Below are 57,671 nucleotides of genomic sequence, written 5' to 3'. Positions count from 1 at the left end.
CGCGCGAGATCGACGAGATCGAGGCTCTGTTGAAGGCGCTGAAACAATGATCGGATGGGCGGTGGAAACGCTGGTGGCGGCAACGCTGCTGATGCTGCTGGTACTGGCGATCCGGGGGGCGGTCGCCCGCCGGTTCGGACCGCACGCCGCCTATGCATTGTGGGCGCTGCCCGCGCTGCGCATGGTGCTGCCGCCCATTCCCGATGCATGGCGACCGGTCGATTTCGCACCGATCGGGGCGGCGACCGACCCCGGACAGGTGATGATGTTCGTGCCGATCGCCGACGTGCCCGCCCTGCCGCAGGGCTGGGGCATGGCCGACGTGCCGGTGGCGGTCGTCGCGCTGTGGGCGGTCGGGGCGATCGGCTTCGTCGCGTGGCATATCGTCGCGCATCGCCGTTTCTGCGCCCGTATCCTGTCGTCGGGACAGGGGCGGGGGGTCGCGCAGGGGCATGTCCGCGTGATCGAAACGCGCCATGCCGCCGGGCCGCTGGCGTTCGGGGTATGGCGGCGATACGTCGCGATGCCGGCCGATTTCGCCGAGCGATACGATCCGCAGGAGCAGGCGTTGGCGCTGGCGCACGAACTGGGCCACCATGCGCGCGGCGACCTGCTCGCCAACTGGGCCGCACTGGTGATCCTTGGCTGCCACTGGTTCAATCCGGTCGCGTGGCGCGCATTCCGGGCGTTCCGCGCCGATCAGGAAATGGCGTGCGATGCGATGGTCCTTGCCCGCGCCACGCCGCGCGTCCGCCACGCCTATGCCAGCGCGATCGTCAAATCCGCCCATGGCGGCGCAATGTCCGCCGCCTGCCATCTGCACAGCATCAACGAACTGAAGGGGAGACTGGTCATGTTGTCCAAACACCGCGTCATGTCGCCGACGACCCGCCGTATCGCCAGCACCGCCACGCTGGCGCTGGCCGTCGTCGCACTGGGCGCCACCGCATCGGGGACCGAGGCGGCGGAAACGATCCGCACCGGCGTCGAGCGCGTGACCGGCGTCGAGCTCGCCGCCGTCGAACTGCAGGCGGCAGAGGCGCTCGCCCCGATCGCCTTGGTCACGGCGCAGGCTGCGCAGGCCGCCCCCATTACCACGCCCGAAGTTCCCGCCGACCCCGCCGATCCCGCCCCGCCGGTGTCGGAAACCACGACGGAAACCCGCCGCACCACGACGGGTGCCGACGGCAAGCCGCGTCAGATCATCCTGCGTCAGGTGCGCCGCGACGGGCCGATGAGCGATGCGGATGTCGACGCGATCGTCGCGTCGGTGCCCGAAGTGATCGAACGCAAATGCGGCATCGACGGCCCGAACCGGCGACAGGTGTCGATCAACGAAACCAGCGGTACGAAGCGGCGGATCATCATCTGCACCGACCGTGCCGAACAGATCGGCGTCGAGGCGGCGGTCGAGGTGCGGCTGGCCCATGCTTCGGCGGTGGAGGCACGATCGGCGGCCCGCGCCGGGCTGGCGGCGGCGATGTCGGGACTGCGCGCGGCGCGGCAGACGCTGGCGACGCAGCCCGGCCTGTCGGCCGAACAGCGTCGCGAGGCGCTGGAAGACATCGACGACAGCATTCGCGAGGTTCGGGAAGAGTTCGAGTCCGAAGGCTGAACCCGCCGCATCCGTCCGGCCCCTTCCGCAACGGGCGTCGGACGGGTATGGGGCGGGTTTACCCCGTCCGAAAGCCAGTGAATTGACCCCATCCTCCCAGTCGTGCGGCCTCGTCGCCATCGTCGGCGCGCCCAATGCCGGCAAATCGACGCTGGTCAACGCGCTGGTCGGACAGAAGGTCGCGATCACCAGTCCAAAGGCGCAGACGACGCGCACCCGGTTGATGGGCATCGCGATCGAAGGCGACACCCAGTTGCTGCTGGTCGACACCCCCGGCATCTTCGAACCCAAACGGCGGCTAGACCGCGCGATGGTATCGGCGGCGTGGGAGGGCACGCACGGCGCGGATGCGGTCGCGGTGGTGGTCGACGGGCGGGGCGGCATCGGGCCGAAGGTCCGCGCGATCGTCGAGCCGCTGGCGACCCGCAAGGAACCCAAGCTGCTGATCCTGAACAAGGTCGACATCGCCGACAAGCCGCGCCTGCTGGACCATGCCGCGCGGCTGCACGAAATGGCGGCGTTCGACGAAACCTTCTTCGTCAGCGCGCAGACTGGCGACGGCCTGCCCGAAATGAAGGCGGCGCTGGCCAAGCGCATGCCCGAAGGGCCGTGGCACTTCCCCGAGGATCAGGTGAGCGACGCCACCGACCGGATGCTGGCGGCGGAAGTGACGCGCGAGCAGCTATATCACCAGCTGCACGAGGAACTGCCCTATGCCAGCGCGGTCGATACCGAACGCTATCTCGAACGCGACGACGGGTCGGTCGAGATCCACCAGCAGATCTTCGTCGCACGCGACACGCAGCGCGCGATCGTGCTGGGCAAGGGCGGGCAGCGGATCAAGGAAATCGGCGCGACCGCGCGCAAGGAATTGCAGGAATTGCTGGGCGTGCGCGTGCACCTGTACCTGCACGTGAAGGTCAAACCCAATTGGGAAGAAGACCGGATGCTGTACCGCGATATCGGACTCGACTGGGTCGAATAGGCACCGCCGGAGCGCGGCGGCTATGCCGCGCCGGTCAGCACCGCATCGACCCATGCCGGCACCAGCGTGCCCGCCGCGCCCAGCCGGCTGTCGTCGAACCGGGCGCTGCCCGCCGATCGTTCCAGATTGAGTTCCAGCGTCGCCGCACCGGCATGGCGCGCCAGTTCGACGAACCCCGCCGCCGGATAGACCGCGCCCGACGTGCCGATCGACACGAACAGGTCGCACGACAGGATCGCGTCCTCGATCCGTTCCATCGCATAGGGCATTTCGCCGAAGAACACGATGTCGGGGCGCAGCGCCGGGGCATGGCAGGCGGGGCAGGCGCTGCCCGGCGGCAGGTCGCCGTCATGCGGTGCGCGATCCCCGCATGCCGCGCACAGCCGCGATTTCAATTCGCCATGCATGTGCAGCAGGCGCCGCGATCCGGCGCGGTCATGCAGGTCGTCGACATTCTGTGTGACGAGCAACAGGTCGCCGGCCCAGTCGCGATCGAGCCGCACCAGCGCATGATGCGCCGCATTCGGCTCGACCCTCGTCAATGCGGCGCGGCGCAGGTCGTAGAAGCGGTGGACCAGATCGGGGTCGGCCCGCAACGCCTGCGGCGTACAGACGTCCTCGACGCGATGCCCCTCCCACAGCCCGCCGGGACCGCGAAAGGTGGCGATCCCCGATTCGGCGGAAATGCCCGCGCCGGTGAGGATGACGATGTTGCGGGGGTCGGTCATGGCCGGTGCTTACGACGGTGGCCGAATGTGTGGAAGTGGTGGAGCGGTCCGGCTGCATCCCGGAAGATTGGAAGGCGATAGCCGACGTTTGCTGACGCCGTCGGCATTCTCGGAAACGATCGAATTCGAGGAACGACCGAGTTTGGGTGGAAAACAGAACCTGCCGTCTGGACAAGAGAAGCGCCTAATGACCTCACGCCGTCTTGGTAACCTCATTTTTCAACGAGCCCTGCTCCACCGCCCAGTTGACTAAGGCTTCGATCGAAGGGCCGAGCGCGTACCCTTTGTCGGTCAGAGCGTATTCCACCTTCGGTGGAACTTGAGGATAGACAGTCCGCGTGAGGATGCCGTCCTTCTCCAGTTCCTTGAGCTGCTGGATCAACATTTTCTGATTCACGCCCTCAACGCGGCGCTCCAGTTCGGAGAATCGCACCGGTTCTCTTGCCGCGAAGAGTTGGACGATGATCGCGATCTTCCACTTGCCTTCGAGCACACGCAGGGTCTCGCTTGTTGCCGCTGCCCAAATGAGCTGCTGCCTCGGGTCCTGGTTCTGGCAATCACGATCCATGCACTTACCTTTTGGTATGTACCCCACCTTTCGGTGAGTTCTTGCGATGTGTGGAGCTAACGCTATTTAACCAGCAAGGCAACATTCATGATCGGAACATTTAATGAAAATCGGAATCATCGGCGCAGGAAACATCGGGGCAAGTCTGGCTCAGATTTTGGACAAAGCTGGCTATGACGTGAAGCTGGCCAATTCAAAGGCGCCCGAAACGCTCAGGGAGGTCGTGAATGGTACGGCGATCGAGGCGGTCACCCGTGAGAATGCCGTCAAGGACGTCGATGTGATCATTCTTTCCGTTCCGTTTGCTCGAAATCCAGAACTTGCGCCGGTGCTCGCAAATGTTCCCGCGAGCGTGATCATCATCGACACGTCAAACTACTACCCCGCACGGGACGGCAGGGTTGAAGAGGTGGATAAAGGAAAGCTGGAAACTGTCTGGAGCAGTGAGCAGATGGGACGGCCTCTCGTGAAAGCCTGGAACGCCCTTCTGTCCTTCACACTCAACGAAGCCGGATCAGAAAGTGGTTCAGCTTCCAGACTTGCCATACCGATCGGTGGCGATGATGAGGCTGCTAAATCCGTAGTGTCGCGCTTGGTCGATGATACGGGTTTCGATGCCGTGGACGCCGGCCCTATATCGGAGTCCTGGCGTTTCCAGCCGGGCGCGCCCGCCTATTGCACGGAGCTCGATGCCGTCGGCTTGGCGAAGGCGCTTTCGTATGCTGATAAGGCCCGCTCGCCCCACAACGTTGAACTCATCACCCAAGCGTTCATCGACGGGAGCTTGACGTTCGAACGTGAAGCGATGGTAGCCTTCAATCGCAAGGTGTCAGGCTAAACTAGGTCAGGGTCGTAGGCCTATTCTCAGCGGCGCGTAAGAGCAGTCCATTGATTTGTTCGTTTGCTCTTACGCGCGTGGTTTGATCGGCCATGGTATCTAAAGATTACCGCGAGAAATCTCGGCATCGGAGTGGAGATGTGGAAGGTCCAAAATTGGGGGGGTAGTTGTCATTTCGACTTTCCGTTGGGGACTAAGACCCCTTAACGACGCGATGTCCTTCCCATAGTCGCTTGGCACGGCGAAAGGTGGCGATCTCCGAACCGGCGAAGATGCCCGTGTCGGAAAGGATGGCGATGTTGCGGGCTGTCGTCGGCGGTGGCGTAGCGGCGCGTGATCGTGGCTCTACCGCTCCTTTCTGAAGGGGGGCGACCCTGCGTCGGCAGGGTGACGCGGGCGCATTTTCAGGCGATTCAGCATTCGCTGTCCTACAGGTCGGGCCTCTGCCATCCTCCACACCGTTCTTTGACAACCGAATTCTTCGTCGCGCGACGCCGATACCTGCGGCCATCGTCAAAAGCGTAGCGAGTGTGACTTTCGTGACCTTTGGACGGATCACGCCGTGTGATCCGCCTCCAAGGCCGCTCGACAACCGGCATCGCGTGGGCGACAGGCTGGCGATGGCCCGCCTGATCCTGCTCAACAAACCCTATGGCGTGCTGTCGCAGTTCACCGATCGCGGCAGCCCGACCGCGCGGGCGACGCTGTCGGATCATGTCGACGTGCCGGGCGTCTATCCCGCCGGTCGGCTGGACCGGGACAGCGAGGGGTTGCTGCTCCTGACCGACGATGGCGCGTTGCAGGCGCGGATCGCGGACCCGCGGTTCAAGCTGGCGAAAACCTATCTCGTGCAGGTTGAAGGTGCGCCGGATGCGGCGGCGCTCGACGGGTTGCGGCAGGGGGTGGTGCTGAACGACGGGCCGACGCGACCGGCGGAGGTCGCCGCGATCGATCCGCCCGCGCTGTGGTCGCGCGATCCGCCGGTGCGGTTCCGCAAATCGGTGCCCGACCACTGGCTGTCGCTGACGATCCGCGAAGGCCGCAACCGGCAGGTGCGGCGGATGACGGCGGCGGTGGGCCTGCCGACGCTGCGGCTGGTGCGCTGGCGGATCGGGGAATGGACGCTGGACGGCCTTGCGCCGGGCGCGTGGCGCGAGGTCCGGGTCTAGGGCGACCGTCCGGTGCGTTCGCGCCTTTGTATCTGCCCACGCCGACGCGCCGCGCGTCAGGCGGCGTTCTGGTCGATGCCCAGTTCGCCCAGCTTGCGGTACAGCGTCGAGCGACCGATGCCGAGCCGGCGCGCAACTTCGGTCATGCGCCCGCGATAATGGCCGATGGCGAGGCGGATGACGTCGGCCTCGATCTCGTCCAGCGCGCGCAGGTTGCCGTCGGGACGGAACAGCGTCACGCCGCCGGCATCGACATGGCGGTGCTGCGGCAGTGCCGACATCGGTCCCGGACCGCCGGCCAGTTGGGCGATCTGCGGAAAGTCGGCGCGGGTCAGCGCGTCGCCGTCGCACAGCACCGCCGCACGGAACAGCGCGTTCTGCAACTGGCGGACGTTGCCCGGCCACGCATAGGAACCGAGCAGCGCGATCGCATCGTCGGTGATGCCCAGCTGCCGCAGCCCCGGCTGTTCGGCGATGCGCGCCATCAGGTGGCGGGCAAGCGCGGGAATGTCGCCGGTGCGTTCGCGCAACGGGGGGATCGTGACCTGCACGACGTTGAGGCGGTAATACAGGTCCTCGCGGAAGCGTCCGGCCTCGACCTCCTCGGTCAGCGTCTTGTTGGTGGCGGCCACGACGCGCACGTCGACCTCGATCGCGTTGCGCGCGCCGACCGGGTGGACCTCGCCCGATTGCAGGACGCGCAGCAGCTTGACCTGCGCCTCGAACGGCATTTCGCCGACTTCGTCGAGGAACAGCGTGCCGCCATCGGCTTCCTGGAACCGGCCGATCTTGCGTTCGAACGCGCCGGTGAACGCGCCCTTTTCGTGGCCGAACAGCTCGCTTTCGACCAGGTTGGCGGGGATCGCGCCGCAATTGACGCGGACGATCGCCTTTTTCGCGCGGGGGGAGGCAGCGTGGATCGCTTCGGCGACGACTTCCTTGCCGACGCCGCTCTCGCCTTCGAGCAGGACGGGGACGCGGGCGCGCGCCGCCTTTGCCGCGATGGCCAGTGCCGCGCGGAATTTCGGGGCCGACCCGACGATCTCGTCGAACGCCAGCGGCATCGACAGTTTTTCGGTTAACGGACGCAGCTCGCCCGCCGTCTCGCCGCCCGTCGCCGCTTCCAGCGCGGCGAGCAGCCGTTCGGCGGCGAGCGGCTTGACGAGGAAGTCGCTGGCACCGCTGCGCATCGCCGATACCGCGCTCGCGACCGATCCGTTAGCGGTGAGCATCAGGATGGGCAGGGCAGGGCGGTTGCGGCGCAATTCCGCGATCAGCGACGTCGCGTCGCAATCGGGGGACCAGTGGTCGAGCAGCACCGCGTCGAGCGCCATGCCGTCCGCCGTGCCCAGCGTCGCGAGGGCGCTGTCGGCATCCCCGGCAAAGATCGTGCGCCATCCGCGCCGGCCCGCGATCGCTGCGACCAGCCGGCGCTGCGCCGGTTCGTCGTCGATCACCATCAGCACTCGCTGCCCGCCTCGCGCCATCGCCATTCTGTCCCTGTCGTCCCGTATCGGAGCAGGGTGTAGGCGTCCGTATGTAAAGGGCGGCTTAATGGCGGAGCCATCCGGTGTTAACATGGCAGGGCGGTTCGCCTGCGCGCTGTCCGATACCTCGGACCGATTCCACAAAGGGTTTCCCCGTTCGCGCTGGCACTTGGCGATGGCGGCCGTGCAGGCTAGACAGTCGGGAACGACAAGAATCTGAGAGGGGTTCGATGGCGACCGACGGCCGACCACCCGCACATGCGGGAACGTACAGCAGTTTCCTGCGCTGGTTCATGTGGGGAGCGATCGTCTGTGCGCTGCTCGCCGCGCTGGTCATCTGGCTGATCGCGGACTGATATGCGGATCGCGGTCCTTGCCGAACAGGCACCCGGCGAGCGTCGGGTGGCCGCAACCCCCGAAACCGTCCGGAAATTCATCACGCTGGGTGCCGACGTCGCCGTGGAAACGGCGGCGGGGACCGGCGCGTCGATCGACGATTCGGCCTATGCCGCTGCCGGGGCGACCGTCGCGACGCGCGGCGAAACGCTGGCCGGGGCGGATATCGTGCTGGGCGTGTCGGGGCCGGCCCCTGACAGCCTTGGCGGCGTGAAGCCCGGCGCGTGGCTGGTCGCCGGACTGAACCCGTCGGGGGATCGTGCACGCATCGACGATTATGCCGCGCTGGGCATCGAGGCGATGGCGATGGAGTGGATGCCGCGCATCACGCGTGCGCAGTCGATGGACATCCTGTCGTCGCAGTCGAATCTGGCGGGATACAAGGCGGTGCTGGACGCCGCCGCCGAATATGGTCGCGCCTTTCCGATGATGATGACCGCAGCCGGCACGGTATCGGCGGCGCGCGTCTTCGTGATGGGCGTCGGCGTGGCGGGGTTGCAGGCGATTGCGACCGCGCGACGGCTGGGTGCGCAGGTGTCCGCCACCGACGTGCGGTCGGCGACGCGCGAACAGATCCAGTCGCTGGGCGCAAAGCCGATCTTCGTCGAGAAGGTGGCGGGAATCGAAGGCGAGGGTGCGGGCGGCTATGCCGGTGAGATGAGCGCCGAATATCAGGCGGCGCAGGCCGAGCTGGTGTCCGCGCATATCGCGAAGCAGGATATCGTCGTCACTACCGCGCTGATCCCCGGCCGCCCCGCGCCGCGGCTCATCACCGATGCGCAGGTCGCGAGTATGCGCGCGGGCAGCGTGATCGTCGATCTGGCGGTCGAGCAGGGCGGCAATGTCGAGGGCGCGGCGGCGGGTGAGATCGTCGTGCGGCACGGCGTGAAGATCGTCGGGCATCGCAACGTGCCAAGCCGACTGGCCGCCGACGCATCGGCGTTGTTCGCCCGCAACCTGTACAATTTCCTCTCCGCCTATTGGGATAAGGATGCGGGTCGGCCGGTGCTGCCGCCCGAGGACGAAGTGACGCAGGGGATCGTGCTGACACGCGGCGGCGCAGTGGTGCACCCGAAACTGACGGGAGCGGCGTAATGGGATTGTTCAGCAGCCATGAGGTCGAACCCGCTGAAATCCGCGAAACCTATGGTCACGCGCTGATCGCGGGCGAAGAGGTGCTGGCGGCGTTCCGTTCGCTGCGCGACACCGCGTTCCTGACCAACCTGCGCTTCGTGCTGGTCGACGTGCAGGGGATTACGGGGTCGAAGATATCGTTCCAGAGCGTGCCGTATCGCTCGATCACACGCTTTTCGGTCGAAAGCGCAGGAACGTTCGACCTCGACAGCGATCTGAACCTGTGGGTGACCGGCGCGTCGACGCCGATGACGCTGAAGGTCAGCCGCAAGGCCGATCCGGCCGCGATCCAGCGGTTGCTGGCGGAACTGGTGCTGGGCAAGCGGTGAGGGGAACGGCGGTCCTTATCGATCCTGGGCATGTTGTGCGTCGGGCAGGGGACCGCGCGCAGCGTGGCGGCGCGATGGTCGCGAATATCCTTTCCGGTATGGGGCGAGGCACCGGCGTGTCGCGTCGTGACGGGCGTCATAAGCTCCGCCGCGTCGAAGTAGCGATCATATGTCGGCCAAGACACGCGTTGTCGCTTCCGGAGGCGTCGGCATGGCAGCGTGGACGTAGTGGACAAGCGGGCGCGAACGTTCAGCGTCATCATCCCGTCGGGCCGTACGTGGCGGATTTGCGTTGCCATGACACCGCGCTGGGGATCGGGATCGACCGCGACGCGCATGATCGCGGTTCGTGGGCGCGACCCGATCCGGTCCGGCCGACCATGCGACGCGGACACGGGCGTACGGTCCTGTACACCGTTGCGCGGCGGGTGTCCGTCGACGTCCGCGAAGAGGCTCCCGCGACCGGCTCGTTGACGGTTTTCGCGCATCTCAACGCTGCGAATCCAAGCCTGTCCCGTGGCGAGGCGTCTGTTGTCGCCGTTCTTTCCATCCCGCTGGAGTAGTCCCATGGACTTCGTCTCGATTCTGTCGATCTTCGTGCTGGCATGTTTCGTCGGCTATTATGTCGTGTGGTCGGTGACGCCCGCGCTGCATACGCCGTTGATGGCGGTCACCAACGCGATCTCGTCGGTCATCATCGTCGGCGCGCTGATCGCCGCCGCCGCCGCCGGGGTGCCGGGGGCGAAGTGGCTGGGGCTGCTGGGCGTGGTGCTGGCCAGCATTAACATCTTCGGCGGGTTCGCCGTGACCGCACGCATGCTCGCCATGTACAAGAAGAAGGGCTGAGACGATGCACGAGGCCGCTCCCGTCAATCCATGGGTCGCACTTGCCTATCTGATCGCGGGGGTGTGCTTCATCCTCGCGCTGCGCGGGCTGTCGTCGCCCGCGACCAGCCGCCGGGGCAACCGGATGGGCATGATCGGCATGGGGATCGCGGTCGTCACCACGCTCGCGACCCACTGGCCGTGGGTAAGCGCGACGGGGGCAAGCGTCGGCATCGACGGCACGATTCCAACGTTCACGACCGACTGGGCCAGCGCCGCCGAGATCCTCGCCGCCATCGCGATCGGCGCGGTCATCGGTCTGACCACCGCAAAACGCATCGCGATGACGGCGATGCCGCAGCTGGTCGCCGCGTTCCATTCGCTGGTCGGGCTGGCCGCCGTGCTGGTTGGGGTCGCCGCGTATCTGAATCCGGCGGCGTTCGGCATTTCGTCGCTGGTCGTGCCGATGATCGGCCAGCCGTTCGCGGTCATCAACCCGGTCAGCAAGGTCGAGATGGGGTTGGGCGTCGCGATCGGCGCGATCACCTTTTCGGGATCGATTATCGCGTTCCTGAAACTGAACGGTTCGATGAGCGGCAAGCCGATCCTGTTGCCCGGACGGCACGCAATCAACCTCGTCACGCTGGCGGCGATCCTGATCCTCGTCGCGCAGTTCGCGCATACGCAGGACACATGGCCGTTCTGGGTGGTCGTCGTGTTGTCGTTCGCGATCGGGTTCCTGCTCATCATCCCGATCGGCGGAGCGGACATGCCGGTCGTGGTGTCGATGCTGAACAGCTATTCGGGCTGGGCCGCTGCCGCGATGGGTTTCACGCTGGGCAACACCGCGATGATCGTGACCGGCGCGCTGGTCGGATCGTCGGGCGCGATCCTGAGCTACATCATGTGCCGCGCGATGAACCGCAGCTTCATCAGCGTGATCGCGGGCGGTTTCGGCGCGACCGACAGCGGCGGCGGCGGCGCGGCGGCGATCGACAGGCCGTGGAAGCGCGGGTCCGCGGAGGACGCCGCGTTCCTGCTGCAACAGGCCGAACAGGTCATCATCGTACCAGGATACGGCATGGCGGTGGCGCAGGCGCAGCATGCCCTGCGCGAGATGGGCGACAAGCTGAAGGAACATGGCGTCCGCGTGAAATACGCGATCCACCCGGTCGCGGGGCGGATGCCGGGGCATATGAACGTGCTGCTGGCCGAAGCGAACGTGCCCTATGACGATGTGTTCGAGCTGGAGGACATCAACTCCGAATTCGCGCAGACCGACGTCGCGTTCGTGATCGGCGCGAACGACGTGACCAATCCGGCGGCGAAGACCGACAAGACATCGCCGATCTATGGCATGCCGGTGCTCGACGTCGAAAAGGCGAAGACCGTGCTGTTCATCAAGCGGTCGATGGGCGGCGTCGGCTATGCCGGGGTGGATAACGAGGTGTTCTACATGGACAATACCATGATGCTGCTGGCCGACGCGAAGAAGATGGTCGAGGAAATCGTGAAGGCGTTCGACTGACCGCGCGGGGCGGGGGCACGAGCGCCCTGTCCCGTCCGGCACGCCATTCTCGCCCCGCTATGTGTCGATGATGATACGCGGAATTCGCCAAAGGTCACGAAAGTCACACTCGCAACGTATAACGCGCGCTGTCGCGGTCGCCGTATTCGACATGGGGCGTGACAGCCGACGCGTGTCGTGGTCGGGGCGGACGATGACAAAGAGCGTGCGGCATCGTGCCGATCGGTTCGAATGTAGGAAAGCGGTTTCGTCACTATCGGTGCTCGCCGGATAGAGCGAAGCCATCGGACCCGCTCCCATATGTACCGGCAGGCCGGGCGATGCTGCCTGTTCGTCCGAAAGTCTGTCCGAACTGCCGCCATAATGGAGCGATTCGTACTGGTCTCCATCGTTATGCCCTGTCAGGAACGGAGCCGAAACGAACAGGGAGCAAAACATGGCAATGGCGTTCGACGGGTTTGCCGGTACGGCGACTCCGGGGCGGCGGGCCATCGTGGTGGCGGACCGTGCCGACGTGCGCGACGCGGCGGTGCAGGCGGCGGGGCATGCCGGTGTCGCGGTGACGGGGACGATCGGGTTTGCCGGGATTGCCGCCGCGCTGTCCGATCTGGGTCATGCCGATCTGCTGCTGGTCGAGACGGCGGGAGTCGCTCCGGCGACGCTGGACGCCGCATTGCCGGTGCTGCGCGACCGGGCGGTGCGGGACCGGGCACGGATGATCGTCGCGTTCGCGACCGAGCAGATCGATGTCGTGACGTTGTACCTGCTGGGCGGACCCGCCGACCTGTTGTGCGAGGCCCGGTTGGACGAACGTGTCGCGGCGATCGCGCTGGGCGGCAGCGCGGGCGGACGGCTCAACGACCCGGAGCGCGAGGCCGAGCGCGAGCGGCTGCGGCGGCTGAACGACGAGGTCGCTCGGATTGCCGAGATACTGGCGAAGCTGGCACGAGAGGGGGATGTGCCGGGCGGGGTCGAGGATCGCACGAACCGCTTCGGGACGGCCCCGGTCGATGTCGGTACGGTGCCCGATCTGTCACCGGCGGTGGTGCGCGGCGCGATCCGCGCACGGCGGCTGCGCGACCGGTATTTCGCGCCCGGGCTGTTCGCCGATCCGGCGTGGGACATGCTGCTCGACCTGTTCGCCGCCCGGCTGGAGGGGAGCGACGTTTCGGTGTCCAGCCTGTGCATCGCCGCCGCCGTACCGCCGACGACCGCGTTGCGCTGGATCGCGACGATGCATGATGCCGCGCTGTTCGAACGCAAGGACGATCCGGCCGACCGCCGCCGCGCGTTCATCGCGCTGACCCCGCAGGCAGTTGCAGGAATGGTGCAATATGGCCGCGCGATTGCCGATGCCGGTCTCGGATGGGCCTGATCGCGGGGTGGTGGGCGCTGACGGGCTCGAACCGCCGACCCTCTCGGTGTAAACGAGATGCTCTACCAACTGAGCTAAGCGCCCCTGTACGGGAGCAATGCGGGATAGCGTGGTTTTCGGCGGTTGCAAGAGGGACGACGCGGGTTGTTCTCCGTGCGATCGGGCGTCTGGCGGCCTTCCGTACCGATCGCTGTGGTGGCGGTGGTCTTTCGGGCTTGGCCGGTGCGATCGACCTTTGGCGTCAGCGGTCCATGCCGTCGTCTCGCAGGATGCCATTGCGGTCCGGTTCTGGGCTGGCGATGCCGAAGGATGGGAGAACGTCGGCGATTGCAGCACGGTCGACCCGGACGCCGCCCGAGAGACGGTTCGGGAAATCGATGATCGTCCGCCGCGCTGGCCTCCGACGCACCGGCCATGTCCGGCCACAGTATTCGCGACCAAACCTGCCACCGGGGGTGGCAAGTCGCGGCGGAAGGGCGCTTCGTCCAGCCGCTGCGACAAATTATGCTGCAATGCGAAACCTTTGCCGGCCTTCGACGTTCAGCCGGTTGAATTAAGGGGCATTTTCGTTCCGACACGTTCGTTCCAAGGGAGTATGTCTATGATTGCCAAGTTCGTCACCGCCCTCGCCGCCTCGTCGCTCGTTGCCGCACCGGTTCTGGCCGCACCGGCACCTGCCGCTGCCAAGCTTTCGGTTGCCAAGCAGGCACGTGCGTCGGCCACGCCGTCGCAGAAGAACAAGCTGGCCGGTGCCGGCCCGGTCGCACTGGCGCTGATCGCCGGCATCGCCGCGATCGGCGTGGTCGCGATCGTCAAGGGCGAGGAAGACTCGGACAGCAACTGATCGATCCGCGCCGGTTGCGGCGCGATCGTTCGTTGAACGGAAAGGGGGCCTGTGCGGCCCCCTTTTTTGCGTCTGGGGAAGATCGGGGTGCCGGCAGGGACGGGCCAGAGCACGGAGCCGTTCATAGCGGGCGGAGGCTTAAACGGTTCTCGATACGGCCTGATCGACCTTCAGCGGAAAACCGACCTCATGCTGTCGTCGCCCGGAGTTGTTCCGGGGGCCTCCTTTATCCGAGCGATCCGGGAAAAGGCTTCATGTGTTGGCGCCGGGGATCGTCCTTTGCCGGAGCGGTGCGGCAAGGGCCAGACCGCCGACGATTGCTGCGCGGCGGACGCGGGGACAGGTCGGTGTGACGGTCGTACAGGCGATAGGGGGCGATCGGAGCGGAACGCCGTCCGGCCCGGCCTGCATCGCCGTCAGCGCCTCTCAGGCGATCGCTTCGTGGCGGGGATTTCAGCCCGGTTCAGCGTCGCCCGTGGGGGCACGATGTGGGGCATCGCACCCTTCCGCGTCGTCCGGCGAGGCCGGAATCCCTGTCCTGCCCATGGGGCATCCCGACCGGAAACCACGCCCCCGGAGCAAGCACCGTATCGCGGTATCCACGACGGTTCCTCGATACGGCGTTCGACAGGCTGACTGTTCGGAACGAACCGTTCAGCCGGTCTCCGTCCGCCACGCGACGTCGGACGGCCCGTATCGCCTGCGATCAGCGCTGTTCCTTCCACACGTCGACGCCCGCCGCCTTCGGCTCGCCGATCTGCGCTTCGCCCGCGAGCGAATGGTCGACATCGTCGGCCAGCGTGTCGAGGTGCATCCACCGCTTCACGATCGGCGACAGCAGCAGGACCACCACCCCGATACCGATCGTCCACCAACCGATCGTGGCATAGACCGACAGCGTGGCCTCCTTGGTCATCTCGCCGCCTTCGCCGCCGGTAGCCTCGCCGATCTTGCCCGCGACGAAATTGCCCACTGCCGTCATGTAGAACCATGCGCCCATGATGAGCGAGGCGAGGTGTTTCGGGGCCAGCCGGTTCATCGCCGACAGTCCCACCGGTGACAGGCAGAGCTCGCCGGTCGTCTGGAAGAAGTAGAACAGGAAGACGAACATCACCGGGGTGGCGACTTCGGGTCCGACGCTGTTCGCGCCCCAGACGAAGACGAGGAACGCCAGTCCGACCTGCAGCAGTGCGAGCGCGAACTTGGCCGGGGCGGACGGTTCCAGATTGCGTTTGCCGAGGAACGCCCAGATTCCGGCGAACACCGCGCCGAACAGGATGATGTAGATCGAGTTGACCGACTGGAACAGCGACGCCGGTATGTCGCCGCGATCGACGAAACGATCGGTGTAGAGATTGAAGCTGCCGCCCGCCTGCTCGAACAGGCCCCAGAACAACGGGTTCAGCCCGATCAGGAACAGGATGGCGAACATGCGGTGGCGCGCATGGCGTTCCAGCTTGAACGCTTCGAACAGCACATAGCCGAGCAGCGCGACGCCGGACACCGCCAGCAGGTTCTGGATCACCGACTGATACTGGATCAGGCCCCACATGATCGCGGTCGCGACCAGCCCGGTCCCGTAGAGCATCCATTCGAAACGGATACCCGCGACGCGGCGGCTGAGCGCGGTGGGATCGGGCGCTTCGCCGTTCCCGCGAAGCAAGCCCTTGCCCACGACGAACACCAGCAGCCCGGCGACCATGCCGATGCCGGCGAGGCCGAAGCCCCATGCCCAGCCGATCGTCTGTCCCAGATAGCCGACGAGGATCGATCCTGCTGCGCCGCCCAGATTGATGCCGATGTAGAAGATCGTATAGGCGCTGTCGCGGCGGACATCGGTCAGCTTGTAGAGCTGGCCCACCAGCACCGAGATATTGGCTTTCAGAAAGCCCGACCCGACGATGATGAGCGCGAGCGCGAGCCAGAAGATGTTGATCGCGGGATCGGCCTGTTTGACCGCGGCGTCGGTGACGCCATCCATCCCCTCGAACGCCATGAACAGATGACCGAAGGCGAGCAGGACGCCGCCGAAGATCACCGCCTTGCGCTGTCCGAGATACCGGTCGGCGAGATATCCGCCGAGTACCGGGGTAATATAGACCAGCGCGGTATAGCCGCCATAGATCAGGTTGGCCTTGCCATCGCCGAACAGCCAATGCTGCGTCAAGTAGAAGATCAGGATGGCGCGCATGCCGTAATAGGAAAAGCGTTCCCACATCTCTGCGAAGAACAGCATGTACAGCCCGCGCGGATGGCCGGCGAATTCCGGTTTGCGGCTGGCCGCGACCGCGCCGCCGCCGACGAGGAACGCCGCCAGAATGACGGTCGCGATGGCCGCGATCCAGTCGGCCTCCGACCAAAATGACATTGCCTTGAATTCCGGCACGCCCAACCCCTTGTCGTCGACGGGCCGTGTTCGGCCCCGTGATCCATTCGTCACCAATTCGTAACGTATGAAACGGCAATGCCAAGCGCATTGTGCGGCGCGGCCGGCACGCCTACCTCCGCGGGCATGGACTTCAACGACCGATCCTCGCTGCTATCGTATCTTCGCACCCGCCGGTCGGGCAAGCCGCGCGACATGGTCGCGCCGGGGCCGGACGCTGCCGAACTGGATGCGATGATCGCGATCGCGGCGCGGACGCCCGATCACGGTAAGCTGGCACCGTGGCGGTTCGTCGTGGTTCCGCCCGAGGCACGCGGCGCGCTGGCGCAGGTGCTGCGCGATGCGTTCGTGGCCGGGAACGCGGGCGCGACCGAAGCGCAATTGCAGGCGGCGGACCGGTTCGCGCAGGAAGGCGAGGCGCTTGTCGTGATCCTGTCATCCCCCGTCGCGGACAGCCATATTCCGGTTTGGGAGCAGGAATTGTCGGCGGGCGCGGTGACGATGAATTTGCTGCACGCCGCGCACGCGATGGGCTATGTCGCGTGCTGGCTGACCGGATGGCCGGCCTATAGCGACAGCGTGCGCGATGCGTTCGGCACGGCGTCGGAGCGGATCGCCGGTTTCGTCTATATCGGATCGCCGGGCCGTCCGCTCGACGAACGGCCCCGGCCGGACCTTGCGCGGATCGTTTCGCGATGGGGCGGATAGCGGCGATCGATGCATGCGGCACGGTGGACTTTGTCGACCGTTGCTGTATTAATTCAGCATGACAGCGATCGACCATGAGGACACGCCGGTCTATCTCCGGTTACGCGCGCTGGTCGCGGCGGCGATCCTGCGTGGCGAGTACAAGGCGGGCGACCAGTTGCCATCGGTCCGGGCGTTCGCCGCCGAGCACGGTGCGAACCCGCTGACCGTGGCGAAGGCGTATCAGACGTTTCAGGACGACGGCTATGTCGAGGTCCGTCGCGGGGTCGGCATGTTCGTCCTGCCCGGCGCGGTCGAGCGGCTGCGCGTCGCCGAACGCCAGCGGTTCCTGACCAGTCACTGGCCGCGAATTCAGGCGCAGATCGTGCTGCTGGGCCTCGACACCGAGACATTGCTGGACGATCGCACCATCGCCTGAATACAGTATCGATGCGGCAGGGCGGTTCGCGATAGCGACGGGTTTTGTCTCAGGTTGGAACCATTGTCGCTTCGTTCGATCCTTTCGCGCTTGCGGCAGGGAACCGTGCGGCAACGCTGGCGTTTATTTCGTCACAGGGAGACTGTGATGAATCGTTCGTTTACCATTGGCGCGCGTACGCCGATGTATGCGCTGCACGCGCTTAACAGTTGCCCCAGTTGCGGTGCTTCGCAATGGTTCGTGGGCCGGATCATCGCCGAATGCGCATGCTGCGGCGACACGTTGCCGATCAACGGATCGGCACGGACTGCCGTGATGATGCCACTGCGCGGGATCGCAGCCTGAGGCTTCGGTAACCAATCGCGTCAGGCGACGGCGAACTGTTCGGCCGACAGCATGTACAGGCCATCGGCACCGGCCATGGCGGCCATGCCCAGCCCGCGCGCTTCGGGCACGAGACGATCGAGGTAGAAGGCCACCGTCGCGCGCTTCCGGATTGCGAAATCCCCGGTTTCGCCCGCCGCGCGACCCTGTCGTTCCAGCAGCCACCCGCAAACGGTCGTAGCCAGCATCGTCAGGAACGGATAGCTGCCCGCCAGCCGGTCGTCGGTATCCGCCTCCAGCATCCAGCGCGCCACCGCCCTCGTGTCGTTGAGCAGGTCGGTCAACGCAGCGTGGCGGATTTCGGCCACCATGTCGGTGAACAGTGCTTCCAGCGCAGCCCCGCCGTCACCTGTCAGCTTGCGTCCGACAAGGTCGGCGGCCTGGATGCCGTTGGTGCCTTCATAGATCGGGGTGATGCGTGCATCGCGGAAATGCCGTGCCGCACCGGTTTCCTCGATATAGCCCATGCCGCCATGGACCTGAATGCCGATACTGGCGACCTCGCAACCGATATCGGTGCCATGCGCCTTTGCCAGCGGCGTGACGAGGTCGAGCCGCGCCTTTGCGCCGGGCAGGCCCAGCGTCGCGCGATCGACCTGACCGGCGGCGTAATAGATCAGTGTGCGCGCCGCCATGGTCTGCGCGGTCATGCGCAGCAGCATGCGGCGGACGTCGGGATGTTCGATGATCGGGACCGGCGGGCCACCGGCCGAGGCGCGGGGCGACTGGACGCGATCGCGCGCATAGGCGACGGCGCGCCGGGTCGCGGCCTCCGCCACCTGCACGCCCTGTAGCCCGACGTTCAGCCGCGCATTGTTCATCATCGTGAACATCGCGCGCATCCCGCCGCCTTCCGCCCCGATCAGTTCGCCCCGGCAATCGCCGTCGTCGCCGAACGACAGGGCGCAGGTGGGCGAGGCGTGCAGACCCATCTTGTGTTCGATCGACACGACGCGCACGTCGTTCGCTTCGCCCGGTTCCCCCGCCGCATCGAGCCGGAACTTTGGCACCAGAAACAGCGAGATGCCTTTGGTCCCCGGCGGTGCACCGGGAGTGCGCGCAAGAACGAGGTGGACGATATTGGCGGCCATGTCGTGATCGCCGAACGAGATATAGATCTTGGTGCCGGTGACCCGCCACGTGCCGTCGCCATGCGGTTCGGCCCGCGTCGTCAGCGCCCCGACGTCCGATCCTGCCTGTGGTTCGGTCAGGTTCATCGTACCGGTCCATTCGCCGGTGGCCAGACGCGGCAGGAAGCGGGCCTGCTGATCCGCGCTGCCGTGATGGACCAGCGCCTCGACCGCCCCTGCGGTCAGCGTGGGGGCGAGCGCGAAGGCGAGACTGGCGGTGCCGAGCGTTTCCAGCACGGCGGTGGCGACCGCGAACGGCATCCCCTGTCCCCCGAACGCGGCCGGCGACCCGATCGTCCCCCATCCGCCGGCGACATAGGCTTGATAGGCGTCGCGGAATCCGTCGGGCATGACGACGCCGTCCGGCGTCCAGCGTGCGCCGATCGTATCGCCGATGCGGTCGAGCGGTCGCCATGTGCCCGTGGCGAACTGGTCCGCCCCGTCGAGGATCGCGTCGAGCATGTCGGGCGTCGCGTCGGCGAAGCGATCGGTCTCGGCCAGCGCCTCGACCCCGGCGGCATGGGTCAGCGCGAAACGCTGTTCGGCGGTGGCAGTGGCCATGCGTCCTCTCTTGATGTGCTTTTGCCCACACTATAGCGCCGGAATCGTGACTGCTCCAAACCCCCCGATCGTGACGCGCACCTTACCCTACGGCATGGCGGTGATCGCGGAAGCGGCTACGGTGATCGCGCGCGGCGGCTGCGTCGCGGTGCCGACCGAGACGGTGTACGGCCTTGCCGCCGACGCGACCGATTCGGCGGCAGTGGCAGGAATCTATGCGGCCAAGGGCCGGCCGGGGTTCAATCCGCTGATCGTGCATGTCGCGGATCGTGCCGCCGCGAACGCGCTGGCGACGTTCGATGCGCAGGCGGCGCGGCTGGCCGAGGCGTTCTGGCCGGGACCGCTCACGCTCGTGCTCCCGTTGCGGGCGGACAGCGGGATCGCGTCGCTGGTGACGGCGGGGCTGCCGACGATCGCGGTGCGGGTGCCTGCGCATCCGGCGATGCAGGCATTGCTGGCGGCATGCGAACGACCATTGGCGGCTCCATCGGCCAATGCCAGCGGATCGATCAGTCCGACGCGCGCATCGCATGTGCTGCGCAGCCTGAACGGGCGGGTGCCGCTGGTGATCGACGACGGCGCGACCGCGCGGGGGCTGGAGTCGACGATCGTGGCATGCGTGGACGGGACGGTGCGGCTGTTGCGACCGGGACCGGTATCGGGCCAGGAGATCGCCGCGCTGCTGGGGGTGATGCCGGGCGGTGCGGGGGCCGGGATCGAGGCACCGGGACAATTGGCCAGTCATTATGCGCCGTCCAAGCCGGTGCGGCTGAACGCCACCGAGGCACGCGACGGCGAATGGCTCATCGGGTTCGGGACAGTGGCCGGGGATGCGACATTGTCGGCGGACGGCGATCCGGTGGCGGCGGCGGCGGCGTTGTTCGATGCGCTGCATGTCGCCGATGCCAGCGACGCGCGCGGCATCGCGGTCGCGCCGGTGCCGGAGGTCGGGTTGGGCGTGGCGATCAACGACCGGTTGCGCCGCGCGGCGGCGTGAGGGGCGGGCACCGGAGGGCGATTCTAGAGGTGGGGCCAGCGTTCACGGGCGCGACGCGTTCGATCGGGCGGACGGCGTGTCCTTTCCGCCGCGACGGGCGTGACGGCGTCGGTCCTTCGTCGATCAAGATACGCTTGCCGCCTGCGATCCCGCCAGCGGCGGACGCGCGCGGACCGCACCGTCAAACCGGTTGCGCCGCAACACCGCGCGTGCTTGGGTTCGCGGGCAAACGGGGAGAGATATGGCCAGTCGCGCGATCCATGGACGGCAGGCGTGACCGGCGGCGGCTGGTTCGAAGCCTATTGCGCGGATGCGCCGTCGGGCGACGTGTTGTGCGGCGCGGCGGGTGACGACCGCGCGGCATGGGTCGCGGCGTTCGATGAACTGAGCGCGTTGTCGGGTGGTACGCTGGCATCCGCGCGTGAGCGGGCGCAGCGCCATGCCGACGATATCGGCACCGTCTACCGCGTGGCGGGCGAGAGCGAGGAGCGGCGCTGGCCATTGTCGCCGGTCCCGCTGTTGATCGGCAGCACCGAATGGCGCGCGATCGAAGCGGGCGTGGCCGAACGCGCCGACGTGCTGGAAGCGATCGTCGCCGATATCCATGGCGATCAGCGGCTGGTGACCGAAGGCGCGTTGCCGGCGATGCTGGTGACCGGATCGCCGCTGTTCCTGCGTCCGATGGTCGGGCTGGAACCGCCGGGGGGCCATCACCTGCACTTCGTCGCCGCCGATCTGTGCCGCGACCCCGACGGCACGTGGCGCGTGCTGGCCGACCATGTTCGCGTGCCGGTAGGCGCGGGCTATGCGCTCGAAAACCGGCTAGCGATGGGGCGGACGCTGGGCGGGTTGCCGTCGCGGGTCAATATCGAACGCCATGCCCCGTTCTTCGCCGCGATGCGCGCGGGGATCGCCGCCGCGTGCCGCCGGGCGGAACCGCGCATCGGGCTGCTGACGCCGGGCAAACTGAACCCCAGCTATGCCGAACAGGCGCATCTGGCGCGCTATCTGGGCTTCCTGCTGGTCGAGGGCGCCGATCTGGCGGTGCGGGACGAGCAACTGTACGTCCGCACCATCGCCGGGCTGAAGCGGATCGACGCGCTGTGGCGGCGGATCGACCCGCGGCTGATCGACCCGCTGGCGTTCGACGCGACCTCTACGATCGGCGTGCCGGGGCTGATCGACGCGATGGCGGCGGGCAATGTCGTCATCGCCAATTCGCCGGGCGCGGGCGTGGTCGAATCGCCTGCCTTCGCCGCGTTCCTGCCCGCGCTGGCGCAACGGATTCTGGGACGCGCGCCGACGCTGCCGACGATCGCGACATGGTGGTGCGGCGGCGCGGCGGAGCGCGATCATGTCCTTGCCTCGATCGACCAGCTGGTGATCGGCCCCGCCTTTGCGCAGCCGGTGCTGGGGCTGGCCGGTGGACCGGTGCTGGGTGCCTCGCTCGACGCGGTGCAGCGTGCGACGCTGGCCGATGCGATGGTGCGGCGACCGCAGGATTATATCGGACAGGAGGTCGCCGAACTGTCGACCATGCCGACCGCGTGCGGCGAGCGGCTGGAACCGCGCCCCTTTTCGCTGCGGGTGTTCGCGGCGCGCGGGCCGGATGGCCGGTGGAGCGTGCTGCCCGGCGGGTTCGTGCGGATCGGCGATCAACCCGATGCACGCGCGGCGGTGATGGGCGAGGGCAGCTGGTCGGCGGACGTGTGCATTCACGGTCCCGATCCGGTCGCGCCGATTTCATTGCTGCAGGCGGCGGACAGCGTCGAACTGCGCCGCAATCCGGGGACGTTGCCCAGTCGCGTCGCGGACAATCTGTTCTGGCTGGGCCGGTATCTGGAGCGCGGCGAAGCGCTGCTGGGCGTGATCCGCGTGCTGTTCGGCCATTCGATCTCCGCCGATACCGGCGCGGCGCTGGCTCCCGCGACCGTCGACCGACTGGTGCGGATCATCACCGACACCGGCGCGGCACGGCGTCCACCCAGCCACCGCCGCCGCGATCTGGTCGATTTCGGTCGTGAGGCGATGGAGGCGGTCGAAGGCGGGGCCAGCGTACGTGCGATCAACCGTTTCGCCGCCGGGATCGGCGCGGTGTCGCGCGACCGGTTGTCGGCCGACATGGTTCGGCTGCTCGATGCGCCACACCCGACCAACGGCACGCTGCTCGACCGGGCGGGGACGTTGCAGCGACGCTATGCCGCGCTGGCCGGGCTGTCGGCCGAACATATGGGGCGGACCGATGCGTGGCGGTTCCACGATCTGGGCCGTCGGATCGAGCGCGCAATGGCGGCGACGCGCACGCTGCTCGCGATCGACCTGCGCCACGCGAGCGCCGAGGATCTGTCGACGCTGCTCGACCTTGCCGACAGCCAGATCAGCTATCGCCAGCGCTATCTGATCGGATTCGCACGGGTGCCGGTGGTCGATCTGATCGCGCTGGACCCCGGCAATCCGCGCGGTATCGCGTTCCAGATCGAAACGATCTCCGACCATCTGACGAGGTTGCCCGTGCTGAACGATGCCGGAATCGCCGAACCGCAGCAACGCATCGCCGCGCGGCTGGTCGCCGCGCTGGCGATGGGATCGGCCGAACGGCTCGATCGCGGCTGGTTGCTGGAGGTGAACCAGCAGTTGGGAAATCTGTCCGACGCGATCGCCACGCGCTATTTCCTGCAAGGTGCGCAGGCGTTGCGCGAAGCCGGGCTGACGCTGGCATGATGCGCTATGCCATCCGCCATGTGACGCGGTTCGATTATGCCGAAGCGGCAGGGTTTGCGCGCTGCAACCTGCGGCTGCGCCCCATATTATGGTCGGGACAGACGCTGGAGGACTATGCGCTGGAGGTAGTGCCGGGCGGCAGCACCGCGCCGGCTCGGGCGCAGGCGGGGCTGGCCAACGTCACGCGGCTGGTGGTCGACCGGCCGGAGCGCACGCTGACGATCGAGAGTCGCGCGACGGTAGTCGTCGACCGGCCCATTCCGTTTCCCTCCCCTGACGATCCCACACTGGCACAGATTCGCACGATGGTTGCCGACGTGCCCGATGCCGGCCCGGCCAGCCCGAGCAGCTATCTGTTCCCGTCCGCCCATGTCCCGCTGGACGCCGACATCGCACAATGGTGCGCCGACGACCTGTGGGACGATCGCGGCATTCTCGACGCGGCGATCGCGCTGGCGCGGCGCATTCAGAACGAATTCGCGTTCGATCCCACGGCGACGCTGGTCGATACGCCGCCCGCCGAAGCCTTCGCCAAGCGGGGCGGGGTGTGTCAGGATTTCGCGCAGATCATGCTGTCGGGGCTGCGTTCGGCGGGACTGCCGGCCGCCTATTGCTCGGGCTATCTTCGTACCCTGCCGCCGCCGGGGCAGGAACGGCTGGTCGGGGCGGACGCGACGCATGCGTGGGTGCTGATCTGGGCCGGGCCGAAACTGGGGTGGACCGGTGTCGATCCGACCAACGGCATCTGGATGGCGGAGGATCATGTGGTGATGGCGATCGGCCGCGACTACGCCGATATCGCGCCGATCGACGGCGTGGTGCTGGGGTCGGGCGCGCAGACGATGCACGTGTCGGTCGATGTCGAGCCGCTGGACGTCCCGTCGATTCCCGCCATTGCCGGTGAGGGCGACACTCCTTAAAAGGATTGATCCAGATTTGCCGGACGGGACGTGCCGCCCGGTGAATGGATGACGGCGGGCGCCGGTGCGTCCGTTCTGCCTCCGTGCGAGCCGAAGCGATGTGGACCGAAGACGAACGACTGGAGGCACTGTACCGGCACGATATTCTGGATACGGAACCGGAGGCGGTGTTCGACGATCTGGTCGCGCTGACCCGTGCCATCTGCGACACGCCGATCGCGCTGGTCAGCCTGGTCGATGCGGACCGGCAATGGTTCAAGGCGCGCGCCGGTGTCGAGGTGTGCGAAACCGGGATCGAGACGTCGGTCTGCGCGCTGGCGATCCGGCAGCGCGACCTGTTCGTGATCGACGATCTGTCCACCGACCCGCGCACGGCCGCGATGTCGCTGGTCACCGGTGATCCGGGCATCCGATTCTATGCCGGCATGCCGCTGGTCACCGCCGCCGGCGCGGCATTGGGCAGCCTGTGCGCGATCGACACCGTGCCGCGCCCCGGCGGGCTGACCGTGCCACAGGGCGAGGCGCTGAAGGCGCTGGCGGCGCAGGTCGTCGCGCAGATCGAGCTCCGCACCGCGCTGACCGAGCAGGAACGGTTGATGATCGAGCAGCGGCTGCGCGAAGGCCGCGCGGCCCGCGACGCCGAAATGCTCGACACCGTGCTCGAAGCACAGCAACTGGTGCTGGCGTCGGGGGGCGATGCCGATACCGCGCTCAACGCGCTGGTGGGCGCGGCGCTGGCGGCGGTGGAGTCCGCCGACGGCGTGGCGGTGGAGCTGCGAGAAGGCGACGCGCTGGTGTACACCGCGGTCGCGGGTACGATGCAGACGCATAGCGGACTGCGCATCCCGGTCACGGGATCGTTTTCGGGTCTGGCGCTGGAAGAACGGCGCACGCTCATCACCGCCGATGCGTGGGCCGATCCGCGGGCCGATGCCGCCGTGGTCCGGTCGCTGAACATCCGGTCGATGATGGTGGTGCCGCTGGTCCGTCGGGGCGAAGTGTTCGGTGCGCTGAAGGTGACGGCGACCGAACCCGATGCGTTCCGGTCGCGCCACATGCTGGTAACGCAGATGCTGGGCGGGCTGATTTCGGCCAGTTTCAGCGAGAGCGCCGAGCGCGCGGCGCTGCGATCGGCGCGGCTGGCGGAAGCCAATTACCGCGCGATCGTCGATTCGGCGATCGACACCGCGATCTTCAGCATGGATGAGGACGGCCAGATCCGCAGCTGGAGCAGCGGCGGCGAGCGCATTTTCGGTTGGAGCGAGGCGGAGATGATCGGCCGCCCCTTCGCATCGATCTTCACGCCCGAGGACGTCGCCGCGCGCCAGCCCGGCGAGGCGCTGGCGACCGCGCGGGCGCAGGGGTGGGCGGCGCATGAGCGCTGGCATATCCGCAAGGACGGCACGCGATTCTTCGCTCAGGGGGCGGTGACGCCGCTGATCGGCGACGGCCAGTCGGGTTTCGTCAAAAGCCTGCGCGACGTGACCGCCGACCATCTGACGCGACAGGCGCTGGACGCCAGCCGGCTGCGGCTCGACACCGCGCTGGAAACCGGGTTGATCGCGTTCTTTTCATGGGATGTCGCCGCCGGCACGATTTCGGGCGATCCCCGCCTCGCCAATTTCTTCGGCCAGCCGGTCGATGCGATGGCGCAGGGGGTGGCGATGACCGATATCGTCGCCCGGGTCGAGCCGGAGGACCGTGCCGGGCTGGCGCTGGAAATCCAGGCGGCGATCGCCGAACTGGGCGATTATTCCAAGACGTTCCGAATCCGGGGCGATGGTGGCCAGCTGCGCTGGTTGCTGGTGCGCGGGCGCTGTACCGAAATGGTCGGCGGGCGAGCGACGCACTATGTCGGCACCGCCGTCGACATGACCGAACAGCGCATCGTCGAGAACGAACTGCGCACCAGCCGCGAGCGGCTGGAACTGGCGACGCGCGCCGCGCGGCTGGGCAGTTTCGATTATGTCCCCGCCACCGGGGCGCTCAACTGGGACGACCGGTGCCGTGAACTGTTCGGCGTATCGCCGGGCGTTCCCGCGCAATATGACACGCATTTCGCCCCCGCACTGCACCCCGACGATCGCGCCGCGACCGAGGCGGCGGTGGTGGCGGCACTCGATCCGGCGGGAACGGGGCGGTACGAGGTCGATTACCGCACGATCGGGATCGAGGACGGCGTGGAGCGCATCGTCGCGGCCGAGGGGCTGACGCTGTTCGCGAACGGCCGCGCGACCCGGCTGATCGGAACGGTGCGCGACGTGACCGCCGATCGTCGCGCCCGCGCCGCGCTTAAGGAAACCGAGGAACGGCTGCGCTATGCGGTCGCCGCGACCAACGACGCGATCTGGGACTGGGATCTGCGGATCGATACCGTGCGGTGGAACGACGCGCTGGAGAAGGCGTATGGCTATACCCCCGACCTGGTCGACCCGACCGGCGCATGGTGGATTGGGCAGATTCATCCCGACGATCACCAGCGGGTGCATGACAGCATCCACACCCTGATCGACAGCACTGCCACCGACTGGCTGGAGGAATATCGCTTTCGTCGTGCCGATGGTGGCTATGCTGACGTGCTCGATCGCGGATTCGTGCTGCGCGACGGGGAGGGGCGGCCGATGCGGATGATCGGCGCGATGCTCGACCTGACCGATCGCAAGCGGATGGAGCGTGCGCTGGAATCGCGCGCCGCGCGTCTGGAAGAGGATTTCGCCACCACCGCCGCCGAACGCGACCTGTTGTGGGAAGCGTCGCCCGACCTGCTGGTCGTGCTGGATGCCGATGGCGTGATCCAGCAGGTCAATCCGGCATGGGCCGCGATCCTTGGCCATGGCGACGACGGCCTGATCGGCCGGTCGCTGGTCGAACTGGCGCATCCCGAAGACCGGCCGGTGATGGCGCAGGCCATGGCCGATGCGGCGGCGGGACCGATCGAGACGATCCGCAACCGCTATGCCCATGCCGATGGCGGCTGGCGATGGATGGCGTGGGTCGCGGGGCCGGCACGCAACCGAATCTATGCGACCGGACGTCACGTCACCGCCGAGAAGGAGGCGGAGGAAACGCTGCGCCAGACCGAGGAGGCACTGCGCCAGTCGCAGAAGGTCGAGGCAGTCGGACAGCTGACCGGCGGCGTCGCGCATGATTTCAACAATCTGCTGACGGTGATCCAGGGATCGGTCGACCTGCTCAAGCGCCCCGGCCTGTCGGACGACCGCCGCCGCCGCTATATCGACGCGATCGCCGACACGACCGAGCGCGCGACGCGGTTGACCGCACAGTTGCTCGCGTTCGCGCGGCGACAGACGTTGCAGCCACAGGTGTTCGACGCGAGCGAGAGCGTGGCGGCGCTGGGCGACATGTTGCGGACGCTCAGCGGATCGCGGATCGTGCTGACGCTGGAGCATTGCGACGACGATTGCTGCGTCAACGCCGATCCCAGCCAGTTCGATACCGCGATCGTCAACATGGCGGTCAATGCGCGCGATGCGATGGATGGCGAAGGCCAACTGACGATCGCGGTATCGCCCGCCGATCACATGCCCGCCGTGCGCAACCACCCGCGCGTCGACGGCGCGATGGTCCGCGTCGCGATCCGCGATACCGGCAGCGGGATTCCGGCGGACCGGATCGAACATATCTTCGAACCTTTTTTCACCACCAAGGCGGTCGGGCACGGCACAGGGTTGGGGCTGAGCCAGGTATTCGGGTTCGCCAAGCAGTCGAACGGCGGCGTGATCGTCGAAAGCGAAGTCGGGGTCGGCACGACCTTCACCCTGTATCTGCCACGCGTCGCGGCCGATTCGGGCATGCAGCGCGGATCGACCGAAACCGACGCCCGGCGGCTGGCGCCCGGATCGTGCGTGCTCGTGGTCGAGGACAATGCCGAAGTCGGTCGATTCGCGACGCAGGCGCTGGCCGAACTGGGGTATGAATCGGTCTGGGCATCCAATGCCGACGCCGCGATGACGCAGATCGGGGAGGCGGGGCATCGTTTCGCGGTGGTGTTCACCGACGTGGTGATGCCCGGCCGGTCGGGCATCGAACTGGCGGCGGCGATCTGCGAACAATGGCCCGCCATGCCGGTCGTGCTGACCAGCGGGTACAGCCACGTTCTGGCGCAACAGGGCACGGGCGGGCACGTGCTGTTGCAGAAGCCCTATTCGATCGAACAGCTCGCGCGGGCATTGGGTCAGGTGCGCATCGGGTAACCGGTCGGGGTGCCCGCTTGCCGGGCGCCTCGAATCCCCGTCGGGTACAGGGGCGGCGTCCGCCGCCGATTGACTTCGCCGCAGCATCGGCGCGATAAGAACATATCATGAACGAAGAATCGTCCTCCCTGCGCGACCTGAAGCGTCGCATCGCCGCGATCGAGCGGCGGGGAGCGACGGTCGATGCGGTGCGCGTCGCCACCGGGCATGGCGACATCGACGCCGCGCTGGGCGGCGGGATCGCGCGCGGGCGGGTGCATGAAATCTTCGCACTGGAAGCGGGCGATGCCGGCAGCGCGACCGGATTCGCCGGGATGCTGGCGATACGGATGGGGGCTGGGCGGGCGGGCGGCGGCATCGTGTGGCTGCGCGAGGAATCGGCGGTGCGCGCGGGCGGGCATCTGCACGCGCCGGGGCTGGTCGATATCGGGCTGAACCCGGCGCGTCTGCTGCTGGGGCTGTTGCCCGATGCGCTGGCGGTATTGCGCGCCGCCGCCGACGTGGTGCGCTGCGCCGGGGTGGGGGTGGCAATCGTCGAACTGCACCGCGACCCTCGCGCGCTCGACCTGACCGCCAGCCGGCGGCTGGCGCTGGCGGCGGAGGAAAGCGGGGTGGCGGCGCTGGTGCTGCGCATCGCCGCCACCCCGGTTGCCAGCGCCGCCGACACGCGCTGGGCGGTGCGATCCTGCGCGTCGCAGCCACTGGCGGCGAATGCGCCGGGGCATGCCACGCTCGATCTGGAATTATTGCGTCAGCGCGGCCGGGGAGCCGATGGGCGCTGGCAAGTGGAGTGGAACCGTGACCAAGCCGTCTTCGCCAGCCCCGCGGCGTCATCTGGCGCTGTGGTGGCCGTTCCTGCCGACCGACCGGCTGGCACGGTCGTCCCCCTGCGTCGTACCGGATGACGCCCCCTTCGCCTGTGTCGAGATGGTGCGCGGCAGCCTGCGCATCGCGTCGCCCGATGCCCGCGCGCTGGCGCTGGGCATGGTGCCGGGCATGGCGCTGGCCACGGCACGCGCGCAACTGCCCGAACTGGCGGTGGTCGATGCCGACCCGTTCGCCGACCATGGCTGGCTGGAGCGGATCGCCGATGCGTGCGACCGTTTCACGCCGATGGTCGCGCTGGACGGTGGCGACGGGGTGACGCTGGACATCACCGGCTGCGCGCATCTGTTCGGTGGCGAAGCCGCGCTGGTGACGGAGGTCGAGGAACGGTTGCAACGCTTCGGCGAATTGCGTCACGCGCTGGCCGACACGCCCGACGCTGCACAGGCGCTCGCCCGGTTCCAGACCGCTCCGGCGGCGAACGAGGCGTCGGCGATCCGGCGGCTGGGCGTGGCGGCGCTGCGGCTGGACGACGAGATCGTGGTGGCGCTGCGCCGGGCGGGGCTGAAGACGATCGGCGATCTGGCCAGCCGTCCGACCGCACCGCTGGCTGCCCGCTTCGGCGAGGAAACGGTGGCGGCGCTGGCCCGCGTGCTGGGACAGGCCGACCAGCGGCTGCGCCCGCGTCGCGCGCTGCCCGCCTTGTTCTTCGAACGCCGCTTCGCCGATCCGATCGCGCGGACCGACGACGTGCTGGCGACGATCGGCGATCTGGCGGCGGAGGCCGATGCGGAACTGACCGCGCGCGACAAGGGCGGGCGACGCTTTGCGGTGCGGCTGTACCGGGCCGACGGGGCGATGCGCGATCTGGCGATCGACAGCGGGTTGCCGCTGCGCGATCCGCCGACGCTGGTTCGGCTGTTCCGCGAACGGATCGACGCGCTGGCCGATCCGATCGATCCGGGATTCGGGTTCGACATGATCCGCATGAGCGTGCCCGCGATCGAGCCGCTGGCACCGACGCAGCTGCGGCTGGAAGGCGGTGCGGTCAGCGACGAGGCGATGGCGGCGCTGGTCGACCGGTTGAGTACGCGGCTGGGACGCGGGCGCATCTGTCGCCTGACGCCCAACGACAGCCATCTGCCCGAACAGGGCGTGCTGACGATGGCGGCGCAGGACGCACCGCCGGTGCCGGTGGCATGGGACGAGGCGGAGGCAGGGGAGCCGCCGCTGCGCCCGATCCACCTGTTCGACCCGCCGCAGCGGATCGAGGTGATGGCGGAGGTGCCCGACGGCCCGCCGCACCGGTTCCGCTGGCGACGGGTGCTGCACGACGTGATCCGGTTCGAAGGGCCGGAACGCATCGCCGCGCAATGGTGGCGACGCGGCCAGTCGCGGGCGCACACGCGCGATTATTACCGGGTCGAGGATGTGCGCGGGCGGCGGTACTGGATCTTTCGCCACGGGCTGTACGAACGCGAAACCGCCGATCCGGGATGGTATGTCCACGGGGTGTTCGCGTGAATCGGCGTGGCGCGGCGGCGATCGTTTCGCGCCGGCGCGCGATGCCCGGGACGGCCGCCCGGCGGGGTTCGGCCCCGTTCCGTCGTCCCGGCGCGGTCTGCGCCGACGAACGCGTTGCTGCTACATTGCCATGACCGGTTTCGCCGAACTGGTCGCGGCCACCAATTTTTCGTTCCTGCGCGGCGCGTCGGCGGCGTGCGACATGGTGGGACAGGCGATCGCGCTGAAGATGACCGGGATCGGCATCGCCGACCGCAACACCGTGGCGGGGGTGGTGCAGGCGCACAAGGCGCTGCGCGATGCGTCGCGGCAGGCGGCGGAAGCGGGATTGCCGCCGTTGCCGTTCCGGCTGGTGGTCGGTGCGCGGCTGGTGTTCGCCGACGGGACGCCGGACATCGTCGCCTATCCGGTCGATCGCGCGGCATGGGGGCGGCTGACGCGGTTGCTCAGCACCGGCAATCTGCGCGCGAAGAAGGGCGAATGCGAACTGCATCTGGCCGACCTACTGTCGTTTGCCGAAGGGTTGCTGCTGATCGCGTGCGATGGCGATCGCGACCTGCTGGTGCGGTTGCGACAGGCCTGTCCCGGCCGGGTCTGGCTGGCGGCGACGATGCCGCGCGGCGGACGCGACCGGCGGCGGCTGGCGGGCCGGATCGCGCTGGCGCGGGCGGCGGGCGTGCCGCTGATCGCCACCAACGACGCGCTGTACGCGACGCACGAACAACGCGCGCTGCACGACGTGCTGACCTGTATCCGCGAAGGCACGACGATCGCCGCCGCCGGGCGCGTCCTTGCCGCCAATGCCGAACGGCATCTGAAGGAGCCGGCGGAGATGGCGCGGCTGTTCGCCGATCATCCGCAGGCGGTGGCGGAGACGGACGCGCTGCTCGACCGGATCGGCTTCACGCTCGACGACCTGAAATACCAGTATCCGCACGAACCCGTCCCCGACGGGTGGAGCGCGCAGGGCTGGCTGGAACACATGGTCACCGCCGCCGCGCACGACCGTTATGGCGAGGACCTGCCCGCCGATATCCGCCGCCGGCTGGACGAGGAATATGCGCTGATCCGGCAGCAGGACTATGCGCATTATTTCCTGACGGTGCACGATATCGTCCGCTTCGCCCGGTCGCGCGAACGGCCGATCCTGTGTCAGGGACGCGGATCGGCGGCCAATTCGATCGTGTGTTTCCTGCTGGGCGTCACATCGGTCGATCCCGGCGAGCACGACCTGCTATTCTCGCGCTTCGTGTCCGCCGAACGCAGCGAACCGCCCGATATCGACGTCGATTTCGAACATGAACGGCGCGAGGAGGTGATCCAGTACATCTATGAACGCTATGGCCGCCACCGCGCGGGCATCGCCGCGACGGTGATCCATTACCGGCCGCGCAGTGCCGTCGCAGAGGTCGGGCGCGTGCTGGGGCTGACACGCGACGTGACGCAGCGGCTGGGCAGCACCGTGTGGGGCAGCTTTGCGGGCGCAATGGAGGAACGGCGCTATACCAGCGCGGGGTTCGACCCGGCCAATCCGCAGATCGCGCAGCTGCGATGGCTGGTCGACCAGATCCTGCGGTTTCCCCGGCATCTGTCGCAGCATGTCGGCGGGTTCGTGCTGACGCAGGACCGGCTGGATGAAATGGTGCCGATCCACAACGGCGCGATGCCGGGGCGGACCTTCATCGAATGGGACAAGGACGATATCGACGTTCTGGGGCTGATGAAGGTCGACGTGCTGGCGCTGGGCATGCTGACCTGCATCCGCAAGGCGTTCGACCTGATGCGGCAGCACGGCATGGGCGACCACGACCTGACCGTCGACCTGAAGGGCGACGATCCCGCCGTCTATGCGATGCTGGAAAAGGGCGACAGCATCGGCGTGTTCCAGGTGGAAAGCCGTGCACAGATCAACATGCTGCCCCGGTTGAAGCCGAAATCGATCTACGACCTGACGGTGCAGGTGGCGATCGTGCGGCCGGGACCGATCGAGGGCGACATGGTCCACCCCTATCTGCGGCGGCGTGCCGGGCTGGAACCGGTGGTGTTCCCGTCGCCCAGTCCGCCGCACGATCCGCGCGAACTGGAACTGCTGCTGGGCAAGACGTTCGGCGTGCCGCTGTTCCAGGAACAGGTGATGAAGCTGGCGATCACCGCCGCCGGCTTTACGCCCGGCGAATCGAACGAATTGCGGCGGGCGATGGCCACGTTCCGCAATACCGGCACGATCGACACGTTCCGCAGGAAGCTGGTCGATGGCATGACGGCACGCGGATACGAAACCGATTTCGCCGAACGCTGTTTCCGCCAGATCGAGGGGTTCGGCAGCTATGGCTTTCCCGAAAGCCACGCGCTGTCGTTCGCGCGGCTGGTCTATGTCTCGTCGTGGATCAAATGCCATCATCCGGCGGTGTTCGCCTGTGCGCTGCTCAATTCGCAGCCGATGGGATTCTATGCCCCGGCGCAAATCGTGCGCGACGCCCGCGACCATGACGTGCCGGTGCTGGGCATCGACGTGAATGCCAGCGGGTGGGACAATGCGATCGAGGGGACGCCGCCCGGCATCCGCATGGGGTTTCGCCAGATGGACGGGTTCCGCGAACGCTGGGCCGACGCGATCGTGGCGGAACGGACGCAGGCACCCTTTGCCACGGTCGAGGAACTGGCGCGGCGCGCAGGGTTGCCGCAACGCGCGTTGCAGATACTGGCCGATGCCGATGCGTTCGGATCGATGGCGCTCGACCGGCGGGCGGCGCTGTGGGAGGTGCGACGGACGCCCGAGCGCGAACTGCCGCTGTTCGCCCATGCCCGCGCTGCCGAACTGGGCGTCGAGCCGGCGATGGACCTGCCCGTGATGCCGCCGGTCGAACAGGTGGTGACCGATTACCAGACGCTGCGCCTGTCGCTGAAGGGACATCCGATGGCGTTCCTGCGCGACACGCTGACGCGCGCCGGCGTGGCGAGTTGCGCGCAGGTGCAGGGCGCGAAGGCGGGAACCCGGCTGCGCACCGCCGGCCTCGTCCTCGTCCGGCAGCGACCGGGCAAGGGCAATGCGATCTTCGTCACGATCGAGGACGAAAGCGGCATCACCAACGTCGTGCTGTGGGCACGGTTGTTCGAGGCGTATCGCCGAGAGGTGATGGGCGCGCGGCTGATGCTGGTCGAAGGCGAGGTGCAGCGCAGCCCCGAAGGGATCGTCCACCTGATGGGCAACCGCGTCGAGGATCGCAGCGTGCTGCTCGACCGGCTGGGCGAGGGCGGACCCGCCGAACCGATGGTCCGCCCGCCCGCCGCGCGCCATCCGCGCGACGTGCGGCTGGTGCCGAAGTCGCGCGATTTTCATTGAGGGGGGCGGCTGTAGCAGATCCAGGATCAGGATATCCCGTTCATGCTGAGTAGCGACCGAGCGAAGTCGAAGCACCGTGGCAGTCCTTCGATACGCCATTTCGACAGGCTCGATGGCTACTCAGGATGAACGGTCATACCTGTATTCATCAGAATCCCGGCATGAGCGTAGAGTGTTGGAGCAACCCGTCAAATTCCGGGTCCGCCGCTACCCCGTCGCCGCTACCCTAACGCCACAGCCCGCGCGTGTCGTACACCCGCTTGCCCGCGCGTGCTTCCGGCGGGACGGCGCTGAAGGCGCTGTGGTCGACCAGTACGATCAGGATGTCGTCCTGCGCCAGTGCGTCGTCCAGCGATACCAGCCGCCCCCCGGCCAGTGCCGACGGCAGCGTGTCGACGAACGGTTCGACAAGGTCGATGCGGTCGCCATGGCGCGCGATCAATCGCTGGGCGACCTTGACCGCCGGGCTTTCGCGCAGGTCGTCGATATCCGCCTTGAACGCGAGGCCGAGCAGCGCGGCGCGCGCCGACGGGTCGGCATCGAGCATCGCGCAGGCGCGGGCGACGACATGGTCGACCTTGCCGTCGTTCACTTCGCGCGCAGTGCGGATCAGCGGCGTTTCGTCCGGTGCGGCATCGACGATGAACCAGGGGTCGACCGCGATGCAATGGCCGCCGACACCGGGGCCGGGCCGCAGGATGTTGACGCGCGGATGGCGGTTGGCGAGGTCGATGACATCCCACACGTTCAGGTCCATCCGGTCACACACGATCGACAGTTCGTTGGCAAACGCGATGGCGACGTCGCGGCTGGTGTTTTCGACCAGCTTGACCATTTCGGCGGTGCGCGCCGACGTGACGGTGCACGCCCCCTCGACGAACCGGCGGTAGAAGGCGCAGGCGGCTTCGGCACAGGCGGGGGTGATCCCGCCGATCGACCGTTCGTTCGACACCAGTTCCAGCAGGATGCGGCCGGGCAGCACGCGTTCGGGGCAATAGGCGACGGCGATATCCGGTTGTGCGGCAATTCCCGGCAGCGCGAGATCGGGGCGCAGTTCGGCCAGCAGGTCGCGGATGCGTTCGGTGGTGCCGACCGGCGAGGTCGATTCTAGGATCACGGCGTTGCCCGGACGCAGCACCGGCGCGATCGCGCGGGTCGCGTCCAGCACATGCGACAGGTCGGGGACATGGCCCGGACCGAACGGCGTCGGCACCGCGATGACGAAGGTGTCGGCGGAAGCGGGCACGGTCGCGGTGGTCAGCCGCCCGAGCGTCACCACGTCGCGTACCAGCGTGTCCAGATCAGCTTCCTCGATATGGATATCGCCGCGCGCGACGGTATCGACCACGCGCTGGCTGACGTCGATGCCGATCACCCGCGCGCCCGACCGGGCGACGACGGCGGCGGTGGGCAACCCGATATAGCCCAGACCGACGACGCACACGTCATAGCCGGTTGCGGCGGCGATACGTTGTTCAGGCACGAAGGACTCCCACGATACGGGCGGACGCATGGCCGTCGCCGAACGGATTGTGCGCGCGGGCCATCGCGGCATAGGCGGCGGGATCGTCGAGCAGACGGACGACTTCGTCCACGATCCGGTCCTCGTCCGCGCCGATCAGCCGCGCGGTGCCGGCCACGACGCCTTCGGGGCGTTCGGTCGTCTCGCGCATCACCAGCACCGGTTTGCCCAAGCCCGGCGCTTCTTCCTGCACCCCGCCCGAATCCGTCAGCACGAGGTGACACAGGCCGAGCAGCCGGACGAAATGCGGATAATCCTGCGGATCGATCAGCGCGATGCGGGGATGATCGCCCAGCATCGCCTGCATCGGTTCGCGCACCTGCGGGTTGGGATGGACCGGAAACACGACGCCGACATCGTCGCGCGCGGCGATGCGGGCGATGGCGCGGGCGATGGCGGCCATGCCGTCGCCGAAATTCTCGCGGCGGTGCGTGGTGACGAGGATCACGCGCTTGTCGGCGAAGCGCGTCGCGAGCGCGTCCAGCGCCTGTGTCCGCGCGGGATCGGCGGCAATGCGCGCCTGCGCCAGATGCAGCGCGTCGATCACGGTGTTGCCGGTGACATGGACCCGACCGGGCGGCACGTTTTCGGCCAGCAGCGCGTCGGCGGCGGTGCGGGTCGGCGCGAAATGCAGGTCGGCGATGGTGCCGACGATCTTGCGGTTGACCTCTTCGGGCCACGGATGGTGGATGTCGCCGCTGCGCAGGCCGGCTTCGACATGCGCCACCGGCACCTTGCGGTAATAGGCGGCGAGCGCGGCGACCATCGCGGTGGCGGTGTCGCCCTGAACGATCACCCGATCGGGCCGCTCCGCATCGAGCACCGTTCCCAGCGCGTCCAGCAGCCGCGCGGTCAGCGCATCAAGCGACTGGCCGGCGGTCATCACCCGGCAATCGACGTCGGGGACGATCCCGGCGAAATCGAGCACCTGGTCCAGCATGTCGCGATGCTGGCCGGTCACGACGACGCGGGTGTCGAACGCCGGATCGGCGCGCAGGGCGTGGATCAGCGGGAACAGCTTGATCGCTTCGGGGCGCGTACCGAAAATGACCAGAACCCGCCGCACCCCGTCCCCCATCGATCGCCCCGTCGCGACGCTGTTAACCGGGGGAGTTTAAGAATTGATGGGGGCGATCAAGTCAAACCCGTTCATCCGTGATAGCGCGCGGCGATCCGGTCGCTCGACGCGTTCGGGCCGATCTTCGCCTCCGCAGCGACCAGCGCGTCCCAATCGGCGATATCGGGCAGCGCGGGGATACACACCGGTTCGCCCAGTTCGAGCGCGCGGAGCGAGGCAACCACCAGATCGTCGGGCGACATGACGCGTTCGGGCGGAAAATCGTCGACGCTGTGCCCCGCGACATGGTGGAAATCGGTCGCGGTGACGCCGGGGATCAGCAACTGGACGCGAATGCCGCTGCCCTCCGCCTCGACCTGCATCGTGCGCGTGTAATAGGCGACGAACGCCTTGGTCGCGCCGTAACCGGCATAGCCCGGCAGCTTCGAGAACAACGTGCCCGACCCGACATTGATGATCGTGCCGCGACCATGGGTGGTCATGCCCGCGACGGCGGCATCCGCCAGCCGGGCAAATGCGACGACGTTGAGCAGCAGCATGTCGGTCATGTCGTCGCGATCGCCGTCGCCGACCTTGCCGAACGCCGCGAAGCCCGCATTGTTGACGAACAGGTCGACCGGCTCGCCTTCGGTCAGCCGCGCCTCGACGACGTCCAGATCGTCGGGATCGGCCAGATCGGCGACGATCACTTCCACCGCGATGCCGTGTTCGTCGGCCAGTTCGTCGGCCAGCGTGCGCAACCGGTCCTCGCGCCGGGCGACGAGGATCAGGTCGTGGCCGGTCCGCGCAAGGTGGTGCGCGAAGCTGAGGCCGATGCCGGACGATGCTCCGGTAACAAGGGCGGCGGGGCGGGACATGGGCGTTCCTTCGGGTGATACGGGGTCGGCGGGGTAGCGCGCAGGGGGCGGGACGGGTTCCGCTATCCCAGCATGCGCAGCGTCGGCACGAGGTCGGCATAGCGGTCGATCACCGCATCGGCATTCAGTTCGGCGACCGGCTGCATCAGGAATCCGAACGATACCGCGACCGACGGGATACCGGCATTGCGCGCGGCCTGAATATCGAAGACCGAATCGCCGACGAACGCCGCCGCGCCGCCGCCGCATCGTTCGATCATCGCGTCGATCGGTGCGCGGTCCGGCTTGGACCGGCCCGGCCCCATCGTGTCGCCGCCGATGACGCAGGCGAACCGGTCGGCGATGCCGAGTTCGCCCAGTAATTTGTGCGCCAGCGATTCGAGCTTGTTGGTGACGATCGCGACCTTCACCCCCAGCGCGCCCAGTTCGTCCAGCACCGCCATCGCCCCCGGAAACGGTCGCGACAGGACCGCGATGTTCGCGGCGTAGTGATCGAGCAGCAGGGGATGGAGCCGGTCGAGTTCGGCATCGTCCCCGCCGCCGGTCGCGGTCATCCCCAGCTTCAGCATGTGCCTGGCCCCGCCGCCGATCATCGGCACCACCTGTTCGCGGGTCAGGGGCGGGCGACCGGCTGCGGCCAGTGCATGGTTGACCGCTGCGGTCAGGTCGCCGCTGGTGTCGATGAACGTGCCGTCGAGGTCGAATCCGACGATCGCGAAGGGAAAATCCTGCATCGTTCGTCTTTGCGGCCGGTGTAGTGGAATTGGCAAGGTTGCTGTGCCACAGCCGCGCGATGGAACCGCGTCCCATCGCCGCCGTGATCCTTGCCGCCGGGCAAGGCACCCGCATGAAATCCGACCTGCACAAGGTGTTGCACCCGATCGCCGGGCGGCCGATGTTGCTGCATCTGCTCGACAGCGTGGCGGCGCTGTCCCCCGCGCAGACCGCCGTCGTCGTCGGTGCGCGGCGCGAACAGGTGGCGCGCGCCGTCGCGCCGCACGGTGCGACGATCGTGGCGCAGGACGAACAGCTGGGCACAGGCCATGCGGTGTTGCAGGCAAAGGCTGCGCTGGCGGACTTCGCGGGCGACGTGATCATATTGTACGGCGATGTGCCGCTGGTGCGCGCCGATACGATGCAGCGGATGATCGCACGGCTGCACGATGCCGATGCGCCTGCGGTGGTCGTGCTGGGCTTCCGCCCCGCCGATCCGGGCGCGTATGGCCGGGTGATCGCCGATGGCGACGGTCGCATCGTGCGGATGGTCGAATATAAGGACGCATCGCCGGCGGAGCGCGCGGAAACGCTGTGCAATTCCGGGTTGATGGCGGTGCGGGGCGAAGATCTGTTCGCGCTGCTCGCCCGCGTCGGCAACGCCAATGCGGCGGGCGAATATTACCTGCCCGACATCGTCATGCTCGCCGCCGCCGACGGGCGGGGATCGGCGGTGATCGAAACCGGCGCGGTCGAGGTCGCCGGGGTCAACAGCCGTGGCGAACTGGCCGCGCTGGAAGGCGAATGGCAACGCGCGCGCCGGGCGCGGGCGATGGCTGACGGGGTGACGCTGATCGCGCCCGATACCGTCTGGTTCGCGCACGACACGATCCTTGGCCGCGACGTCACGATCGAACCCAATGTCGTGTTCGGCCCCGGCACGACGATCGGCGACGGCGTGACGATCCACGCGTTCAGTCACCTGGAGGGTGCGACCGTCGCCGCCGGGGCCGATGTCGGCCCCTATGCACGGCTGCGCCCCGGCGCGGTGCTGGGCGCGGGCAGTCGCGTCGGCAACTTCGTCGAGGTGAAGAACAGCGTGCTGGGCGATGGTGCGAAGGCGAACCACCTGACCTATCTGGGCGATGCCACGATCGGCGCGGGTGCCAATATCGGCGCGGGCACGATCACGTGTAATTACGACGGTTTCTTCAAGAACCGCACGAATATCGGTGCGGGTGCGTTCATCGGGTCGAACAGCGCGCTGGTCGCGCCGGTGACGGTCGGCGACGGCGCGATCGTCGCGGCGGGATCGGTGGTGACGCGCGACGTCGCCGCCGATGCGCTGGCGCTGGTCCGGCCCGAACGCACCGACCGCCCCGGCTGGGCCGCCGCCTTCCGTACGAAACAAAAGGCCGCCAAGGCCGCGAAATGAAATGCGGGCAGTCCCGCCGGAGACCGTGACATGTGTGGAATCGTTGGAATCATCGGTACGGATGCCGTGGCCGATCGCCTGCTCGACGGGCTGAAGCGGCTGGAATATCGCGGCTATGACTCGGCGGGCATTGCCACGATCGACGGCATGGCGATCGAACGGCGGCGGGCATCGGGCAAGCTGGTCAATCTGGGCCGCGAACTGGCGGCGCACCCGCTGCCCGGCACGGTCGGCATCGCGCATACCCGCTGGGCGACGCATGGCGGCCCGACCACCAACAACGCCCATCCGCATGCGACCGACGAAGTGGCGGTGGTCCACAACGGCATCATCGAGAACTTCAAGCCGCTGCGCGAGGAATTGCAGGCGCGCGGCCGCGTGTTCACCAGCGAGACCGATACCGAGGTCGTCGCGCATCTGGTCAGCGAACAGGTCGAGGCCGGACGGTCGCCCACCGATGCGGTGAAGGCGATCCTGCCCCGGCTGCACGGTGCGTTCGCGCTGGCGATCCTGTTCCGCCAGCATCCCGACCTGCTGATCGGCGCGCGGCTCGGCTCGCCGCTGGTGCTGGGGTATGGGGAAGGTGAAGTGTATCTCGGCTCCGACGCGCTCGCGCTCGCGCCGCTGACGCAGCGTATCGCCTATCTGGAAGAAGGCGACTGGGTCGTGTGCACGCGCGATTCGGCACAGGTGTACGATCGCGACAATGCGGCGGTGGATCGTCCGGTCACGCTGTCGGGCGTCACCGGCGCGCTGATCGACAAGGGCAATCACCGCCACTTCATGCAGAAGGAAATCTACGAACAGCCGATCGTGGTCGCGCAGACGCTGCGCGGCTATCTTCAGCGGTTCGAAGGCAAGGTCGTGCTGCCGATCCCGGAGTTCGACCTGTCGGGCATCCGCCGCGTCACGATCGTCGCGTGCGGGACCAGCTTCTATGCCGGCATGGTCACCAAATACTGGTTCGAACAGTTCGCGCGGGTGCCCGTCGACCTCGATGTCGCGTCCGAGTTCCGGTATCGTGCGCCGGTGATGGAGGATGGCGGGCTGGCGCTGTTCATCAGCCAGTCGGGCGAGACTGCCGACACGCTCGCCGCACTGCGCCACGCCAAGGGCGAGGGGCAGACGATCGCGGTCGTCGTCAACGTACCGACCAGCACGATGGCGCGCGAGGCGGACCTGTTGCTGCCGACGCATGCCGGGCCTGAGATCGGCGTGGCGTCGACCAAGGCGTTCACGTGCCAGCTGGCGGTGCTTGCGGCGCTGGCCGCCAATCTTGCGAAGGCCAAGGGGCGGCTGGACGAGGCGGAGGAACGCAACCTCGTCCGCCATCTGGCCGAGGCACCCGCTGCGATCAACGGCGCGCTGGCATATGACGAGGCGATCGAGGCGATGGCGCACGTCATCGCGGGCGCGCGCGACGTGCTGTATCTGGGGCGCGGCACCGATTACCCGCTGGCGCTGGAAGGCGCGCTGAAGCTGAAGGAAATCAGCTATATCCACGCCGAGGGCTATGCCGCCGGCGAAATGAAGCACGGGCCGATCGCGTTGATCGACGAACATGTGCCGGTTATCGTCATCGCGCCGTCGGGGCCGTTGTTCGACAAGACGATCAGCAACATGCAGGAAGTGATGGCGCGCGGCGGCAAGGTCGTGCTCATCAGCGACTATGACGGTATCCAGGCGGCGGGCGACGGCTGTATCGCGACGATCACGATGCCGAAGGTCCACCCGCTGATCGCGCCGATCGTCTATGCGGTGCCGGTGCAGTTGCTGGCCTATCACGTCGCGGTGGCCAAGGGCACCGATGTGGACCAGCCGCGCAACCTGGCGAAATCGGTGACGGTGGAATAGCCGACGCCTGCCACCCGGCCCGGGGCCGGGCAGGGGCGTGACACGGACCGACCCGTGTCACGCCCGACAGGCGATTACCGGAACGCCCCGATCCCTGCGACCGCGATTGCCGGTGCGGGCACCGCCGGTTGCGGAAAGGCGAAGCGCAGATAGCGCACGGCACGCGCCGTCGGGAACGCCATGCGCTGGGTTGCGCGTGCGTAGTGGATGTTGGGGAACTCGCCTTCGCCGCCGTTCTGCCATGTCGTGCCGTCGATGCTGGTTTCCACGCGGTATTTCATCGGCGGCGCGGCGTTCGGATCGACATGGCGGGTCGGTGTCAGTGTGAAGCCGGCCAGCGTCTCGCTGCGGCTCATGTCGATGGTGAGCGTAGCGGGGGCGGGGCTGATCCACGCGCTGCGCGGCGAATCGTCGAGTACCGCCGCGCCGCCCGGCGCGCTGGCGGCCGTCACCCGCCATCCGGCGCGATCGACGATGCTGGGATCGCTCGACCGCGCAGGGGGTAGCGTCGCGGGGGCGACCGACCGGAACAGTGCGAATTCGCGCAGCGCCGGACCCGCTTCCGCCGCGACGGTGCGGAACCGGACGCGGCGCGGCGCGATCGGCGCGGGCAGTCGGATCAGCCGCTGCGGCCCGACCATGTCGCGTGCCGCGATCTCGCGCCATGCATCCCCGTCGTCGGATACGTCGATCGCGAAGCGGGTGATGCGCAGGCCGAGCGGCAGCCATTCCTGCAACCGGATGGTGTCGAAACTCCGCCCCGGCGGCAGGTCGAGGACCAGCGTCGCGTCGCGCGCATCGGCGGGCGACAGCCAGAAGGTATCGTCCCGGCCGTCGACGACATGGCCGGCGGTGCCGGACGCGTCCGCGCTGGCGCTGGCCACTGCGCCGCGTGCCAGATCGGTTGCGAACGTCGCGCGGATCGCGTCGCCAAATGCGGTCAGGCTGGCGACGTCGCGATCAGGAATACGGCCGCGCCGGTCGGGCGGCAGGTTGAGGAGCAGCGTGGTGCCGTTGCCGACCGACCGGTCGTACATCTCCATCAGCTTTTGCGGCGTCTTGACCTGGACGTCCTCATCGGCGTGATAGAACCAGCCGGGACGGATCGACACGTCGGTTTCCGCCGGCCACCACAGCGGCGCACCGCGCACGCCGGTATAGCCTTCCGACTGGACATAGGGGTGGTTGGGCATCGTCGGCCAGCACGGGTCGCCGGCATGGCCGTCCTCGTTCCCGACCCAGCGGATATCGGCACCCAGCGGATCGAAGGTGCAGGCGTCGGGTTGCAGCGAATGGACCAGCGCGACGATCGACGGCCAGTCGTAATAGCGTGGCGCATCGATCTTGCGGGTTTCCCGTGCGCCGCCATAATAGCCGTCGCCGCCGTTCGCGCCGTCGAACCACACTTCGAACAGCTTGCCGTAGCGAGTGCACAATTCGGTCAGCTGCGCACGGTAATAGGTGATGTAGGCCGGCGTGCCGTAATCGGCGCGGTTGCGGTCCCATGGCGACAGGTACACGCCGAAATCGATGCCGCCGCGTGCGCAGGCCGCCGCCATTTCGCCGACGATATCGCCCTTGCCGCCTTTGTACGGCGAATTGCGGATGCAGTGTTCGGTCAGCATCGTCGGCCACAGGCAAAAGCCGTCATGATGCTTGGCGGTCAGGATCAGTCCGGTCAGCGCCCCCGCCTTTGCCGCCGCCACGATCTGGTCGGCGTCAAAATCGGTCGGGTTGAACAGCTTGGGGTCTTCGTCGCCAAAGCCCCATTCCTTGTCGGTGAAGGTGTTGATCGAAAAATGGATGAAGCCGTATTGCCGCCGGTCGTGCCATTTCAGTTGCCGGGCAGAGGGCACCGCACCCCATGGCGCGGGCAGCGGCAGCGACCCGCCGTTCGGCCGGACCGGCGAACAGGCGGCGGCCCCGGCGATCAGGCTGCTGCCCATTAATGCGCGGCGGGAAAGGATCGGGGTCATGGGGTCGCTCCAGCGGTCAGGGATTCGGAGATGAGCCAGACCTGTGCGATCTGATGGCCGCGCCCGCCGCCGCCGATGCCGGGCGGGCGGTGCCATTCGATCGTCAGGTCGCCGTCGGCGGTCAGCGCGGGCGGAATCGCGGTGTCGACGGTTTCGGGATTGGTCGCGCGCGGGCGCGGCCCGTGCAGTTCGGTGCCGTCGGCGACGAGCCGCATCGGCAGGGCATAGTCCTCGCCCGCCCAGCGCGCGCGCAGGCGGTAACGGCGGTTCCGCTCCAGCCCCGTATAGTGCAGGCGGACGGGGGTTTCGTACAGTCCCTCGGCATAGCTGAGGTCGGCGATCCGCCAGCCTTCGTCGGGAATATGGTCGGCGACACCATCGATCGCGCCGGCCATCCGTTGCGGATCGGTGTCGAAGCCGGCCCCGCGCACCAGATGCGGTTCGGCCGCCGGGTCGCCGAAATCGTCGTGCAGCGCCAGCGTCATCATCCCCCAAGGATCGCCGATCGCGGCGACGCGCGCAGCGGCATCGGGCAGGGACAGCGCGGCGGCCAGATCGCGTTCGACCGCGGTACGATCGTTCAGTTCGATATCGGCGCGGTCGAGATTGGCACCGCGTTCCCAATGCGACGCGCCGTGCCGGGCAACCGACAACTGCATGCCGGCGGACGCGCGCAGCCGGTCGGCGATCGCGGTCAGGCTGGCACGCAGTGGCGCGACGATCGCCGGTTCGGGCCGGGCATAGGCGAAGCGTGCGGCGGCAATGGCGGGTTCGGCACCGGTCGCAGGAGCCTGTCGCAGCGTATAGAGCGCTTCCGCCTGCGTTGCCTTTGCCGCGATCAGCCGGTGGCGGACCAGCGCGTCATAGGTCGCGCGATAGCGGTACAGGTCGATCCGCCAGTCGGCCCATGCCGCCGGACGGACATGGTCGACCAGCGCCAGCGTCGCGTCGATTCCGGCATTGCCCGCCGGATCGCCGCGCCAGTTCGCCTCCAGCGCGAACGGCACCGCCGCGAAGGCGGGATCGCCGACGAACAGCCGGGCATAGTCGGCGGCGACCTGTTCGGCGGTGGTCGCGGGGTTCCAGCCGAGGCGGAACCACTGGGTCACGTTCCAGTCGTCGTTGATCCCTTCGCTATAGGTTACGAAACCGCGCGTACCGTTCGCCAGATACGCGAAGATGCGCGCCGTCGCGTCGGGGCGCGGGTTCACCGGTTCGCGTCCCTGCGTCAGCGCGAAGGCGGGATGCCATTGCGGAACCGGAAACTGCGCATGCATCGTGTGCGCGGTGTCGGGATAGGTTTCGATCGGGAACCGCCCGGCGATGCGGGTCCGGTGCGTGCCGATCGAATCGCGTGTCTGCGGCCCGACGAACACGCCGCTCAACCAGCGCGGGCGTTTCGCCAGTTGCGCATGGAACGCGTCGAGCGCGGCGGCATCGAACCCCTGCGTCGACAGCAGCAGTTCGGCACGGGGAAAGCGCTGGCGCAGCGTGTCCGCCAAGCCTTGCGCCAACGGAAACAGCGTGTCCGGCGCGCTGTGCCCGGGATCGCCGCCGGGCAGGTACAGCGCGTCGAGCGCGGGCAGGCGGGCGAGCAGCGCGCGCAGGTCGCCGCGCTCCGCCACGTCCGCGCCGGACACGGTATAATCGCGCAGCAACGGATAGAAGAGTGCGACGTCGAGGCCGAGGCGGTGCGTGGCCTGCGCCACCGCGACCAGCGTCTCGGTCGCGGGCAGCGGCGACAGTGGCGAGGTGGCGGCATCGTCCGACACCGGGGCGACGAACTGGATGCGATTGGCCCCCAGCAGCGCGAAATCCTCGATCCGGCGGGTCAGCATCGCCGGGGTCCATGCATCGTAGCTGTTGTTCTTTGCCCGATATCCGATCTGCGTGCCGCGAATGGCGGTCGCCGGCGCTTCGCTGACCCGCCCCGGGGCGGTCAGGGTCGTCCCGTCGAGATGGCGTAGCAGCCACCCGGCGGCATAGACACGCGCGCGGGTGCCGGCGGCGTGGATCGTGACCGTGCGCGGCGTGGTGTCGATGCGGAACGCTTCGCGCGGGGTGGTGGCGGGGACGAACGTGATGGTGACGGTCGGGCAGGCCTGTCCCGTTGCGTTCGCCGATCCCTGTTGCCCCGCGGCGGCGGTGGTCGGGGTAAGGGGTGTCGCGCTTCCCGCGACCACCGTCCCGGCTGGACCCTCGCCTCCGTCGGGGGCGGCACATCGTTGGTCCGACGTACCCGCACCGCACGCCGCGCCCCGCTCGGTCAGCCGTCGCCGCAACAGCGCCGCCGCCGGATCGCTGCCCACGACGCATGCCCGGTCGAGCGGTACGACGATCGGTCCCGCCGCCGCGCCCGACAAGAGGACCAGCGCGGCGATCAACGCGCCGGCCGGTCTTCCACGCGCGCGCCGAACGCCTTGTTCGGCGTCGCCGCCATATCGAACGACAGCGTGCCGCCACGCATCAGATCGGCATGCGCGATCCAGCTTTTGGTCCATGGCCGCCCGTTCCAGCGTACCGCGTGGACATAGGGCCGGTCGGGCGCATTGCCGCGCGCTTCCACCACCAGCGTCCGTCCGCCGCCCAGCCGTACCGTGGCGCGATCGAACAGCGGGCTGCCCAGCACATAGGTCGCGCTGACCGGATCGACCGGATAGAAGCCCAGTGCCGAGAACAGATACCATGCGCTCATCTGGCCGCAATCGTCGTTGCCGATGATGCCGTCGGGGCGGTCGTGATACATTTCGGTCAGCAGTCGGCGGACCATCGCCTGCGTCTTCCACGGCGCGCCGCACCATGCGTACATATAGGCGACGTGGTGGCTCGGTTCGTTGCCATGGGCATATTGCCCGACCAGCCCCGAAATGTCGGGCGGCGCGTCGGCGGGCAGTTCGGACGACGCGTTGAACAATCCGTCCAGCTTCGCCTCGAACGCCGCATCGCCGCCCATCGCCGCGATCAGCCCAGGAATGTCGTGCTGGTTCAGGAACGTCGCCTGCCACCCGTTGCTTTCGGTGAAGTCGCGCCATTTCTTCGAATGGCCCAGCGCGTTGGGCGCATAGGGTTCGGCCCAGCGCCCGTCCGCCATCCGCCCGCGCGCGAAGCCGATGCGCTTGTCGAACACGCCCTGCCAGTTGCCCGACCGCTTGCGCAGCCGCGCCGCGCCCGCCGTGTCGCCCGCCGCATCGGCGATGAACGCCCCGGCATAATCGTCATAGCTGTATTCCAGCGTGCGCGAGACACTTTCGAAAATGCGGTCGGCGGGGACATAGCCCAGTTCGTCATACGCCTGCACCCCGACGCTGTTGTCGAGCACCGGCGTCGACCAGTCGAACGACCGCTTCGCCACGCCCGGCCATGCGGCGGCATAATCGGCGACGATCCCCTTGGCCCGCGCCTCGGCCAGCACCGGCACCGCGTGCCAGCCGATCATCGTTCCCGTCTCCACCCCCTGCAACGGCCAGACCGGCGGGCCGAACGGGCTTTGCTGCGTCTGGCGGATGAGGTCGGCGACGAAGCCCTGAGTCAGTTTCGGGCGGATCAGCGTCTGCAGCGGATGGAATGCGCGATAGGTATCCCACAGCGAATACGCGCTGTACGCGCGCTCGCCCGCCGGGACGGTGTGCACCTTGCGGTCCAGCCCGACATAGCGTCCGTCGACGTCCGAAAACAGCGTCGGGCCGATCGACGCATGGTACAGCGCGGTCGTCGCGATGACCCGTTGCGCGGTGCTGCCGCCCTCGAACCGGATCAGGTCCAGCTCGCCCGCCCATGCCGCACGCGCGGCGCGGGCATAGCGATCGAAGCTCCAGTGCTTCGCCTCCGCCGCAAGGTTCGCCTTGGCACCCGCAAGGTCGACGGCGGAAATGCCGGTGCGGATCACGACCGGCGCGGCACCAGCGTCGTCGAAATGCAGCACGGCCTTCAACCGCTTGCCGGTCACGCCGCTGCCGCCCGCCGGGGCATCGCCGTCACCGAAGAATTCCACCCGGTCGGGTTTGCGCGACAACTGCATCGCAAAGAAGATTCGACGCCCCTTGGCCCAACGAAACACGCGGCGCGTACCGGTCAGCGTGCCATCGGCCTCCAGCGTCAGTGCGGCCTGATCGATATAGGGGCGCGCGTTTGGCCCCTCCATCACCAGATGCGACAGGTCGATCAGGATATGCCCCGGCCCGGCGGGAAAACGGTGGCGGTGGATGCCGGTCCGTTCGGTGACGGTCAGTTCGGACCGCACCCCGCTTTCCAGCGTGACCGCATAATAGCCGGGTTCGGCCACCTCGTCGCGAAACCGCTGGCGATACCCCTTGTCAGGATCGTCGAGCGGGCCGCCGTCGAGCAGCACCGGTCCGCGCGTCGGCACGACGAGGATGTCGAGCATGTCACCGATGCCGGTGCCCGACAGATGCGTGTGGCTGAACCCGAGGATCGACGTGTCGTCCCGGTGATAGCCCGAACATGTCGCCCAGCGCGCGGTATCGGTGTCGGGCGACAGCTGGACCATCCCGAACGGCATGGTCGCGCCGGGAAAGACATGGCCATCGCCGCCCGTGCCGATGAACAGGTCGGCGCGTGCCCGCACGGGTGCCGCGCCGACCGGCACGGCCCCGGCCAATGCCAGCGATGCGGTGCCGCCCAGCAGCGCGCGGCGGGAGACGGCGGGTCCGGTCATTTCGGCAATTCCTGCGTTCCGGTGATGGTAAAAGCGATCTCGCTGCCCGGCACGCTGCCGGGCTGGCCGCCACCGATGAACAGGCGATACTTGCCCGGCCGCACTGCGCGCGTGCCGTCGCGTGCGACGGTGCTGAGCAGGCGTGGATCGAGCGTGAACGTCACCGTACGCGCCTGTCGCGGTTTCAGCGCGACCCGGCGGAACCCGACAAGGCTGTGACGCAGCACCGGATCGTTGAAACCGCCGATGCGGTTGAGCGCGTCGGGCGCGATCAGATAGGCCTGCGCCACTTCCTCGCCCGCGCGTGCGCCCGAATTGGCGACGCGCGCGGTGACGGTCAGCGTCTCGCCCGCCGCGATCGTCGCCGGTCCCTTCGCGTCCGAATAGCCGTAGCTGGTGTAGCTCAGCCCGTGGCCGAAGCCCCACAACGGGGTGCCGCCGAAGTAGCGATAGGTCCGCCCCTTCATATTATAGTCGACGAACGCCGGCAGATCGCTGGTCTTCGCGACGAAGGTGACGGGCAGACGGCCCGACGGGTTGATGCTGCCGTCCAGCAGTTGCGCGATGGCGGTGCCGCCGACCTCGCCCGGATACCATCCGGCGACGATCGCGTCGGCATGGTCCTTCGCCCATTGCATCGCCACCGCACTGCCCGACAGCAGGACGACCACCAGCGGCTTGCCGCTGGCTTTGACCGTTTCCAGCAGCTTCTGCTGCGCGGCGGGCAGCGCAACGTCGGTGCGGTCGCCGCCCGAAAATCCCGCGACCTCGATCTGCAACGCTTCTCCCTCAACCGCCGGGGACAGGCCGACGAACGCGACGACGGCATCTACCGCATCGGCGGCGGCGCGGGCGGCGACCAGTTGCGGTTCGGGCGGCGCGATCCACGTCAGCCGGATGCTGTCGTCGTCGCTGGCATGGGTCAGGTCGAGCTGGAACGGCCGGGGCGTCGTGTCGGCGAAGTCGATCGCCGCCTCCATCCGTTCGCTCTTGCTGTCGTTCGCCGCCCCTTCGACCGCCGCCGTGCCGCTGCCGGCTAGCACGTCGCGCCCGTCGATCGTCAGCTTCACCGCATCGCGACCGGTGCACCGGTCCCAGCACCGGTTGAGATCGATGCGCAGCACGTACCGACCCGGACCCGGCGGGGTCAGCGTGCCGGTCCAGCGGACGCCATAGCGTCCGACCGGTAACCCGGCGGCGGGGGAGGTGCGTCCCCAGTCGAAATCGATCCGCCGGTCGGTGCGCGTCACGACCGGCGCGCCGGTCATCGCCGGGTCGGTGAAGAACTCCGCCTTCAACCCTGTACCGAACGCGGTTTCGGGCACCGGCAACGGCACACCCGCCGCCAGCGTCGATCCCTGGGCATAGGTCACCGCGAACCGTTCGCGCAGTCCGGCGAGCGGCGTGACAGGATCGGCGGCGGTGCCGTTGTAATTGGCCTCCAGTACGTCGAGGCTGTCGGCGTTCGGCCCGACCACCGCGATGCGCGCGCCGCGCTTCAGCGGCAGGACGCCGTCGTTCTTCAGCAGCACCAGCGACTTGCCTGCCGCTTCCAACGCCAGCGCGCGGTTGGCCGGGGTGTGGAGTTCACCGGGTGCGATCGCGTCCCACCGGCTCTTCGCGCCGAATGCGTCGCCCAGCCGCTTGCGTGCGGCGAACACCCGGGCCAGCGCGGTGTCGACCGTCGCCGGTGTCGTCAGCCCCTTTGCCAGCGCGACGTCGAGCGCGGAAAAGGCGCGCCCGCAGTTCAGATCCATTCCGGCATCGATCGCGGCGGCGGACGCGGACGCGTTGTCGGGGCGATAGCGCTGGTAATGCGCGATATTGCCGATCGCATCGCAATCCGACACGACGAACCCGGTAAAGCCCCAGTCGTGCCGTACCCGTCCGTTGAGCAGCGCGTCGTCGGCGCACACCGGGATACCGTGCACGCCGTTATAGGCGCACATCACCGATTGCGCCTTGCCCTCGGTCAACGCGCGGCGAAACGCGGGCAGATAGGTCGCTTCCATGTCATAGGGCGCGGTCTGGACGCTGAACGCGTCGCGTCCCGCCTCCGGCCCGCTATGCGCGACCAGATGCTTGGGCGTGGCGATCACGCGCGGCTGGCTCGCGTCCGGTCCCTGCAACCCGCGGACATAGCCGACCGCGAGCATGCCGGTCAGCACCGGGTCCTCGCCATAGGTTTCCATGCCCCGGCCCCAGCGCGGGTCGCGGAAAATGTTGATGTTGGGCGACCATATCGTCAGCCCTTGATACCGGCGGCGGTCCTTGCCCGGCAGCGCGTTGTATTTCGCCCGCGCCTCGGTCGACACCACGGTGCCGATCCGTTCCAGCAGCGTCACGTCCCACGTCGCGGCCAGCCCTATCGCCTGCGGAAACACCGTCGCCACGCCGTTGCGCGCAAGGCCGTGCAGCGCTTCGTTCCAATAATCATATTCGGGCAGCACGTCGCCCTGTTTGGGGGCGGTACTCTGTAACTGCGCCGCCTTTTCCGCCGGGGTCATCGTGGCGATGGTGGCGGCGATCTGCGGATCGGGCGTGGGCAACGGTTCGGGCAGGGGTGCTAGCAGCGCGAGAAGCAGGCTCATTTCGTGATCTCCGTACCCAGCGTCCGCAACCGTAGTGCGCGTTTCAGCGCGGCGGGCGATGCGTCGCCCGTGACGGTCACCGTCACGCTTTCACCCGGCAACAGATCGAGGAAGTTGTCCGACGCCTGTACCGGCAACACGCCGAAATCGATCCACAAGGCACGGGCAAGACGCGTTGCGGTGACGGTCACCGCCGGCTCGCCGTCGACCGTCGACCAGCGCGTGGTCAGCCCCGGATCGGGCAGCGCCATCGCCTTTTCCGGTACGGCAGTCACCAGGGCCCGCGATACCGGCGCGCCGTCGACCGTCAATTCGGCGACGGCGATGCTGCGCGTCCGGTCGGCATCGCCGAACAGATCGGCGTCGGACAGCAACGCGACCTTCGTCGCCGACAGCGGGGCCAGCGTCACCGCCGCCTCGCGCTTCGCCAGTTCGCGTCCCTCGACATCGATCGTGCGGATCGTCCAGCGCGCGTCGGCAGGCACCGTCCGGTCGGAAATCAGCGTCACCTCCGTCACGCCGTTTTCCCGACGACCCGCCGCGATCGCGACGGGGGCGAAGAAGCGGCGCGCAGCAAAGTGCAGCGCCTTCCACCGTCCGAAATAATCGATGCTCGACCATGAGGCGCCTGGCCACACGTCGTTGAGCTGCCAATAGAGCGATCCGGTCGTCACCGGGCGGCAGGCGCGATGGTGCAGCGCGCCGATCGCGATGCCGTCCGCCTGCATCACCTGCGACAGGTACACGAAGTCGGCGAAGTCGCGCGGCTCGCGATAGCGCATGCGGATATAGTCGAGCAGCCGCCCCTGACCCTCGCCCTTCAGGAATTTCTGGTGCGCCTTCATCACCGGCGATTCGATCGCCAGATCCTTCGGGCCGGCGAAGGCGCGAACCGTCGCCATGCCCGGCATCGCCTGAAGCCCGTATTCGGACATGAAGCGCGGGCAGCTGTCGAGATAGGCGGTGGCGGGCTTCTTGCCGCCCCACACGTCCCAGTAATGGCGGTCGCCATCGGCATCTTGATCGGGCTTGCCGTCGTAATTGCTGCTCGGGCTGCCGGGCCAATAGGGGACGTCGGCATCGCGCCGTTCGGCAGCGTCGCGCAGCACCTGATTGAACAGGATCGCCATGCCCACGCCGACGCGCTCGCGCTCCTCCGGCCCGACGCGCGCCTTGAACGCAGTGCGGTCGCTCCACGTTTCCCAGCCCGACAGCACTTCGTTGTTGCCGGACCACAGCACGATCGACGGATGCGCCTGCACCCGGTCGACCTGTTCCTCCGCCTCGATCCGCACATTCTCGCGGAATTCACGGTCATAGGGGGTGACCGCGCCGCCGAACATGAAGTCGGACCAGATCATCAGCCCCAGCCGGTCGGCGGCGTCGAAAAAGCTGTCGGGCAGGTAGTGACCACCGCCCCAGATGCGGATCATGTTCATGTTGGCGGCTTTCGCGTCCGCCATGATCGACGCCATGCGGGCGTCGGTGACGCGCGGGGCGAAACTGTCGAAGGGGATCAGGTTCGCGCCCTTGGCGAACATTGGGATGCCGTTGACCTTCAACAGGAAACCGCGGCCGATCGCGTCCTTTTCCCGCACCAGCTCGACCGTGCGGATGCCGGTGCTGCGCGTCGCGGTGTCGATCAACTCGCCGTCCAGCCGGGTTTCGGTCGCGACGGTATACAGCGGCTGCGCGCCATAGCCGGCGGGATACCACAGTTTCGGATCGGGGATGGCGACCGGCACGCTGACGCGGTTCTCACCCGCCGTCACCGCCACGCTGCGCGTCGCGCGGACCTGCACGCCGTCGGGCCCGGTGACGATCGCATCGACCTGCACCGTGGCATCGCGATCGGCGATCAGCGTCACGTCGGCGGACAGCCGCGCCTCCGCCGTCGTAACGGCTTCCTGCTGGACGCGCAGCGTGTCGATGCGCACATCGTCCCATGCGTCGAGCCGGACGGGACCGTTGGGTCCGACATTGATGATGCGGGGACCCCAGTCCCAGCCGTAATGATATTTCGGCTTGCGGATATAGGGCGACGTCTGCCGCCCCGCCGGCTCGTCCCCGGCGGTCGAATCATATTCGCCGGGCAGGGGGTTGGCGATCCCCGCGACCATCGGTTTCAGCACGCCCAACGGCGACCGGAACGCGATGCGGATCTCGTTCGCGCCGGCCTTCAGCAACGGTTTGGCATCGGCCCGCCAGCGACGATGCGCATTGTCGGCAGTCAGCAGTTTCGTGCCGTTGACGAACACTTCGGCAAAGGTGTCCAGCCCGTCGAACACGAGGTCGAGATGATCGCGCGCGAGCATCGCCGGCGTGGCGTTAAGCCGCCCGCGATAGTCCCAGTCGCTGCGCCCGACCCACTGGATCGTCGCCTCGTTCAGGCCGGTGAACGGATCGGGGGTCAGCCGCGCCGCGATCAGGTCGGTCTGGACATAGCCGGGCACCGTTGCCGGCACCCATCGTGCCGCCTTCGGATGATCCTTCGTCGCCGGATCGCCGGAGGCGAGGCGCACGGTCCATCCCTTGTCCAGCGTCACCGTTTCGCGCGGTGCGGCCCACAGGGCAGCGGGCGCGGCGGCCAGCAGCAGGACCAGCGCGCGCCGTGCCGTACGGCGATGGGGGACGTTGCTGCGGTGGATGGAACGATGCTTCACGCTAAACTCCTGATCGTCCAGCCGAATCGGCCGATGAAACCATGTAGCCGCCCGACGCGAAAAAAGCCCCGGCAATGCCGGGGCCAGAGGCGGGGGACATGGGGACACGCCCCCCGCCGGGGAGGCCGTTTACATGCGGAACGACGCACTGAGCGAGAAGACGCGACCGTTCTTGTAGATCGACGTCGGCGCATCCGGCGTGCTGCTGTACTGATAATAGGTCTCGTCGAGCAGGTTCGATGCCGACGCCGTGACCGACACGCCTTCGGTCAGTGCATAGGAAACCTGCGCATCGAGCTGGCGATAGCGGTCGGTGAAATCGGCCGATGCCTGACGACCGAAGCGATAGAAATACTTCGACCGGCGGTTGTAGCTGGCACGGACCTGAAGCGGACCGTTCTCGTAATAGGGCGATACCTGGAAGGTATGCCGCGACAGGAACGGCAGGCCGGTGGAGAACGGCGTATCCGCATCGGCAAAGGTGTAGCTGCCCTGCACGCCGAAGCCATAGGCGATCGACGTGTTGCCCGACAGCGAGAAGCCGGTGACCGATGCCTTGCCGCCGTTGACCGGGCGCGAGATCGCATAGATCCCCGTCCGGCCGGTGACGGTGTTGGTGAACTCCACACCTTCCTCGACGGCGTTGCCGACATAGTTGGAAATGTCGCGATAGAAGATTTCAGCCGCAAGGAAGCTGGCCGGTGCGAAATACCATTCGGCCGACAGGCCGAAGTTGGTGGCGGCATAGGGCTTCAGATCGGGGTTGCCGCCGCTACCGCTGCCGTTGACCGTGCCGTCCGGCAGGACGATCGTATCGGTCAGCGATACCGAACCGGCGAGATCGCTGTAGCGCGCCCGTGCGATGACCTTGGCAGCCGCAGCGCGGAGCACGACGTCGTCACCTGCCTTGTAGATCAGGTTCGCGGCCGGCAGGAACCGGGTTTCGTCGCTGTCCACGGTGGTGAAGGCGCTCGAATTTCCGCTCGACAGGTAGAAGCTCGACTTGTCGCTGGTGTTGACCAGTCGACCGCCGATGTTGCCGCGGAACTGACCCAGCTCGAAATTCGCTTGGACGTAACCCGCCGCGATCTTTTCACGGACCCGCCAATATTCGCCGCGCGCCAGCCCGCGATCGTCGGTGAAGTTGCCATATTTGGTAAGCGCGGCGATGATGCCGTCCTTGTCCAGCGTGGCATAGGGCGTGCCGTTACCCGACGTGCCGAGGCCGTTGTACAGGTTGCTGTCCTGAACATAGAAATCGAGATCGGCGAGCGTGAAGTTCTGATTGGTGAACACGGCGTTGCTGTACGACGTGTTGCCGTTCAGGTGCGACGCATAGCGGCCACCGAACAGGATCGTCTTCAACGGACCCCATTCGATATCGCGCTTGACGTTCACTTCGCCAAAAATTTCGCTGTCGGTCGTGAAGCCCGACTGCAACGGAATGCCGCCGATCTGACGACCGAAGAAAGTGCGGCCGTCGGTGGCGGTGATGTTCTCGCCACCGCTGGCGGTGAAGTTGCTGAGCCACTTGGTCGGGTCGCTGGCCGGCGAGTTCCAGTTTACCTGCGTGTTGCGGCCGTTGGCGCCGGCGGTGAAGCCCTGCTGCGTGCGGAAGTCGAGCAGATATTCGGGATCCTTGCCCCCGGTCGCGCGGCTGGCGCCGACGTTGCCGGTGACCATCCATTCGCCCGGCGTCCAGTCGATCAGCATCGACACGGTATCGTTCTTCAGGCGCGTACGACGGTAATAGGTGTCGAGCTGGCCGGTCGATCCGGTGCCCGACGTGATGCCGGAGAAGGTCGCCGAATCGACGATGCCGGGCTGGCCGTTGGTGCCGGGCACGAACGTCGCGGCGGTCATCCGCGACCCTTCGAAGCCATAGGTGTATTCGGAGTTCGACACGTTGTCGTAATTACCGCGGATGATGAGCGCGGTGCCGGTGACGGTCAGGTTGTCGGTCGGCTTGGCCTGCACCGCGCCACTGAAGCTGATCCGCTCACGCTCCTGCTTGAAGAATTCGCGGGCGAGGAACGAGGCATAGCGCGAGGCACTGAACGCGGAGATCGTCGCGGCGTTCGGACGCGAACCGTTGATCGTCGCGCCGCTGGCGACGGTGCCGTTCGGGCCGGCATAGACGATGTTGCCCTGCGCATCGCGCGGATAGCTTTCGAGCAGCGCTTCGCCGGTGCGATACCAGTAGCTTGCGACGCCGGCGCGGCTGAGTTGTTCCTTGTCGTAGCTGATCGATCCGAGAAATCCGATCGTCTCGTCTTCATTCTTCCAGCTGTACAGCGCCGATCCACGGAAGCTGCCGCGCTGGGCGCGGTCGTTATACTCGCCACCGGCGGTCGCGGCGATCGTGTTCGCCTTCAGGTCGAGCGGCTTGCGGGTCACGACGTCGACGGTGCCGCCAATCGCACCTTCCTGAAGCCGGGCTTCGGGCGTCTTGTACAGCACCGCCTGGCTGATGATGGTCGGCGACAGCAACGAATAGTTGAAGCTGCGGCTCGACCGGTCGGACGGGTTGCCGCCCCAGTCGGCCGATGCGACCGAATGGCCGTCGATGGTGACGCGGTTGAGCGCAGGCTCGGTGCCCGCGATGGAGAGTTGTTCGCCTTCGCCGAACTGGCGGTCGACCGTCACGCCGGGCAGGCGCGCCAGCGAATCGGCGATGTTGCTGTCGGGGAACTTGCCCACGTCCTCGGCGCTGATGACGTCGACGATCGAGTTGGCCTCACGCTTCGTCGCGATCGAATCCGCGATCGAACGGCGGATGCCGGTGACGGTGATCGTGTCGTCTTCCGACACGGTTTCGGCCGGTGCGGGTGCCGGGTCGGTCTGCGCGAACGCCGGTGTGGCGACGGCGACCAGCGCGGTGGAAGCGAGATATGCGAAACGTGAAAAGGCCATGACCCGATCCCCTTTGTGTTCGGGCGCGGGATGCGCCCCCCCGATCTGCCGCGACGGCGGCGTACGCTTCAAACACGACTTCGTCCGCTCATTGGTACTCTAAAGGTATCATGACGGATCATTTTGGTCGGATACAGTGTGACCAATAACCGCAACAAAAGCTACATAAAAATGAAAACGCGATCCGCTTGTGAAAAGACCGGACGGACCGAAAGCACGCTCACGTCGGCAGCCAAAGGTATCGTGTAAAATATTATGAATAACATCAATGACCTAGCTGGCCATTGGCAATGGTTTGCATAGCGTGATTGGCGTGGCAGAAAGCTAGATTTTCAGTGTTCATCCCCTAAGAATGCCAAGTGGTTCAGCTAAACAGGTGATTGATTCGAACCATTCCGGGCGTCCGGCCGGATCGAAACCAATCCTGTCACCGGCCGTACCATTGCCCGCAAAACAGGATTGATTGGGACCAAAAACATACCTATGGTCCGAGTTGTGAATATGCCGTCCGTCCCCTACGCTGGCCCAGACAGGGTATCGAGAGGCGAGGGCATGACGTTTTCCGAACGGGTGGGGCGGTTGCGCGACGACGCGCACGCACCGCTATATGTACAGCTGCAGCAACTTGTCCGCGGCGCGATCGAGCGCAAGGTGCTGTTGCAGGACGACGCGATCCCGCCCGAACGTGAACTGGCGGCGGAATATGACGTGTCGCGCATCACGGTGCGCAAGGCGATCGAGGGGCTGGCCAATGAAGGGCTGGTCGTGCGCCGTCGCGGTGCGGGAACCTTCGTCGCGGCACGGGTCGAAAAGAGCTTTTCCAAATTGTCGTCCTTTTCGGAGGATATGGTATCGCGTGGCCGTGTGCCTGGCAGCGAATGGGTATCGCGCATGACCGGGCTGGTGACGCCCGAGGAATCGATGTCGCTGGGTCTGTCGCCGGGAACGCCGGTCTATCGGTTTCAGCGGATGCGCTATGCCGACGACGTGCCGATGGCGGTCGAATATGCGACGATCGCGGGACATTGCCTGCCGGGCGTCGATGCGGTCGGCGATTCGCTGTACGCCGCGCTCGAAAAAGTCGGATGCCGCCCGGTGCGCGCGCTGCAACGGCTGCGCGCGATGGCGTTTCCGGCAGAACAGGCGCGTCGGCTGGGGGTCGAGACCGGGCATGCCGGCCTGTTCATCGAACGTCGCGGTTTTCTGGCCGATGGCGACACGGTCGAGTTCACGCAGTCTTATTATCGGGGCGACGCCTATGACGTCGTTGCCGAACTCAACGCCAGCTGATCCGGCTTCGGGCCGGCGACATAGGGGGTTCATGACGTCCACGGTCCATGCCGAACCGGCACCGGTTGCCGCCGATCGCACGCTGATGCACCGCGAGGCGGCGGAAGGTGCCGACGCGGTCGCGCGGTTCCTCGCCCGCAACGCGGTGGCG

General features: G+C 67.4%; 42 protein-coding genes and 1 tRNA gene (2 of these 43 running past the window's edge). 27 read left to right on the top strand and 16 right to left on the bottom strand.

From position 1 onward, the window contains the following. The 3 genes from IFT55_RS12370 to era form a co-directional block, all read left to right on the top strand. Positions 1-50, top strand: the end of a protein-coding gene (locus IFT55_RS12370; protein ID WP_192092441.1) for a BlaI/MecI/CopY family transcriptional regulator. Its footprint begins 319 nt before the window's first position; 50 of the gene's 369 nt are visible here — the last part of the coding sequence; its start codon lies off the left edge, out of view; the stop codon is at positions 48-50. Further along, positions 47-1,615, top strand: a complete 1,569-nt coding sequence (locus IFT55_RS12365) for a M56 family metallopeptidase (RefSeq protein ID WP_192092439.1) — start codon at positions 47-49, stop codon at positions 1,613-1,615. Before IFT55_RS12370 ends, IFT55_RS12365 begins: the two co-directional genes overlap by 4 nt. Before the next feature lie 82 nt (positions 1,616-1,697). After that, positions 1,698-2,600, top strand: coding sequence for a GTPase Era (gene era, locus IFT55_RS12360; protein ID WP_192092437.1), 903 nt, complete (start codon positions 1,698-1,700; stop codon positions 2,598-2,600). Between the two features lie 20 nt (positions 2,601-2,620). Here the strand turns inward: era and IFT55_RS12355 are convergent, their stop codons facing one another. Then, a complete protein-coding gene (locus IFT55_RS12355; RefSeq protein ID WP_192092435.1) occupies positions 2,621-3,328 on the bottom strand; it encodes an NAD-dependent deacylase in 708 nt (235 codons plus the stop codon). Positions 3,329-3,521: 193 nt separating this feature from the next. Next, positions 3,522-3,896 (bottom strand): winged helix-turn-helix transcriptional regulator, encoded by a 375-nt coding sequence (locus IFT55_RS12350; protein ID WP_192092433.1) that lies wholly within the window; start codon positions 3,894-3,896, stop codon positions 3,522-3,524. A gap of 103 nt (positions 3,897-3,999) precedes the next feature. On the opposite strand from IFT55_RS12350, the gene IFT55_RS12345 reads away from it, so the two are divergent. Both IFT55_RS12345 and IFT55_RS12340 read left to right on the top strand, forming a co-directional pair. Further along, on the top strand, positions 4,000-4,734 hold the full coding sequence (locus IFT55_RS12345; protein WP_192092431.1) for an NADPH-dependent F420 reductase: 735 nt from the start codon (positions 4,000-4,002) through the stop codon (positions 4,732-4,734). A gap of 620 nt (positions 4,735-5,354) precedes the next feature. Further along, entirely contained in the window at positions 5,355-5,903 is a 549-nt protein-coding gene (locus IFT55_RS12340; protein WP_192092556.1) for a pseudouridine synthase, read from the top strand. Positions 5,904-5,959: 56 nt separating this feature from the next. Here the strand turns inward: IFT55_RS12340 and IFT55_RS12335 are convergent, their stop codons facing one another. Further along, on the bottom strand, positions 5,960-7,390 hold the full coding sequence (locus tag IFT55_RS12335; RefSeq protein ID WP_192092554.1) for a sigma-54-dependent transcriptional regulator: 1,431 nt from the start codon (positions 7,388-7,390) through the stop codon (positions 5,960-5,962). 230 nt (positions 7,391-7,620) lie between these two features. On the opposite strand from IFT55_RS12335, the gene IFT55_RS12330 reads away from it, so the two are divergent. The 7 genes from IFT55_RS12330 to IFT55_RS12300 all read left to right on the top strand — a co-directional run bounded on the left by IFT55_RS12330 (position 7,621) and on the right by IFT55_RS12300 (position 12,977). Further along, the gene (locus tag IFT55_RS12330; protein ID WP_192092429.1) at positions 7,621-7,746 is read left to right on the top strand and encodes an aa3-type cytochrome c oxidase subunit IV; all 126 of its coding nucleotides are present in this window, start codon (positions 7,621-7,623) and stop codon (positions 7,744-7,746) included. 1 nt (position 7,747) lies between these two features. Continuing rightward, a complete protein-coding gene (locus IFT55_RS12325; RefSeq protein ID WP_192092427.1) occupies positions 7,748-8,881 on the top strand; it encodes a Re/Si-specific NAD(P)(+) transhydrogenase subunit alpha in 1,134 nt (377 codons plus the stop codon). Next, entirely contained in the window at positions 8,881-9,249 is a 369-nt protein-coding gene (locus IFT55_RS12320; RefSeq protein WP_192092425.1) for a PH domain-containing protein, read from the top strand. The genes IFT55_RS12325 and IFT55_RS12320 overlap by 1 nt, the downstream gene beginning before the upstream one ends. Positions 9,250-9,323: 74 nt before the next feature. Further along, positions 9,324-9,812 carry a DUF559 domain-containing protein gene (locus IFT55_RS17790; protein WP_192092423.1) on the top strand — a complete coding sequence of 163 codons (489 nt, stop codon included), beginning with the start codon at positions 9,324-9,326 and terminating at the stop codon, positions 9,810-9,812. Positions 9,813-9,816: 4 nt separating this feature from the next. Continuing rightward, positions 9,817-10,095 (top strand): NAD(P) transhydrogenase subunit alpha, encoded by a 279-nt coding sequence (locus IFT55_RS12310; RefSeq protein ID WP_192092421.1) that lies wholly within the window; start codon positions 9,817-9,819, stop codon positions 10,093-10,095. 4 nt (positions 10,096-10,099) lie between these two features. Further along, positions 10,100-11,602, top strand: a complete 1,503-nt coding sequence (locus IFT55_RS12305; RefSeq protein WP_192092419.1) for an NAD(P)(+) transhydrogenase (Re/Si-specific) subunit beta — start codon at positions 10,100-10,102, stop codon at positions 11,600-11,602. 436 nt (positions 11,603-12,038) lie between these two features. Next, positions 12,039-12,977: a hypothetical protein gene (locus IFT55_RS12300; RefSeq protein ID WP_192092417.1), complete on the top strand. Its 939-nt coding sequence runs from the start codon at positions 12,039-12,041 to the stop codon at positions 12,975-12,977. 8 nt (positions 12,978-12,985) lie between these two features. Here the strand turns inward: IFT55_RS12300 and IFT55_RS12295 are convergent. After that, positions 12,986-13,061, bottom strand: a tRNA-Val gene (locus IFT55_RS12295). Positions 13,062-13,578: 517 nt separating this feature from the next. Here IFT55_RS12295 and IFT55_RS12290 point away from each other — a divergent pair. Continuing rightward, on the top strand, positions 13,579-13,821 hold the full coding sequence (locus tag IFT55_RS12290) for a hypothetical protein (protein ID WP_192092415.1): 243 nt from the start codon (positions 13,579-13,581) through the stop codon (positions 13,819-13,821). A 706-nt stretch (positions 13,822-14,527) separates the two neighbouring features. Here the strand turns inward: IFT55_RS12290 and IFT55_RS12285 are convergent. Beyond that, positions 14,528-16,189, bottom strand: a complete 1,662-nt coding sequence (locus tag IFT55_RS12285) for a peptide MFS transporter (protein ID WP_192092413.1) — start codon at positions 16,187-16,189, stop codon at positions 14,528-14,530. 96 nt (positions 16,190-16,285) lie between these two features. Here IFT55_RS12285 and IFT55_RS12280 point away from each other — a divergent pair, with 96 nt between their 5' ends. The 3 genes from IFT55_RS12280 (at position 16,286) to IFT55_RS12270 (ending at position 17,678) form a co-directional block, all read left to right on the top strand. Next, the gene (locus tag IFT55_RS12280; protein ID WP_249403794.1) at positions 16,286-16,915 is read left to right on the top strand and encodes a nitroreductase family protein; all 630 of its coding nucleotides are present in this window, start codon (positions 16,286-16,288) and stop codon (positions 16,913-16,915) included. 58 nt (positions 16,916-16,973) lie between these two features. After that, positions 16,974-17,333, top strand: coding sequence for a GntR family transcriptional regulator (locus IFT55_RS12275; RefSeq protein ID WP_192092411.1), 360 nt, complete (start codon positions 16,974-16,976; stop codon positions 17,331-17,333). 147 nt (positions 17,334-17,480) lie between these two features. Further along, the gene (locus IFT55_RS12270) at positions 17,481-17,678 is read left to right on the top strand and encodes a hypothetical protein (protein ID WP_192092409.1); all 198 of its coding nucleotides are present in this window, start codon (positions 17,481-17,483) and stop codon (positions 17,676-17,678) included. A 20-nt stretch (positions 17,679-17,698) separates the two neighbouring features. Here IFT55_RS12270 and IFT55_RS12265 read toward each other — a convergent pair whose 3' ends face one another. After that, complete coding sequence (locus tag IFT55_RS12265) at positions 17,699-19,408, bottom strand: acyl-CoA dehydrogenase (RefSeq protein WP_192092407.1); 1,710 nt, start codon at positions 19,406-19,408, stop codon at positions 17,699-17,701. Between the two features lie 94 nt (positions 19,409-19,502). Here IFT55_RS12265 and IFT55_RS12260 point away from each other — a divergent pair, with 94 nt between their 5' ends. The 7 genes from IFT55_RS12260 (at position 19,503) to IFT55_RS12235 (ending at position 33,952) form a co-directional block, all read left to right on the top strand. Next, on the top strand, positions 19,503-20,405 hold the full coding sequence (locus IFT55_RS12260) for an L-threonylcarbamoyladenylate synthase (RefSeq protein ID WP_192092550.1): 903 nt from the start codon (positions 19,503-19,505) through the stop codon (positions 20,403-20,405). A gap of 273 nt (positions 20,406-20,678) precedes the next feature. Next, positions 20,679-23,126 carry a circularly permuted type 2 ATP-grasp protein gene (locus IFT55_RS12255; RefSeq protein ID WP_192092405.1) on the top strand — a complete coding sequence of 816 codons (2,448 nt, stop codon included), beginning with the start codon at positions 20,679-20,681 and terminating at the stop codon, positions 23,124-23,126. Next, a complete protein-coding gene (locus IFT55_RS12250; protein WP_192092548.1) occupies positions 23,126-24,046 on the top strand; it encodes a transglutaminase family protein in 921 nt (306 codons plus the stop codon). Before IFT55_RS12255 ends, IFT55_RS12250 begins: the two co-directional genes overlap by 1 nt. Before the next feature lie 98 nt (positions 24,047-24,144). Then, positions 24,145-28,260, top strand: a complete 4,116-nt coding sequence (locus IFT55_RS12245; RefSeq protein WP_192092403.1) for a PAS domain S-box protein — start codon at positions 24,145-24,147, stop codon at positions 28,258-28,260. Between the two features lie 107 nt (positions 28,261-28,367). After that, positions 28,368-29,165 carry an ImuA family protein gene (locus IFT55_RS17450; RefSeq protein WP_249403793.1) on the top strand — a complete coding sequence of 266 codons (798 nt, stop codon included), beginning with the start codon at positions 28,368-28,370 and terminating at the stop codon, positions 29,163-29,165. After that, the gene (locus tag IFT55_RS12240) at positions 29,059-30,609 is read left to right on the top strand and encodes a Y-family DNA polymerase (protein WP_342029306.1); all 1,551 of its coding nucleotides are present in this window, start codon (positions 29,059-29,061) and stop codon (positions 30,607-30,609) included. The genes IFT55_RS17450 and IFT55_RS12240 overlap by 107 nt, the downstream gene beginning before the upstream one ends. A gap of 130 nt (positions 30,610-30,739) precedes the next feature. Continuing rightward, entirely contained in the window at positions 30,740-33,952 is a 3,213-nt protein-coding gene (locus IFT55_RS12235) for an error-prone DNA polymerase (protein ID WP_192092399.1), read from the top strand. Positions 33,953-34,178: 226 nt separating this feature from the next. Here the strand turns inward: IFT55_RS12235 and wecC are convergent, their stop codons facing one another. The 4 genes from wecC to IFT55_RS12215 all read right to left on the bottom strand — a co-directional run bounded on the left by wecC (position 34,179) and on the right by IFT55_RS12215 (position 38,143). Continuing rightward, positions 34,179-35,420, bottom strand: a complete 1,242-nt coding sequence (gene wecC / locus IFT55_RS12230; protein WP_446740728.1) for a UDP-N-acetyl-D-mannosamine dehydrogenase — start codon at positions 35,418-35,420, stop codon at positions 34,179-34,181. A gap of 7 nt (positions 35,421-35,427) precedes the next feature. Next, the gene (wecB, locus tag IFT55_RS12225) at positions 35,428-36,552 is read right to left on the bottom strand and encodes a non-hydrolyzing UDP-N-acetylglucosamine 2-epimerase (protein ID WP_192092395.1); all 1,125 of its coding nucleotides are present in this window, start codon (positions 36,550-36,552) and stop codon (positions 35,428-35,430) included. A gap of 71 nt (positions 36,553-36,623) precedes the next feature. After that, a complete protein-coding gene (locus IFT55_RS12220; RefSeq protein WP_192092393.1) occupies positions 36,624-37,409 on the bottom strand; it encodes an SDR family NAD(P)-dependent oxidoreductase in 786 nt (261 codons plus the stop codon). Positions 37,410-37,471: 62 nt separating this feature from the next. Further along, the gene (locus IFT55_RS12215) at positions 37,472-38,143 is read right to left on the bottom strand and encodes an HAD-IA family hydrolase (protein WP_192092391.1); all 672 of its coding nucleotides are present in this window, start codon (positions 38,141-38,143) and stop codon (positions 37,472-37,474) included. A 59-nt stretch (positions 38,144-38,202) separates the two neighbouring features. Here IFT55_RS12215 and glmU point away from each other — a divergent pair, with 59 nt between their 5' ends. Continuing rightward, positions 38,203-39,558, top strand: coding sequence for a bifunctional UDP-N-acetylglucosamine diphosphorylase/glucosamine-1-phosphate N-acetyltransferase GlmU (glmU, locus tag IFT55_RS12210; protein WP_192092389.1), 1,356 nt, complete (start codon positions 38,203-38,205; stop codon positions 39,556-39,558). A 30-nt stretch (positions 39,559-39,588) separates the two neighbouring features. Continuing rightward, a complete protein-coding gene (glmS, locus tag IFT55_RS12205; RefSeq protein WP_192092387.1) occupies positions 39,589-41,412 on the top strand; it encodes a glutamine--fructose-6-phosphate transaminase (isomerizing) in 1,824 nt (607 codons plus the stop codon). A 74-nt stretch (positions 41,413-41,486) separates the two neighbouring features. On the opposite strand, the gene IFT55_RS12200 is transcribed toward glmS, so the two are convergent. From IFT55_RS12200 to IFT55_RS12175, 6 genes are all read right to left on the bottom strand, one after another. Continuing rightward, on the bottom strand, positions 41,487-43,388 hold the full coding sequence (locus tag IFT55_RS12200; protein WP_192092385.1) for an alpha-L-fucosidase: 1,902 nt from the start codon (positions 43,386-43,388) through the stop codon (positions 41,487-41,489). After that, positions 43,385-45,772, bottom strand: a complete 2,388-nt coding sequence (locus IFT55_RS12195; RefSeq protein WP_192092384.1) for a hypothetical protein — start codon at positions 45,770-45,772, stop codon at positions 43,385-43,387. Before IFT55_RS12195 ends, IFT55_RS12200 begins: the two co-directional genes overlap by 4 nt. Next, positions 45,769-48,063 carry a GH92 family glycosyl hydrolase gene (locus IFT55_RS12190; protein WP_192092383.1) on the bottom strand — a complete coding sequence of 765 codons (2,295 nt, stop codon included), beginning with the start codon at positions 48,061-48,063 and terminating at the stop codon, positions 45,769-45,771. Before IFT55_RS12190 ends, IFT55_RS12195 begins: the two co-directional genes overlap by 4 nt. Then, positions 48,060-50,654: a glycoside hydrolase family 3 C-terminal domain-containing protein gene (locus IFT55_RS12185; RefSeq protein WP_192092382.1), complete on the bottom strand. Its 2,595-nt coding sequence runs from the start codon at positions 50,652-50,654 to the stop codon at positions 48,060-48,062. The genes IFT55_RS12190 and IFT55_RS12185 overlap by 4 nt, the downstream gene beginning before the upstream one ends. Beyond that, entirely contained in the window at positions 50,651-53,317 is a 2,667-nt protein-coding gene (locus tag IFT55_RS12180; protein WP_342029303.1) for a beta-mannosidase, read from the bottom strand. Before IFT55_RS12180 ends, IFT55_RS12185 begins: the two co-directional genes overlap by 4 nt. Positions 53,318-53,446: 129 nt before the next feature. Beyond that, the gene (locus IFT55_RS12175) at positions 53,447-56,230 is read right to left on the bottom strand and encodes a TonB-dependent receptor (RefSeq protein ID WP_192092380.1); all 2,784 of its coding nucleotides are present in this window, start codon (positions 56,228-56,230) and stop codon (positions 53,447-53,449) included. A gap of 552 nt (positions 56,231-56,782) precedes the next feature. Between IFT55_RS12175 and IFT55_RS12170 the strand changes: the two genes are divergently transcribed. Both IFT55_RS12170 and IFT55_RS12165 read left to right on the top strand, forming a co-directional pair. Continuing rightward, a complete protein-coding gene (locus tag IFT55_RS12170) occupies positions 56,783-57,520 on the top strand; it encodes a GntR family transcriptional regulator (protein WP_192092379.1) in 738 nt (245 codons plus the stop codon). A gap of 31 nt (positions 57,521-57,551) precedes the next feature. Beyond that, positions 57,552-57,671 carry the beginning of an SIS domain-containing protein gene (locus IFT55_RS12165; RefSeq protein ID WP_192092378.1) on the top strand. Its footprint extends 942 nt past the window's final position, so the window shows 120 of its 1,062 coding nt (coding positions 1-120); its start codon is at positions 57,552-57,554; the stop codon falls past the right edge of the window.

It is taken from the genome of Sphingomonas sp. CFBP 13720, assembly GCF_014842075.1.
GTDB lineage: Bacteria > Pseudomonadota > Alphaproteobacteria > Sphingomonadales > Sphingomonadaceae > Sphingomonas.
Note: the sequence above shows the minus strand (reverse complement) of the source record. Positions and strands in the feature narration are given on the sequence as shown.

Excerpts from the sequence above, each read along its gene's own strand:
- IFT55_RS12365 (WP_192092439.1), top strand. The coding sequence starts at position 47 with ATGATCGGATGGGCGGTGGAAACGCTGGTGGCGGCAACGCTGCTGATG.
- IFT55_RS12355 (WP_192092435.1), bottom strand. The coding sequence starts at position 3,328 with ATGACCGACCCCCGCAACATCGTCATCCTCACCGGCGCGGGCATTTCC.
- IFT55_RS12350 (WP_192092433.1), bottom strand. The coding sequence starts at position 3,896 with ATGGATCGTGATTGCCAGAACCAGGACCCGAGGCAGCAGCTCATTTGG.
- IFT55_RS12345 (WP_192092431.1), top strand. The coding sequence starts at position 4,000 with ATGAAAATCGGAATCATCGGCGCAGGAAACATCGGGGCAAGTCTGGCT.
- IFT55_RS12340 (WP_192092556.1), top strand. The coding sequence starts at position 5,355 with ATGGCCCGCCTGATCCTGCTCAACAAACCCTATGGCGTGCTGTCGCAG.
- IFT55_RS12335 (WP_192092554.1), bottom strand. The coding sequence starts at position 7,390 with ATGGCGCGAGGCGGGCAGCGAGTGCTGATGGTGATCGACGACGAACCG.
- IFT55_RS12330 (WP_192092429.1), top strand. The coding sequence starts at position 7,621 with ATGGCGACCGACGGCCGACCACCCGCACATGCGGGAACGTACAGCAGT.
- IFT55_RS12325 (WP_192092427.1), top strand. The coding sequence starts at position 7,748 with ATGCGGATCGCGGTCCTTGCCGAACAGGCACCCGGCGAGCGTCGGGTG.
- IFT55_RS12320 (WP_192092425.1), top strand. The coding sequence starts at position 8,881 with ATGGGATTGTTCAGCAGCCATGAGGTCGAACCCGCTGAAATCCGCGAA.
- IFT55_RS17790 (WP_192092423.1), top strand. The coding sequence starts at position 9,324 with ATGGTCGCGAATATCCTTTCCGGTATGGGGCGAGGCACCGGCGTGTCG.
- IFT55_RS12310 (WP_192092421.1), top strand. The coding sequence starts at position 9,817 with ATGGACTTCGTCTCGATTCTGTCGATCTTCGTGCTGGCATGTTTCGTC.
- IFT55_RS12305 (WP_192092419.1), top strand. The coding sequence starts at position 10,100 with ATGCACGAGGCCGCTCCCGTCAATCCATGGGTCGCACTTGCCTATCTG.
- IFT55_RS12300 (WP_192092417.1), top strand. The coding sequence starts at position 12,039 with ATGGCAATGGCGTTCGACGGGTTTGCCGGTACGGCGACTCCGGGGCGG.
- IFT55_RS12290 (WP_192092415.1), top strand. The coding sequence starts at position 13,579 with ATGATTGCCAAGTTCGTCACCGCCCTCGCCGCCTCGTCGCTCGTTGCC.
- IFT55_RS12285 (WP_192092413.1), bottom strand. The coding sequence starts at position 16,189 with ATGTCATTTTGGTCGGAGGCCGACTGGATCGCGGCCATCGCGACCGTC.
- IFT55_RS12280 (WP_249403794.1), top strand. The coding sequence starts at position 16,286 with ATGCCAAGCGCATTGTGCGGCGCGGCCGGCACGCCTACCTCCGCGGGC.
- IFT55_RS12275 (WP_192092411.1), top strand. The coding sequence starts at position 16,974 with ATGACAGCGATCGACCATGAGGACACGCCGGTCTATCTCCGGTTACGC.
- IFT55_RS12270 (WP_192092409.1), top strand. The coding sequence starts at position 17,481 with ATGAATCGTTCGTTTACCATTGGCGCGCGTACGCCGATGTATGCGCTG.
- IFT55_RS12265 (WP_192092407.1), bottom strand. The coding sequence starts at position 19,408 with ATGGCCACTGCCACCGCCGAACAGCGTTTCGCGCTGACCCATGCCGCC.
- IFT55_RS12260 (WP_192092550.1), top strand. The coding sequence starts at position 19,503 with ATGGCGGTGATCGCGGAAGCGGCTACGGTGATCGCGCGCGGCGGCTGC.
- IFT55_RS12250 (WP_192092548.1), top strand. The coding sequence starts at position 23,126 with ATGCGCTATGCCATCCGCCATGTGACGCGGTTCGATTATGCCGAAGCG.
- IFT55_RS12245 (WP_192092403.1), top strand. The coding sequence starts at position 24,145 with ATGTGGACCGAAGACGAACGACTGGAGGCACTGTACCGGCACGATATT.
- IFT55_RS17450 (WP_249403793.1), top strand. The coding sequence starts at position 28,368 with ATGAACGAAGAATCGTCCTCCCTGCGCGACCTGAAGCGTCGCATCGCC.
- IFT55_RS12235 (WP_192092399.1), top strand. The coding sequence starts at position 30,740 with ATGACCGGTTTCGCCGAACTGGTCGCGGCCACCAATTTTTCGTTCCTG.
- wecB (WP_192092395.1), bottom strand. The coding sequence starts at position 36,552 with ATGGGGGACGGGGTGCGGCGGGTTCTGGTCATTTTCGGTACGCGCCCC.
- IFT55_RS12220 (WP_192092393.1), bottom strand. The coding sequence starts at position 37,409 with ATGTCCCGCCCCGCCGCCCTTGTTACCGGAGCATCGTCCGGCATCGGC.
- IFT55_RS12215 (WP_192092391.1), bottom strand. The coding sequence starts at position 38,143 with ATGCAGGATTTTCCCTTCGCGATCGTCGGATTCGACCTCGACGGCACG.
- glmU (WP_192092389.1), top strand. The coding sequence starts at position 38,203 with ATGGAACCGCGTCCCATCGCCGCCGTGATCCTTGCCGCCGGGCAAGGC.
- glmS (WP_192092387.1), top strand. The coding sequence starts at position 39,589 with ATGTGTGGAATCGTTGGAATCATCGGTACGGATGCCGTGGCCGATCGC.
- IFT55_RS12200 (WP_192092385.1), bottom strand. The coding sequence starts at position 43,388 with ATGACCCCGATCCTTTCCCGCCGCGCATTAATGGGCAGCAGCCTGATC.
- IFT55_RS12190 (WP_192092383.1), bottom strand. The coding sequence starts at position 48,063 with ATGACCGGACCCGCCGTCTCCCGCCGCGCGCTGCTGGGCGGCACCGCA.
- IFT55_RS12185 (WP_192092382.1), bottom strand. The coding sequence starts at position 50,654 with ATGAGCCTGCTTCTCGCGCTGCTAGCACCCCTGCCCGAACCGTTGCCC.
- IFT55_RS12175 (WP_192092380.1), bottom strand. The coding sequence starts at position 56,230 with ATGGCCTTTTCACGTTTCGCATATCTCGCTTCCACCGCGCTGGTCGCC.
- IFT55_RS12170 (WP_192092379.1), top strand. The coding sequence starts at position 56,783 with ATGACGTTTTCCGAACGGGTGGGGCGGTTGCGCGACGACGCGCACGCA.